Raw genomic sequence first — 55,132 nt, 5'->3', positions numbered from 1 at the left:
CTGCAATACCGCGCTCACGCATCCAGCGACGGACCTGATTGGCATTGACGCCGTTGACCATCGCGATTCCAGCAACCGAAGCACCCGGTTCGCAACAGGCCGCAATGACCGCCTGCTTGAACTCTTCCGGGTGATGTCGCCGGCGCCGTGTCAGCTTCTCTATCTCCATCGATCGTGTCCACCATGTTTTTTAGTGGACACTATCCTCACAAGCTAACGCCTTAATTCATAGATGACTTCGCCGGGGGCTTACTGCTGCTCGCCGTTCTTGATCGGAACAAAGCGCATCGTGGGTCGAGTCACCGCCTCGCAGATCGCTTCAGCGTCAGCCGCATCGTTCTTGTTCGTCTTGACGTACGGCTTGACGAACTGCGGTGCCATCAGTTTGACGGTGTGTCCCAACGCCTCCAACTTCATCGCCCAGTAGTGGGCACTGCCGCACGCTTCCATCCCAATCAGACACGGCGTCAGATTTACGAAGAACGGTAACACCTGTGCCCGTTTGAGCGCCTTCTTCACGACCACCTTGCCCCGTGCGTCAACACCATGAACCTGGAATACGTTCTTTGCCCACTCAATGCCAATTGTCGTGATGTTCATTTCGGTCTCCTCTCGCGTCGTGGGATATCGCTATCGCCACTTTGGCACTTTGATGCCGTTTCAGGGAGGGGCGACCATCCCAATACTTAAGAAAACCGGAAGTCTGTCCAACTGCGCGGGGACCACCTCACTATACCCACCCTGCTCTTACAGAATCCGCTCCAGTGCTTAGGGCGATTTATGACTTCCGAGCAATACTAAAAAAGCATCAATCAACGATGCATTATGTATTGGACGTACAGCTTCTGAGGGAGGAAACTGCATTCCACAAGACGTCACTTTGTGTTTTGAAGCGCGATCAGTGGTTTCTAAAACCAAACCGATTTTTGCTCTCCGCATATCACATTGGCGTTAAATTTAGGTTCAAATTTATAACAATGGTACACATCCATCAAAAGGAGAGAAACAATGCCTAGCCCAGGATTTCGTGTTATTACGACCGTAACTCGGCCCCCTCGAGTACTCGTAGACGCGTTCGCGGATATTCCGGTTGCGAACATTGGCGATAACATGGGACGCCTTTCTTGCATTTCCGCCAGCATCCGTCCCTATGGAAAACTTCGAATGCTTGGAACCGCGATTACGGTAAGGAGTCCGGTCGGCGACAACCTTATGTTTCACAAGGCATTAGATCTGGCCGAACCTGGTGACGTTATCGTTGTTGACGGGCAAGGCGATATGAATCACGCGCTTTGCGGAGAAATTATGATGCGTTACGCAATTACACGTGGCGTTGCTGGCTTTCTTCTTGATGGCTGCATACGCGATATTGAAGGGCTGGCCCATCTCGACTTCCCCGTCTATGCACGTGGCGTAACTCCCAAAGGGCCATACAAGAGCGGGCCAGGTGAAGTCAATGTCCCTGTAGTGTGTGGAGGCCAAGCGATCCTTCCTGGAGACATCATCGCCGCAGACGCAGACGGCATTGTTGTTATTCGTCCCGAGGATGCGGAATGGGTGTTGTCTAAAGCAAAAGAACACAACGAGATGGAAGCAAAGACGTTTAAAGAAATCGCTTCTAATTCACTCAACAGGGCTTGGGTGCAGAAAACTCTTGTTGAAAAAGGGTGCGAGATAAAATGAGTGCAATAATCGTTGAGAGACAAAGGTTACAAGGTTTTGTTGCGGCTGCGTTTGCCAAAGTGGGTGTTCCTCCAGATGAGGCGTTGCTTATTGCAGAGAGTCTCACGGAAGCAGACCTGATGGGGGTTGAGTCTCATGGCGTAAGTCGGGTACCGATCTACCTAAAGCGGATTGAACTTGGTGTTGTTAACGCCGTCTCGAAGCTTGAAGTAGTGGCTGACCTACCCGGGGCTCTTGTGCTTGATGGCTGCAATAGCATGGGAATCGTAACCGGCGCTCGCGCCATGGATATGGCAATCAAAAAAGCAGAAACGAGTGGTGCCGTATTTGTTACCGTCAAGAATTCAAATCACTTTGGTGTCGCAGCATACTTTACTCAACGTGCCATAGCGAAAGGAATGATTGGCTATGCGGCCTCTAACGCTCCGTCGACAATGGCGCCCTGGGGCGGGATTGAACCGTATATGGGTACAAACCCGTTTTCCATCGCATTTCCTTCTGGAACAGAGATTCCCATTGTCATGGATATGGCAACCAGCGTTGTCGCTCAAGGAAAAATAATTTTAGCAGCAAAGGAAGGTAAGGGAATTCCTTTTGGCTGGGCAATAAACAAGAAGGGAGAGCCCACGGATGACCCTAAGGAAGCGTTGGAGGGAACGGTTCTTCCATTTGGCGGACCCAAGGGATACTCCATATCTCTGATGCTCGATGTTTTATCTGGAGTTTTGTCCGGCGCTGCGTTCGGCCCCTATCTCTGCAATATGTGGAACGACTTCACTAACCCTCAGAATGTAGGGCATTGTTTCAACGCAATTGACGTCAATAAATTCATACCTCTTGATGAGTTCAAACAAAAAATGGACTCAATGATCAGGGATATTAAGGGTAGCCCTCGCGCAAAGGGTGTCGACGAGATTTTCCTGCCCGGAGAGATGGAAATTCGTAGAAAAGCAAAGCGCCTGGCCGAGGGGATACCGCTCGGAACTAAAACGCATTCAGAGTTGTTGGAAATCGCCGCGCGGCTTAATCTGCGTCTTGATTGACACGATAGCGATGAGCGTATTAGTCGTTAGATTCACGAGAATATGAGAGCCTAACTGTAGTACCTTTCTCATCTTAGGGAACTGTCAATGGAAAGAACGTTGAGCTTCCCCCGGAATTTCGTCTGCCAAGGGTGACATAAAATCGAGTCACTTTTGGAAGGCAGGAAATGAAGATACCGAAGCAGGCATACACGGCCGAATTCAAGGAACTGGCGGTCAAGCGGATCAAGGACGGGCAGAGTGTCAGCATGGTTTGTAAGGAACTCGGGCTGAGCGACCAGACTGTTCGCAACTGGGTCAAGGCGGCAGCGGAAGGCAAGCTCAATGGTTCTGGCGGCAGGGTCGTGACACCGGAAGAGATGGAACTCTCCCGACTGCGTGCCGAAAATCTCCGGCTCAAGCGGGAGAACGAAATCCTAAAAAAAGCGACGGCGTACTTTGCAAGGGATGTTCTGTGAAGTACGCCTGGATCGCGGCACAGGGCAAGGTGTTCTCCCTGGTCGAAATGTGCGATGTCCTTGACGTCAGCGTCAGTGGCTACCGCGCCTGGAAGCGTGGCGGAACGCCGAATCGCAAGCGACTCACTGACAGCCAGATGCTGGCGCTGATCAGTGCCATCCATGCAGAACTCAAGGGGGCCTACGGCAGTCCGCGCATGGTGCGCGAGCTGCGCGCCAGAGGCTTCTCGGCGAGCAAGGAGCGGGTTGAACGGCTGATGCGTGACAACGGCATCCATGCCCGTCACAAGCGTCGCTACAAGCTCACGACGGACTCGAAGCACGGTCTGCCGGTAGCGGAGAACCTGCTCGCCAGAAACTTCACACCAACGGCGCCGAATCAGGTTTGGACATCGGACATCACCTACCTGTGGACGGATGAAGGCTGGCTTTACCTGGCGATCGTGCTCGACCTGTTCAACCGAGAGGTCGTCGGCTGGGCGCTGAAACCGCGCATGACGGCGGATATCGTGACCGATGCGCTGACGATGGCTTGGTTCAAGAAACGTCCGGCAGCGGGCCTGCTGCACCATTCCGACCGGGGGAGCCAGTACGCCAGTCATGTCTTTCAGGACAAGCTCAAGGCGTATGGCATGACCTGCTCGATGAGTCGCAAAGGGAACTGCTGGGACAACGCGCCGACGGAAAGTTGGTTCAACAGCTTCAAGAACGAGCGCGTGCATGGCATTCGCTACGCGACTCATGCCGAGATCAAGGCGACTGCCTTCGAATACATCGAGGTCTTTTACAACAGAAAACGGCAGCATTCGACCCTCGGCTACAAGTCGCCCATGCAGTTCTTGACGGCTTGGCTCAACAGGCAACATCAGGAAAAGCTGGTAGCATGAAAACCGCCCCTTGGCAGACGAAAAACCGAGGGAAGCTCACTGCATGATGCCGACGTGTTTGGCGCCGAGTTCGGTCCAGCAGAACATCCAGTTCTTTTTCCCGAGAGGAATCGCGCGTAGCGCCCGTTCCAGGTGGTTGGTGTCGATGGGGACGTCGGGATCGGTCAGATAGACTTCCAGCCCGAAACGTCGTTCGCGCGCGTAGGCGAGTGCTTTCGTCATCGGATTGCTGGGCAACAGGCCCTGCGCTTCGAATTGCCGATTGACCCAGGCGAAGAACCGTTCGACGAGCGGCTTGGCGTGCGTCAATCGGTAGTCGAGTTTCTTCGTGGCGCTGAGTTTCTGTTCGCGGATGCGCTCTTCCACCGCGTAGAGGCCGCCGATCAGCTCCAGCCCTTGCGCGGCGATCTCCGGTTCGATGTCTTTCGCCTCGAACAGCTTGCGCCGGGTGTGCGCCCAGCACTGGGCGTGGGTGAGCCCGGTCTTCTGCGTGTAGTGCGCGTAAGCAGCGTAGCCGTCGGAGAGGAGCACGCCGCGTTCGACCGGCGTGAGTCCCAGCGCCTGTTCGACGTGTTCGATCCGCCGGCTGTCGAAGAACGGGAAGCAGACTTCGTCCAATTCGCCATAGACCGGCCAGAAGTAGCCGCCCTTGAGCTTGCCCGGGCCAGCGCGGCCGGCCTTGATCGGCGTTTCATCCATGGCTTTGACGCGCGAATCGCGGATCGAGGCGAACTGGGCGTCGTAGATCGGCTCGAGCAGGGCGATTGCCTGTTGGCCGAGCTGGGTCAGCCAGGGGCGGCTGACGGTGATGCCGGCGTCGGCCAGACGCTGGTGCTGGCGGTAGAACGGGAGATGCCAGGCAAACTTGTCAATCAAGAGGCCGGCCAGGAAGCTGACGTCGGCACGGCTGCCTTCGATGACGCCGGCCGGTGCCGCCGGGCAGAGGATGGCTTGATTCTCCTTGAGCTTGATCACCGGCCGCCGGTAGTTGAGCACGACAGTGCTGCCCGGACGTTGGGCGAGGCGGTAGCTGTTCTTGTAGCTGATGATCTCGAAGTCGTCCGGGGCGAGTCCCTCGGTTTCCGGTGCTGTCAGTTCGATGACCTCGACCGGAACCCGTGCGGCATCGAAGAACGGCAGGCTGTCATCACCGGACTCGGGTGTCTTTGTGGTCGGGCGCCGGGTGTGGGCCGCGACCGGACGCTTGACTGGTGCCGGCGAAGAGGCAGGCTGTTCCTGCGTCAGCATCTCGCCCAGACTCATCTGGCCGCTGGCGGGATCGATGATCCGGCGTTCGCTCTTCTGGCCGAAGACCTGACGCTTGAACCACTCAAGCTGGTGTTTTGCGGCGGCCAGTTCGCGGCTCAATTCGACAACCTGTTGTGGCCGATACGTGGCTGCCTCATCGAGGCTGAGAATACGGGCCGGGGTCGTCGAATTCATGCCGCCATTATACCGGAGGCATTCTCTCCGCCGGGCCGCCGGTAGCGCTTTCTGACGACTTTCGCTTCGATGCCTTCGAGCAGGAGTTTCAATCCCGTCCAGTCCATCTGCCGGGTGACGACCTGCGTCCAGTCGGAGAGGAAGCGTCCCTGTTCGAGGCGCTTGGCCCAGAGGCAAAAGCCGGTGCGATCCCAGTAGAGTACCTTGATCTGCGTGGCCCGCCGGTTGATGAACACGTAGAGGTCGCCCGAAAGGGGATCGGCACCGAGCCGCTGGCGCGTCAGGGCGTAGAGTCCGTCGAACGATTTGCGCATGTCGACCGGCTGTCCGTAGACATGGACGCGCACCCGGCCTTCCGGAAAGAACATCAGCCGCGCACCACATGCAGCACGATCCCGTGGCCCAGTTCGAGTCGGAGGTTGATGCGCTCGAACGTCTCAGCCGTGGCACGATGCGCCAGGACGCCGGCGTCTACAAAGCCGACTCCCGTGGGCGAAAGCGCCGTGCCGGCATCGCGCGCGGCGTGGCCAAGCTGCGTCCGCCAGCGCTCGTAACTCGATTTGGCGATGCCTTCCCGTTGGCAGAAGGTCGCGATGGACAGTCCGCTGGCCGCCCGCCGTTCAAATGGCGTAGGCTGGAAATAAAAGAGTCCACCGTTTTGTAGAATTTGGAGAACGGAGGACATAAATGGAACGGATCCCGCACGGGGTATACACGCCGGAATTTCGATCGGAGGCCGTCAAGTTGGTAGAGCAGGAAGGCTTGTCGGTCGATCAGGCCGCGAAGCGGCTTTCGGTGCCGAAGAGCAGTCTGGGCAACTGGGTCAGAGCGGCCAGATCAGGCAAGTTGCCGAAGGTCGGGCAAGGGCAGCGGCCGCCGACGGAGACGGAAATGGAATTGGCACGGTTACGCAAAGAGTTGGCAGAAGTTAAATTGGAGCGTGACCTGCTAAAAAAATGTGCGGCGTATTTCGCGAAGGAGTCGCGGTGAGATACGCCCGGATCGAAAAGTTGCGACAGCACCACGCGGTGGCGGCGATGTGTCGGATTCTGGAAGTTTCGGAAAGCGGCTATCACGCTTGGCGTAGGCGCCCACCGTCGGCGCGTCAGCAAGAGGCTATCCGTATGGAAACCGAAATCCGGGCGGCACATCAACGGACACGGGAAACCTACGGCCCCAAGCGTTTGCAATCCGATCTGGCCGATCATGGTGTTGCAGCCAGCGTAGATCGCATCAAGCGGATTCGTCGGAAACTGGGACTGCGTTGCAAACAGAAACGGAAGTTCAAGGCGACGACCGATTCGCAGCACGCCTTGCCGCTGGCGCCCAACCGGCTGAATCGGCAATTTGCCGTCGAGGCGCCAAATCAGACTTGGGTGACGGATATCACTTACATCCCGACGGATGAAGGCTGGCTCTATCTGGCGGGCGTCAAGGACCTGTTCAGTGGCGAGTTGGTCGGCTACGCCATGTCGAAGCGCATGACCACGCCACTGGTCATGCAAGCGTTGTTTCGGGCCGTCGCCGCCAAGCGTCCCGGAAAAGGCTTGCTTCACCACTCGGATCGCGGCAGCCAGTACTGCGCTCATGCTTATCAGAAGCTGCTTCGGCAATTCGGCATGCAGGCATCCATGAGTCGCAAAGGGAACTGCTGGGATAACGCGCCGATGGAAAGTTTCTGGGGTGCTCTGAAAACTGAATTGGTGCATCACCGGCGTTTCTCCACCCGTGAACAAGCTCAGCGCGAAATCACCGAATACATCGAGATCTTCTATAACCGCATTCGCAAGCAGGCCCGTCTCGGCTATCTTTCTCCTGCTGCTTTCAACCAAAAATACTATGCAGGAAAGATAGCCGCTTAACCTGGTGGACTCTTCCGTTGACGACCTACGTCAGAGGATTGGTTCAAACCTTATGGCTGGAACGTTTTCAGGGCTGAAGATGGAGCGAATTGGGGAGATCTTGCCAAGGGATACCTCGAGATGTTCGCCTGCCAAAAAACCTCATCCGCGCCGAGTATGCTCTACTTCAAGACGCTCAAGGGGCGTGGATATGGCGTTTGCAATAACAAGTCGCATGGTACGCCTCACAAAATGAACAGCGATCTGTTCTGGAAAACAAAAATTGAGTTTGCTAAGAAGTACAACGTCAAATTCGACAATTTCGGTCAACCAGCCCCAGCCGACGCCGCCGGACAAGAAGCGCAGGTCATGCAGCATCTCAAAGCCATCACCGACGTGTTGCGTGGTGATCAGAAACTTGTCGATTACATTACCGACACGCTTCTTTCCGTTGCCGGGGGAATCCCGGAAAAACCCACCAATTCGCTATTCGACATTTATCCAAACCCTCTTGACGACAAGAGTCTGTTCGACGCTTCGACCTATCCTGAAGAAATGTTTGTCCCGGCGGGCACATTACAGTCCAATCGCGCCGCTTTTGGGAAATGGGGGAGCTACATCAACTCGGTCTGCAAGGCGAAATACGGACGACCGTTGTTCCTCGCGTGCGCAGCCGACCTCGCGGAATCAACCAATATCGCTGATTTCGGCAAAGACTTCGGATCGATGAAGAATTTCGGTTGGTATGAACGTGACACCAATATCGAAGGCTCAATCATTCCGCAGGAAATTACGGAATTTGCCAATTCGGCAATGATGGCAGCGCTCGCAACGACCAACTTGTCCTCGAAGCCGTTTGAAGATTTCAACGGTTTTTATGGTGTTTGCTCGACCTACGCCGCATTCAGTTATCTCAAGTATGGCGAAATGCGAATTCTCAGCCAGATGGCACAGAGTTGCGAAATCAAATACGGCAAGGTGCTCTGGGTTGCTGGGCATTCCGGGATAGAAACCGCCGAAGACGCGCGGACGCATTACGGAGTGTTCGAAACGGTTGTCACCCAGTTGTTCCCAGACGGGAAAGTTATCAACCTTTATCCGACTGATTTCAACGAGGTTTCGATCATGCTGGCTGCTGCAATGAGAATGCCGCAGCCGGTTATTGCACTGCATCTGACCCGTCCCTCGATCACACTCCCTGATCGCGAAGCTCTCGGTATCGAAAGCCACATGATGGCAGAGAAAGGAGCCTACTTGATCCGAGACTACGACGTTAATTTGCCAAAAATGGGAACCATAATCGTTCAGGGCACGATTACCACTTCAAACATCATCAAGTTGCTGCCCGAACTGAAAGCGCGGAATCTGAACATCAAAATCGTCGCCGCCGTCAGCCCCGAGTTGTTTAAGCATCAGGAGAAGAGCTATCGAGACCGGGTACTGCCCGAAAGCGACTGGTTGGACTCAACGATTGTTTCGAACATGTCGCGTAGAAGCATGTACGACTGGATTCGTTCTTCCATTTCCGCGGAGTACGCCATCACAAGCGACTTCGATGATCAGTGGCGAACTGGTGGGCGTCTCGATGAAATTGTCGAAGAGGCGCATCTTTCATGTGAATGGCTACTTAAGGGCATCATGAAGTTTGTCAACGATCGTGAGCAGCGTCGCAAAAGGTTGTCTTTCGCTTGACATGCTTAGAACGCTTGAAAAAGTGATAGATGTAGCTGCTGGAGTTGTCGACAGCAAATGCTCGAACAGGCGATGGAGAGTAAGATTTTCTTGATGGAGGCAAAACGCTCGAATCGACGCACGGTTGTCGGAAGTAGTGTAGCCGCATATGGATCGGTGCGAAGACCTATCGTTTTATCGCAAGACTACCGCCTTGCGGGTTGTCCGCGCCGTGCGATCTCAGTAATAAGTTCGGCAACGTGTGAGGGCTTGATAGCCCGGGAAATTCGGGCAGTCGGCTGAGTGATATTTCTACTTCAATGGGCGACGGAAGTCGCAGACTAACAGGATCAGAGAGCAATGAGAAGACCGAAACGTAACCACACCGTTGCCTTCAAGGCTAAGGTGGCCATCGCCCCCCGAAAGATGATGAGACTCTTGCTGCGTTAGCGGAGAAGTTTGTTGTTTATCCGAATCAGATTACACAGTGGAAAACGCAAGTGGTGGAGAACGCGGCCGGCGTGTTTGCCACTGCCGGCAAGAAGCAGTCAGCGATGCCCGATCTGAAAGAGCTTCACGCCAAAATTGGCCAGCAAGCCTTGGAGCTCAAATTTTTAGTCGGCGCGCTCGGTCGCGTGGGCGATGCGCACAAAACGATGATCAATAAGGCGCACGAGTTGTCGGTGACCCGGCAGGCTACTTGACCTCTCACGTTCAACGGTTTATTACCAGCAGCAGCCGATGTCGGAAAGCGATCGTCAGCTGACGCCCGAATTGACAAATTTCATCTGGTCCAACCCTTTGCCGGGGCGTGCATGTTGCGCGACATGCTCCGTGCTGGGAAAAATGATGGTCGGCTGCAAACACATTGGCACACGGATGAAGAAGATGGGTATTGAAGCCTTCTATCGCAAAGCCAACACCAGCCGACGGAACCAGGCGCACGGGAACCATCCCGACCTGTTGCGTCACCTCACCATCGATCGCCCGAATCAGGTCTGGCCCATCGATACGACGTACATTCCGATGCAGCGTGGCTTCGTCTATCTGACAGCCGTTCTGGCAGCTGTCCAACACGTTAACGGCTGATCCGTGTGTTGAGGCGTTGGAGACAGCCATTCCGAAATACGGCTCGCCGGAAATCAAGAACACCGACTAGTGCAGCCAGCTCACGAGTTCAGCGTTCGTCCGCATGCTTGAACAACACTACATCCAGATTAGCATGGATGGCAGACGCTGCTGGCGTGACAAGGTCTTTGTCGAACGGCCATGGAAATCCGTGAAATACGAAGCGGTTCATCTACACGGCTACGAAACCGTTTCCGCCGCTCGGCAGTTCTTGATCCGCTATTTCAATTTCTACAACCGCCGTCGCCCGCATTCCGCGCTTGACGACAAAACACCCGACATGGCTTACTTCAATCAGCCGCCGCTTGCCATGGCGGCTCAAAACCCGGTAGAAATATCTCTTCAAAAACCGAAATTCTGTCCAACTCGATGGGGCCACTCCTCTTGCAAAAGAACCTGGAGGCGGTTCAGTGGCTAGATTTATTTTATTCGACGGTCTGGAAAAAAGGATTCAAAAACGCGTCTATAAAACTTGTGATTTTCCGCCTTTCGCTTTCACATCAAAATTGATGTTCTCTTACGATTGTGACCGTCGTCACAGCCTTTTAGGAAGTGTCAATCGCGAAGCATCTGAACCAGCGTCGGCGAGAGTTGCCAGTTTATCTGCTGTTCGAGCGGTAGTTCGACATGCTGTTTAGAATGAGCTCTATTTAAAAAGAAAGACTAAAGGCATTGCTATGGAAATCATGCAAAGTGTATTTTCTATTCTTATGATGATAGGGATAGGAGTACTGATTTCGTGGAGGCTCGGATTCGACGAGAAAAATTCCGTTGGCTTATCAAAGCTTGTTATGAGCGTCACTCTGCCGGCTTACATGATTGCCAATATTTCAGGGAACTTCAGCAGGGAATTACTCTTGTCAATGGGGCACTGGCTTATCGTGCCTTTCGCTACCATAGGATTCTGTTATGTTCTTGGGTTCTTAGCAGCTCGATTGATTTCTCTTCCTCAGAATAAGCGCGGAACTTTTTACGCGATGTTTGCGTTGTCAAACACTATCTTCATTGGAGTGCCTATAAATCTAATGCTTTTCGGCGAGAAAAGCATGCCCTATGTACTTCTTTTTTACATCGCGAATACGACAATTTTTTGGACCATCGGAATATTTGGAATTGGTAAGGATGGAAACAAATCTTCTCCCGGGATTTTCACCGTTGAGAATTTAAGAAGGGTGTTTTCCTTACCCTTGACCTCCTTTTTGTTTGCGTCCGCGTGTGTATTGATAGAAATAAAACTTCCCAAGGTGTTGCTTGATGTCTGTAAGACTTTGGGTAGTTCAACGACACCGCTATCGATGATTTTCATTGGTATTGTGCTCTACTCTGTGGAATGGAAGGCGATCCGGTGGGACAGATCACTCGTTACGCTTATTCTGGCGAGGTTCATTCTTGCACCTGCGGTTGTAGCAGTTATCTGCAGCTTTTTGCCCGTTCCACTTTTAATGAAGCAAGTATTCGTAATTCAGGCTTCCATGCCTATTATGACTCAAACTGCAATCGTTGCTAAAGCCTATGGCGCAGATTATAAGTATGCCGCGGTAATGACATCGGTAACCACGCTAATATGCCTGGTAACAATTCCTATATATATGATGGTTATGACCCACTACGCTATATTTGTCTGACTGTTCCATATCCAGTAGGTGGGGCCGTCCCAGATCGCCGCGTTTGAGCGCTTCCCGGCCGCCTGCCGTAAGCCGTTGCTCCCACGCGGTCACCGTTTGCCGCGTTACTCCCAACTGCCGCACCACTTCCGATTTCGACAGCCTGCGTGCAAGAAGATTCGCCCTTTGTAGCCGATGTTTCTCCAGCGCCTTGAAATCCTGCTTGTGCTTCATCCATGCACCCCCGTGCAAACACAAGCAGATTAACGTTTCTACCCCTCATGGCGTTGACAGTTATTTATACGCTTCTCAATAAAGGAAACGCATGTACTCCCGCGCAGAGAAGCCCAGACTTAGGGCTCTTGCCATTGCTTGAAAATAGGGTACTGGGCGATGAAGTTGGAGGCGTTGGGACACACCGTCAAACTGATGGCACCGCAGTTCGTCAAGCCGTACGTCAAAACGAACAAGAACGATGCGGCTGACGCTGAAGCGATCTGCGAGGCGGTGACTCGATCCACGATGCGCATTGTTCCGATCAAGAACGGCGAGCAGCAAGCAGTCCTGGCGTCGCACCGAGCCCGGCAAAGTTTCGTGAAGGCGCGATAAAGCTCTTATTTCTTGAGGCGGAGGAGCTCCGCCTGCGTGAAAAATGCACTGGCCAAGGACCAGAGAGATAGAGCCGTCGTGTATCTGACGGCCGTTCTGGATTGGGCGACACTCCCCGTTCCGGCGTGGCGGCTGTTCAATGCCTGGCTACAGACTCTCTAGTAACCAGTTCAGGTAGCAAACGATGCTCCGCGGGTTTGATCTCCTTGTCTTTGAGGCGGCGAATAATTTGGGCGACCATGGCTCTAGCGATTTCGGGCACCGGCGGCCTGACAGAAGTAAGTCTAGCCGACACAAAATCACCAATTAACAAACCATCAATCCCGATAATCGACACGTCATCAGGGACTACGAGGCCATAATTTTGCAAACCCTGAATAAGCCCAATTGCCAGCATATCGTTTAGAGCGATAATTGTCGATGCTCGCGAGACATTAAGCACCCTTTAGCAAAATCTGAGGCAGTGCGCTTGCTAAATTGTGCAAGTGAACCAATGATTCTGTTTGCAAAGAGAGAAAGCGTTAGCCTCGCGCCTCACGATGGAGTGACGCAGACAACTGTGGGAGTGGGAACGGGACGAGCGGGCCGGTGTGCCGACGATGGATCAAGCTCATATCCGCGGATTGGTTACCGCCGTTCATCTTTCCGTCGCGGGGCCGCCTCGCTCTAGGCTCGGGGATCGTCTGGTAGCACGCCCATCAAAGAATCACGAGACACCGCCACTGCCGTATGATTATTGTAAGCCCCCGGCGAAGTCATCTATGAATTAAGGCGTTAGCTTGTGAGGATAGTGTCCACTAAAAAACATGGTGGACACGATCGATGGAGATAGAGAAGCTGACACGGCGCCGGCGACGTAAGCGTCCAACCCGACCACATTGCTGAGAGGCGTTTAGGCGGCGAGGATCGTGTCCACGTAACTCAGGTGGACACATGTACGCTAAATTGGTAAAGGCGCCCAAGCGCCAGGGCCGTCGTCGGCACGCGGAGGAGTTCAAACGCCAAGCCATTGCGGCGTGTTTACAGCCGGGCATTTCGATTGCGGCCGTAGCGCTGGCCAATGGGCTCAATGCCAACCTGTTGCGCCGCTGGGTCAAGGACCATCGCGATGCGCAGGAAGTCGAAGTTGGTACCGAGATCGGTGTTCAAGAGGAAGAGCCTCGTCCCTCGACCCTGGTACCGGTTACCGTGTCCTCTCCCGAGGTCGAACCTGCGGGTGAAATCAAGATTGCCATCCATCGCGATCAGGCGCTGGTCGAAGTGACCTGGCCGGTGTCGCAGGCCGCGATTTGCGCGCAGTGGCTTCGCGAGATCCTGCGATGATTCGGCCCGAGCAGGTCTGGCTGGCCGTGGAACCGGTGGACATGCGAATGGGGATCGATGGCTTGTCGCTCAAGATTCAGCAAGCGCTGGGGCGGTCGCCGTGCGACGGCACGGCTTACGCCTTTCGGAATCGCAGCGGCAACCGGATCAAACTGCTGGTCTGGGACGGCACCGGCGTCTGGTTGTGTGTCCGGCGTTTGCACCAAGGGCGCTTCACGTGGCCGCAGAGCGACGCGGCCACCTGCACCTTGAGCCCGGAAGAATGGCGCTGGTTGATCAGCGGAATCGACTGGCGCCGATTGCAGGCCAGGCCGTCTGTTCACTGGCAAGTATAAGCCCCGTAAAAATGCTGCAAGACCCAGTATTGGCAAGGGTTTTGCCATTATTGTAATGGTATAATCAGAGCCATGCATTCGATCGCCGAACCGGTTCATGAAACACCCGATTCAACCCTGCCGGAAGCGGTTCGGGCGCAGATCAGCGCCTTGCAATCTCAGCTCGTGGAACGTGACGCCGAACTCAAACGGCGCGACTTGAAGATCCAGCAACTGACCCTCGAACTGGCGCATCATCGACGAATCCGCTTTGGCTGCAAGAGCGAAGCCTTGACGAGCGAGCAGCGGGATCTGTTTATCGAGGCCAGCGATGAGGATGGGGCCGCCATCGTTGCCGAACTGGAACACGCACAGCAACCGACCGCTGCGCCGCGTCAGCACAAACGCGCCGGTCGCAATCCCTTGCCGCCCGAATTGCCGCGCATCGAACACCGGCACGAACCGGAATCCTGCACCTGCGGCGACTGTGGGCGCGATCTCGTCAAGATCGGCGAAGACATCAGCGAACAACTCGATGTTGAACCGGCACGCTTCTTTGTACATCGCCACATTCGCCCGCAGTATGCCTGCCGCCACTGCGAAACCGTCACGGCGGCGCCTGTGCCGGCGGCGAACATCGACGGCGGCCTGGCGGCGCCGGGCTTGCATGCCTGGGTCTTGATCCAGAAATATCTGGATCATCTGCCCTTGTATCGTATCGAGAAGATCAGCGAGCGCCAGGGCGTGCCGATTGCCCGCTCGACGCTGGCGCAATGGGTCGGGCAACTGGGGGTGAGCTTGCAGCCGCTGGTCGATCGGTTGGCCGAACTGCTCAAGGAGGGGCAAGTGCTGCACGCCGACGAAACGCCAGTGCAGCAACTCGATCCCGGTCAAGGCAAGACCAAACGGGCGTACCTGTGGGCTTACCGGAGTAACGACCTGGAAGGGGCGCCGCGCATTGTGGTGTTCGACTATCGGGCGAGTCGGAGCGGCCAGCATGCGCGGGACTTCCTGGACAAGTGGCGCGGTCACTTGATGGTCGACGATTACGGCGGGTACAAGGCGAGCTTCGAGCAGGGTGTGACCGAATTGGCGTGTCTGGCGCATTGCCGACGAAAGTTCTTCGATCTTCATGCCGCCGGCGGACATCCGGTGGCGGCGGAAGCCTTGCGCCGAATCGGCGAACTCTATGCCGTCGAGGAACGTGCTCGCGAGGGCGATGTTGCGGCCCGTCTTGCCCTGCGGCAACAGGACAGCCTGCCCAGGCTACAGGCGTTGCAGGCATGGCTGATTGCCCAGCGGGTGAATACGGCGGACGGCACGGGCCTGGCGCGGGCCATCGACTACACATTGAAACGTTGGCCGGCGCTGATGCGCTACGTCGGTCACGGCCATTTGCCGATCGACAACAACCCGGTGGAAAATGCCATCCGGCCGATCGCGACAGGGCGTTCATTGTGCACCTCCTTCCGAAACGTCGGTAAACATTGGGAGTTGTCCCTCAAGATCGTTTTTTTTTTTGGTTCGGCAACAGCCAAAGCCATCGACTACAGCCTGCGGCGCTGGGCCGCGCTCATCCATTATCTTGACGATGGGCAGGTGCCGATCGACAACAACTGGATCGAGAACCGCATTCGCCCGATTGCGACAGGGCGTTCATTGTGCACCTCCTTCCGAAACGTCGGTAAACATTGGGAGTTGTCCCTCAAGATCGTTACGACACGGACGATGTTTCCGTGTCAGTGCAACGGTAACGGCGTCGCTACGCAAATCGCTTGCGCGAATTTGCCACGGAGCATCAGGCACCACCTGTTCCGCGGGAAGAATTTGATCGCTGATCAGACGCCGAATCACATGATTGGTGACATCAAGCACTTTAGCCGCCTCGGACATCGTCAGCCATTCACCCTCTTTCTCCGCCGACTTGTAGGCATGAATGTCTCGCACTCGCCGTATCGAACTGACGCGATGTGCAGTCCAGGTCTTGCCCTGACCTGTCCGTATGCCCATCCTGTTTAGTGACGCCGCGATGTCCTGATCAGGCCACCGCGTTGCCATGCTGCGGATGATTGCGATCGCTTCGTCAGGCGTGTTGCAGCCATGCTCGCCGGTCTTGGGTTTGCGAATTCGCAATTGTGAGTGCTGGCCACCTTGCCAGTGAATCGTGAGAATGACTTCACGCGTCGTCTCATCCACGTCCGCGATAATATCGACGATCAGGGCTCTGACCAGTTGCTGGCGCGTGCGCATGGTGACGCCGGGAGCATTCCAGGCTGCATCGAGATCTTCCGCAAGCTTTGTAAAGTCTGGAATCGGGGTGGCTTTCGCCGGCGTGTGCATCGTCTCCAGGCGCGCGAGGCAGTTTTGCACACGACGCAGGGCGGCTTCCCAATTCTTCTCCAGCTGCGCAGCGATCAGTCGGTTATCGGGGTCGCAGGCGGCGTAGCGCCGCTCTGCCAGTGTTGCCTCATACTGAGCCTGCTGGAGTTCGAGTTCGATGATCCGACGTTGCTCGCTCAAGGTGTCCATATGCATTTGCTCGGCCTGCAAGGCCGCCTCTATCGCCATTGGCTCCACAACACGCATCAGTTCTTTCGCGATCGCAGCATCGATGCGAGAGCCTCCGAAGCTCATGCACTTCGGAGGCAGGTCATCAAAGCGATAGCATCGATAAACCGGTCGCGGCGTGCGTCCAGTATAGGCTACCGATAGGCGGCGTCCGCAGCGCGCGCATCCAAGAAGGCCTGCTAGCAAGGCTCGTCCACCGCGTCCCGATTTTACGTCGCCTGCTTTACCATAGGTGTTGGCGGCGAGCAGCTTCTGATTGCGCTCGAATTCTGCCCAGGCGATGTAGCCATCGTGGTGATCCTTGAGCAGAATCTCCCATTCCTCAAACGGTTTACGGTGCTTATAGCTCTTGTGTGCCCGGCCATCGACGATGGTCGTCTGCTTCCCGCTTTTGCCATAAGCATAGGCGCCAGCATAAAAAGGATTCCGGAGCACCGAGATCACGTTACGGTAACGTATCAGCGTCCAGTCGAAGTGCGTCAGGGTCCTGCCATCGGTCGGACGTGGGAAGTGGACTTGCTCAGCCCGTAACGACAGAAAGGCCTGCCGCGCGCTACCCATTTCGCGAAAGCGTGCAAAAATCAGTCGTATGACTTCCTGCAATCGCTGGTTTGGGTCAAAGCCCAAGCCGATCTCACGATGCCAGAGGTAACCAATCGGCACGCTGATACGCAATTCACCGCGGTGCGCCTTGGCACGCGCGGCATCCAGCATGCGCAAGCGAAGCACATTGAGCTCGAACTCACTGATGCTACCTTTCATGCCAAGTAGCAGCCGGTCGTTCGGCCGACAGGGATCGTATACGCCGTCAAGGTCGATCACTCGTGCTTCAACCAGGCCGCACAGTTCGAGCAGATGATGCCAATCACGCCCGTTACGGGCAAGACGCGATGCATCCAAGCAAAGGACGGCGCCGACTTCACCGGCACAGAGCAGCGCCACCAAGCGCTCAAACCCCGGTCGAGCCATCGTTCCGCTTGCGGATCGACCCAAATCATCGTCGATGACCTCGATATCGTGAAATCCACGACGCTTTGCTTCTCCCACGAGTTCGTATTGGCGTCGCTGACTCTCGAGGTTCATCTGGACTTGTGCCTGCGTCGATTGCCTGACATAAACTACTGCCTTGCGACTGAGAAGGGGCGCTGGCAGATGATCAATATTCGTCACTGTCACTCTCCTTCCCGGTGGTGGGGCCGGCGGCTTGTATCAGCAGGCTGGCTAGATGCGAAATTGCCCTTGCGCGTTGTGCTGCGCTCATTCCCTGAAGCTCGGCGTTGTCGAACACCATGCTCATCTGGCGCAGCGTCACCGCCGGCGATTGCAGTCGTGTTGGAACGCCCTTTAGCACCTTGTTCATTGCGTTTCTCCCGGACGATGTTGGAATCGTCCGGCGAGTTTGCTCTCAAGTGCCGGTCAACAAGCAGTCGATGCAGATCGGATAGCGCGGCCACGGTGACCCTCGGTTCGCCGAGCTCCATGGCCGAACACTCGGTAGAATCAAGCATCCAGGCCGCCACCACTTTAACCACGCCAGGGGCAGCATCGACATGCATTACGCGGCCGTTGCCGCGTTGCTCGACGTCTCGAACCTTGACGCGGTGGCCGTACAGGGGATGCCAGCGATAATGGACTTCAACTTCTTGCCCGATATGGGCAGAATGAGCGCGAACTGGCGACCGGGCGGAAGAACTGGCTTTTTGCCGGCAGCCTGCGTGCCGGCCAGCGCGCCGCCGCGATCATGAGCCTGATCCAGTCGGCGAAACTCAACGACCATGATCCCTTCGTCTATCTGAAGGATGTCCTCGCGCGTCTGCCAACCCAGCTGTTCAGCAAAATCGTCGAACTTCTTCCGCATCGCTGGCAGAACCAACCCGCCTGACATTCCCATCAAGATGGGTTTGCCGGGCGCTTACTGATTATTTCATTACTGATGGCAGCCACAGCGAGAGCTGCGGCAGATATGTAATGGCGAGCATGTCGCACAGAAGAATGAAATAGAAAGGTAGCATGCTCTTCATAATCTTTTCGATCCTTAGACCGGCGACCTGACACGCTACGAATAGGTTCACGCCCACTGGCGGGGTAGTCATCCCGACCGCAAGGTTAACGATTATCACTATCCCAAAGTGTATGGGGTCGATTCCCATTTTTAATGCCACTGGAGTTAAGATAGGTGCGATGAGGATGATGGCGGCCCCGGTCTCTATGAACATGCCGACGAGGAGAAGAAAGATATTGACCACCAGCAGGAAAATGTAGGGATCGTCGGACAAGGCAATTAGACTCTCGGCAATCATATCCGGTATGCGGTTAGCCGTGAGAACCCAACCGAATACGCTAGCTGTCGAGATAATCAGGAGAATAACGACCGTGCTCAGAAGCGTGGAGCGGAGCGACTCCATCAGTTTGACAAGCGTCAGCGACCGATACACAAGCAACCCCAGCAGCAGCGAGTAGAAAACAGCTACGATGGCCGCCTCGGTGGGCGTGAAGATACCTCCGTAAATTCCACCCAGAACGATCAGCGGCATCAAGATGGGCAAAACCGCTGCGCGCAACGCTGCAATTTTCTCCGGTGGTTCCTCGAAAGCAACGCTACCCCCCCCAGTGCCCAGTCCGTAACCGCGAATTCGGCTGATAATATAAACCGTCAGCATCAATGAGCCACCAATCAGGACGCCGGGTATCACGCCCGCGATGAACAAGTCGCCGATCGAAACCGGAACCCCGGCGGTGAGCGCGAAAATGATCATCGGAATCGAAGGCGGAAGAATAACCCCTAACTCCCCGGACGCCGCTTGAAGCGCCGTGGCAAACGGTCGCGGATAACCACGCAGTGACATAGCTGGAATCAGGATGCTGCCGATAGCCGCAGTCGTCGCGGCGCTAGATCCAGAGATTGCCGCGAAGAACATGGCGGAAATCACCGTCACAAGCCCTAAACCGCCGCGCGCGCGCCCGACTAGGGCTTGCGCGAAGTTAATCAGCCGCCCTGATATTCCCGACGATTCCATCAGGGCACCAGCCAGGATGAAGAACGGTATGGCCGCCAACGGAAAGGAATCGATTCCTGCGAACATCCGCTGCACAAGGCTCTGCAGCGGGATGCCTGAAGTTTGCATCGATACAATCGACGTCATCCCGAGAGCGATTGCAATCGGTACTCCAGCGGAGAGCAGAAGGAGCAATACGAAGCCAATCCCGATTGGAGGCATATTAGTTTCTTTCTAAGTCGATTGAGACGGCGACCGTTGACTCCCACCCGTCTATTGCGATAACGATGGTGTTGATAAGCGCTATACCTGCTCCTACCGGGATCGCAAGGTAAACCATCGGCATGTGCAGTTCCAGAGCGCCCGATCGCATCCCCTGGACGGCATCAAGGATAATAATCCCATAGGTCAAAAGGACGGCCCAAAACGCGCCACTGATCGCCAGTGAGGCTCCAACGAGTACTTTTCGTATAGTCGCTGGTACCAGCTCTCGGACCAGTTCAACAGCCGCCAGCTGACCTTTCCTCACCGCCACTCCAGCCCCTAGGAAAACGGTCCAGATTAGCGCATAGCGTATGATCTCTTCCGACCATACCAGTGGGCTACCGAAGACATACCGCGACACTACCTGGGCTAGACCGAGGCATCCGAGAACACCGATTTCGCAAGAGAGCAAGAAAAACAGCGCAGCGTTGAACCGGTCAGCAAATCCAACCAGCGCACGAGCGACACACCCGCCCACGACCTGGGCATGCACCGCAGGCTTGCAGGTCGTGGGGGTAGGGGTCTTAACTTCTTTCATGTTCTTCGCAATTCCACGTTTACTTGCTGCCTGAAGCTTCGCCTAAAATCTTCTGATAAAGAGGTTTCAGCGAAGCAAAGTCCTTATCGACGACCTGAGCAACCTTAGCGCGAAAGAGAGCTTTGTCTACTTCGACTACCGTCATCCCCTGACTCTTGATCGCTTGCAGGAAGGTTTGCTCGCCATTTGACACCTCGGTCTCGGCAAAATCCTTGGCGCGTCCGTTCACCGCCTGAAGGACCGCCTGGCGATGCTTTTCCGGGATTTTCGCGTAACTTTGCGTACTCATCACCACGGCAATCGGCTCGTAGACGTGTTCCGTTTTGATCAGGAACTTAACCACTTCCGAGAACCTAGACGCCAGAATCAACGACAGCGGGTTCTCCTGACCATCGATCACCCCCTGCTGCAGCGCCGTGAACACCTCGCCGAAGCTTAGCGGCGTTGGAGCTGCGCCCAAGGCTTGCCATGACTTGACGAAGACCGGACTATCCGGAACCCGAATCTTCTTCCCTGACAAGTCCTGAGGTGTATTCACGGCAGTTTTTGTGGTAAGCCACCGCGGACCGCGCAGCCAATAAGAAATTACTTGATAACCAGACTCCTTCTTGATCCGGTCGGCGATTTCCTGACCGATCGGACCCCCATAGACCTTCTTAAATTGGTCAATATCCGAGATCATGAAGTGCTGTGTAAAGATTTTTGCCGTATCGGACGCCGCAGAGAGTATCCCGGCCCCGCCTACCCAAATATCAGCGGTACCGAACTTCAGGCCTTCAACGAGTTCTCGGTCGCTACCCAGCGTGCTGCCACCGAAGACCTGGACCCTGACCTCGCCGTTCGTTGCTTTTTCGATGTCTTGGGCGAACATCTCGGCCGATTTGGCGTGGATCTCCGTCTGGGGCCAAACGTGTCCGAGCTTTAGCACGGTCTGGGCCGACGCTGTCGCCGAGAGAAGCCCTGAGACCAACCCTGCTGCCACCAAAAGTGTATTGAGTTTCATAGCATCTCCTTTATGTGTAAAAGTGGTCGTTCGACTTAAGGGACCCGTTTGAATCGCTTTGTTTTGAGAACGGCGTGCGTCGCGTGGCGCACGCCTTTGGTCTTCATGATTGGAAATAGGCTGCCTTTAGTGCCGTAAAGAATTCCTGATTGCTGTGACCAATCGAGTAAGCCCCGAAGCCAGAGTCCTTTATGGTAGCTAAAGGATGGAATAGTGTAAGTCATGCTTTCTCGGTTCCTCTTCTAATTTCACGTTTAAACGATCCAGGTAACTTACTATTGGTAGCCGTCTCCAAAATTGCCGAAACACTCAATAACTCGCCCTGGTGGCCAAATATCTTCAAAGCGCTGAACGCCTTAATCCGCTTAATCAACCCACGCCCTGCAGTTTCTTGAAACGTAGTTTCCTCTTCCATTACACCTGCGTCCAATACATAATGAGCAATCGTTTAATACCTTTGCGGCATCACATATGATTGATATTAGGCACCTACGGTATTTTCAGGTGATTGCGGAAGAACTGCATTTTGGGCGCTCGGCAGCACGGTTGTGCATCGCTCAGCCCGCATTGTCGAGACAGATCCAACAGCTTGAAGAAGAAATCGGTACTAAGCTCCTGAACCGAACACAACGTCGCGTGGAACTTACCGCGGCCGGAACTCTTTTATTGCAGAGAACTAACCAGATTCTGGCAGACATCAGTAGAGCAGCCATTGACACTCGTCGTGTCGGCAACGGTGAATTCGGTCGCTTGTCCGTCGGTTTTATCCACTCCTCGACCTATGGATTGTTGCCGTCAGTCGTTGAACGATTCCAACATCTTTATCCGGACATAGAACTTGAGCTTCACGAAATGAGCATCACTGAGCAACACGTCGCTTTAGCTCGTGGCCTTATAGACGTGGGTATCCTGCGACCACAAACTGCACCAAGTGAAATTGAGACTCAGATTTTTATGGACGATCCTTTTATACTCGCCGTATCGGATAAGCACCCTTTAGCAAAATCTGAGGCAGTGCGCTTGCTAAATTGTGCAAGTGAACCAATGATTCTGTTTGCAAAGAGAGAAAGCCCCCTGTTTCATTCACGAATAATCGCAATGTGTGAATTAGCCGGATTCACGCCTAGGGCTGTTCAAAATGCGATTCATATACACACTGTGGTTGGTCTAGTTGGGGCGGGCATTGGGATAGCGATAGTGCCCGACACTGCGCGCAATTTGCACCCAAAAGGCGTTCGCTTTTTGGAAATCATCGACAAAACTGAGCCTGTCCATATAGCCCTTGCATGGCATAAAGGCAAAGACTCACCAGCAATTCGGTCGTTTCGGCAAGTGACATTGCTGGTTGCAACAAATGCTCCCGGACCGAACAAGAGTTGGCTCCAGGAACTTAGGACGCGCTGAATAGATCCGCATTTGATTAAGGATGAGACAAACGGCGTTTGGATTTTGGAAGTACGCCCAGCAAACTGTGGCGCCATGCATTTGGGCTAGCAGGTCCATTGATCCAATAATAAGCCTTCGCCATTAACAGAAGTGGTTTCGTGAAATAGGACAAAGGTATAAGCAATGGAATGGTCGCCCCTCCCTGAAACGGCATGAAAGTGCCAAAGTGGCAATAGCGATATCCCACTGCGCGAGAGGAGCGACCGAGATGAACATTACGACAATTGGCATTGATTTGGCAAAGAACGTATTTCAGCGGTTCCGGATCTGAAAGACCTTCACGCAAAAAATCGGCCAGCAGGCACTGGAGATCGATTTTTTTCATATGGCCCCTGGTGTCAATTTGGGCAAGCGTTAGCCTCGCGCCTCACGATGGGGTGACGCAGACAACTGTGGGAGTGGGAACGCGACGAGCGGGCCGGTGTGCCGACGATGGATCAAGCTCATATCCGCGGATTGGTTACCGCCGTTCATCTTTCCGTCGCGGGGCTGCCTCGCTCTAGGCTCGGGGATCGTCTGGTAGCACGCCCACAAAGAATCACGAGACACCGCCACTGCCGTATGATTATTTCATTACTGATGGCAGCCACAGCGTGAGCTGCGGCAGATATGTGATGAGGAGCATATCGCACAGAAGAATGAAATAGAAAGGTAGCATGCTCTTCATAATCTTTTCGATCCTTAGACCGGCGACCTCTCGATAAATGATCCAGGTAACTTACTATTGGTAGCCGTCTCCAAAATTGCCGAAACACTCAATAACTCGCCCTGGTGGCCAAATATCTTCAAAGCGCTGAACGCCTTAATCCGCTTAATCAACCCACGCCCTGCAGTTTCTTGAAACGTAGTTTCCTCTTCCATTACACCTGCGTCCAATACATAATGAGCAATCGTTTAATACCTTTGCGGCATCACATAAACTCATCCCTAGTGGCCAAGGCCAGTTTAAAATTTTGGAAAGGGCAACAAGTGCTATTGATTTTCCAGGAAGACGTTTTCGTATTTCCTGGCTTGTGTTCGGTGTTTCAATTTATGTTGAAACCAGGAAGTAAGTGCAAGGAATAAAGAATATGAGAGACGGTACTGAGATTATCGTTGTCGGATCAGATCACACAGGGCTTTCGCTCACGGAAGATATAATTAAATACATTCTTGAGCGTGGTTTAAAGGTTATTGATGTCAGGACTCTTGATGCCCGTATCATTTCTTTTCCAGATGTAGCACGGCGTGTTTGTAAAGAGATACTTCGCAAACGCGCACATCGTGGCGTCATTATTTGCGAAAGTCCAGTCGGAGCATCTATTGCTGCAAACAGGCTTCGCGATATTAGAGCGGCCGTTTGTCATGATTCTCATTGTGCGCGCAGGTGCATTGAGCATGACGATGTCAATGTTATGTGCATATCAAACGATGTCGGTTGGCGTGGCGATATTCACGAGTTGATGAAAGCGTTTGTCGATGCCAAATTCGATGCGTCGGAATGCTCCTCTCGTAGAGTAGACAACTACGAACTCTTACCGCTTACTTGGACAGATCTTTTCTAAAAAAGAGGTGGCCCCGCGCAGTTGGACAGACTTCCGGTTTTCTTAAGTATTGGGATGGTCGTCCCTCCCTGAAACGGCATCAAAGTGCCAAAGTGGCGATAGCGATATCCCACGACGCGAGAGGAAACCGAAATGAACATTACGACAATTGGCATTGAGTGGGCAAAGAACGTATTCCAGGTTCATGGTGTTGACGCACGGGGCAAGGTGGTCGTGAAGAAGGCGCTCAAACGGGCACAGGTGTGTAAGCCCCCGGCGAAGTCATCTGTGAATTGAGGGATTAGACCGGGAAGATCGTGCCCACTAAAAAACATGGTGGACACGATCGATGGAGATACAGAAGCCGATACGGCGCAGGCGGCATCACCCGGAAGAATTCAAGCAGGCGGTCATCGCCGCCTGTTGCGAACCTGATGCCTCGGTGGCAGGAATCGCGATGGCCAATGGCATCAACGCCAATCAGGTCCGTCGCTGGATGCGCGAGCGCGGTATTGAAGCGCCGACGCGGCGCTTACCCATGCTCAGGGGGATACGAGCAACTCACCGGCAGGTCGCTGCGTGACTGTCCCCAGTGCGGCCATGGACATATGGTCTGCATCGAGACATTCCTGCCGGGCACACTGCCACGCGGGCCGCCGCGCATTCAACGATGAACGCCACCGTACAAAACCGGCTGAGCGCTTCGCGACCTTCTTCGCGAATCGACGGGATTGCCTTGATCAGCGCGCGGAAGCACCGGCGTCATGTCCACGATCGGCGAAGGACTTCCCCATCTAATGGCGCGTCACCGCCGTTCGACATCCGACGCCGGGCCAGGAATTCAAACCTCGTGCGTCGATTGCACGCGTTTCGCATCCGTCAGCGGCGTGCTTCGCCGAGCGCTACGATTCAATTCCCATAGCTTCACCGCCGGTGCGCCGGTTCAGTCCAACAGGCTTTTTAGCTTACCGGCCGCGGAGGCAGCCGCCCGAACGCTCGTCAATCACGGTGCGCCGCGTCCGCCAAGCTAAAAACCCTCTGCATTATGCGCAAGTCGCCAACATCGCGCTGACCGAAGTTTAAGAGTCGTGTTGCGGGCTATTCGAGGAATTCAAGCTGCCTGATTTGGCTTGATTTACGGCACTGCACCTCGTCGAAGCCGTTCGTGTCAATCTGGTACATCAAATGCCCGGTGTGCTTCAGTCGGTCGAATAGTTAGCCATGCCAACTCCACTCCCCCACGGCCACCTCGTTATCTACGTCGACGGCTATAAGTACCACTACCGCAACATGGTTCACGTCTTTTCGCAGGGTGGAAAACAATACTCCATCCCCGATTGCCTCATGCCCGCCAACGTTGACGTCATCGACTTAATGGATTGGTGTCAAGAAGGCTGGGCAGTGGGCGACAACTCCCGCGACCGACTCTGTGCGCGGAGCGAGGTAAAGCCTCTGCGGAAGTTTTTCGATTACGACGAGGCGGTGAGTTTTGCCTACGCCCGTCAGCAGAAGAATAAGAAGCAGCATCTGCTGGTCTACGTGACCAAGGGCGCGGTGGGCAAAGAGGAGCGGCACGTTGTGCGGTCGATGGATGAGATTGTTGCCATCGACGCTGCCAACGCAAAAGAGACGGCGTACATCGAAAACAAAAAAGCGCAACGGGCGAAGGAGACAAAGGAGCACTACCCGGAGCTTGAACTGCTACGCGGAAAATTCAAGTACATGAAGGCCTGGGAGATGGCGTGCAGACTCGCCGACCTACGCGAGAAGGGTAGGGATGCCGTCATGGCTTCAATGCCGAAATCAACGTGGTATCGGTTCAAGAGAGAGCTTGAAGAAGTCGGCATAACGTTGCCACCGTGAACGCGCCTTCATCTCTGGTCTCGCGGCAGGTCTTGTGAAGTTCGTTGGCTGGGTGCCATACTGCGATTTGAGGGTACGGCAAAGTGGATAAGCAAACACATCTTTACGATTTCAGGATTGACGCATGGGCGCCGGACACGTTGCCCATGAGTCGTCTCGCCGATTATTTGGCCCAACTTGCTACGCTGTTTGGCAACAAAGATCATGTGCATTTCGTCAAGGTCGTGAAGGGCAGTGCTGTCCCCGTCATTTCGGTTGAAAACACCGCCCAACCCAAGGTTGAAGCGAGGCTCCGTCTGGTTGACACCAGCGATGCGCCCAAAGAATTGAGCAATGCCAAGCAGCGAATCAACGAAATGCTCCGCGAAGATAATGCATCTGCATATATCCGCCCCCGTGGTGGCGCTAAGATTCTTGAGTTCAAAGGAGCAAAAACACCGCTAGCGGAAGAGGTTGTTCTGTATGAACAGGGCGAACTGGACGGCACTGTTATACGGATTGGCGGCAAGGATGAAACCGTCCCGGTGATGCTAGAGGGTGAAAACGGCCAGTATTTCCGCTGCAACACGAAACGAGATATCGCCAAGAACCTTGCAAGCCACATATTCGGCGCTCAAGTTCGCGTCAGTGGCAAAGGCAAATGGCGACGTAACCAGCAGGGTGAGTGGGAGCTGGATTTATTTGATATTCAGAGTTTCGAGGCGCTGGACGATACCCCCTTGCAAGACGTGATTGCCGGGCTTAGGGCAATTGATGGCAGCCAGTGGAACGACATGGCTGCTCCTCAAGAAGAACTCAAAAAACTTCGGGGTGAATAATTGATCCTCTTCGATGCTTCGGTGTTGGTTGAATTATTCAATGACAAAATCAAAGGTGTTCGTACCGACTGAATTCCAGGCAGTTTGAAGAGGTTGTGCCGGTTTAAAATTGGTCAGGGTGTTCAACCTACCCTGTGCATTTTTTGCGCAGGAGCGAGATGGGGTGATCACCATGGAAATGTTTGGCAAGGTACGCAGGATGTTTTACCGGGACGGGATGTCCCGATCGGAGATTGCGAAGAGAACAGGGCTGTCGAGGACGACCGTCCAGAAATGGGTGAAGGCGCCGGCAGGTAGTGCGCCGAAATACCAACGAGCAGGCAGGCCCGGCAAGCTGACGCCGTTCAAGGAAGACCTGCTTCAAGCACTCAAGGCTGATGCGCGTCGTCCGCGTCGTGAGCGGCGCACCGCGCTGAAGCTGCTGTCGATGATTCAGGCGAAGGGCTACTCAGGGGGTTACACGGCAGTCACCGATTTTGTTCGTGCCTGGCACGCCAGCCATGGGCAGTCGGCAGTGCGCGCCTTCGTGCCACTGCAATTCGAACCGGGGGACGCGCATCAATTCGACTGGAGCGAAGAGCATCTGGTTATTGGTGGCGTCTGGCGCAAGATCATGGCGGCGCATCTGAAGCTTTGCTTCAGCCGGGCGTTCGTGGTGCAGGCGTATCCAACACAGAGCCACGAAATGCTTTTCGATGCGCACACGCGCGCGTTTGCCACTCTGGGCGGTGTGGCGCGCCGTGGCATCTACGACAACATGAAGACTGCGGTCGACAAGGTCAAGAAAGGCAAGGCCCGCGTCGTCAATACCCGCTTCGCCGCCATGGCAGCGCATTATCTCTTCGATCCGGAATTCTGCAATGTCGCCTCGGGCTGGGAGAAAGGGGTTGTTGAGAAGAACGTTCAGGATAGCCGGCGACGGCTTTGGCAGGATGCGGCCGGACAGCGCTTCGGCTCCTTCACCGAGTTGAATCTGTGGCTGCTGGCGCGTTGCCGCGCACTCTGGGGGGAACTCAAGCATCCCGAGTACGACCTGACGCTGGCCGAGATGCTTGAACAGGAACAACCGCATCTCATGCCAATGGTGACGCCGTTTGACGGTTACGTGGAGACGCTGGGCAAGGTCTCCAGTACCTGCCTGGTATCGGAAGAGCGTAATCGTTATTCGGTACCATGCGAACTGGTCGGTCAGATGGTGAGCATCCGTATCTATCCGGAACGGATCGATCTGGTTGCCCACGATACGTTGATCGCAAGCCACGTGCGCTGTTTCGGGCGGAACGAAACGCGTTACGACTGGCAACACTACATCCCCCTAGTCGAACGCAAACCGGGCGCACTACGCAACGGTGCCCCCTTCGCTGACATGCCCCAACCGCTTCAGCAGTTGCGTGCCTGGCTGCTCAAACGGGAAGGTGGCGATCGTCTCATGGCCAAGATTCTGGCAGCCGTTCCCCGCCACGGGCTGGAATCCGTCCTGGTCGCAGTCGAACTGGTGCTGGAATCCGGCCATCCGAGTATCGAACATATCGAGAATGTGTTGCACCGACTCAAGTCGGTACCACCGCCGCCCCAGGTGGAGACGCATTTGACGGTGAGCGAGATTCCTGTCGCCGATACAAGCCGCTATGACCGTCTGCGCCAGGAGGTGAGCCATGCGTGATGTTGCCGCCGAACTGAGAAACCTCCGCCTGCATGGCATGGCCGGCGCGTGGGAAGAGGTTGTTGCGCAAGGAGATAGCGCCGGACTGCAAACGTCGCGCTGGCTAATCGAACACCTTCTGCAAGCCGAGCACACGGACCGACACGTACGTTCGATCAGCTACCAATTGCATAGCGCCAAGTTTCCGGTGCATCGTGATCTGGCGGGCTTTGATTTCGGGCAGTCGAAGATCGATCGTAGCCTGATCATGGAACTGGCGACGCTGGCTTTTACCGAAGAAGCGCATAACGTCGTGTTCGTCGGTGGTACCGGAACCGGGAAGTCTCATCTCGCAACGGCATTGGGGGTATCTGGCATTACCCAGCACGACAAGCGTGTGCGCTTCTATTCAACGGCCGATCTGGTCAATCTGCTCGAGCAGGAGAAAGCCGCCGGCAAGGCCGGCAAACTGGCGTTCCAACTCATGCGCATGGATCTCGTGATTCTCGATGAACTGGGTTATCTGCCGTTCAGCCAGGCCGGTGGTGCCTTGCTGTTCCACCTGCTCTCGAAACTTTATGAGCACACCAGCGTGATGATCACGACCAATCTGCCATTCGCCGAATGGGCCAGTGTCTTTGGGGACGCCAAGATGACCACGGCATTGCTCGATCGCCTGACCCATCATTGCCACATCGTCGAAACCGGAAACGAGTCATACCGGTTCCGTCACAGCAGTGAGGTGGCCCGGTCGAGAATCAAAGACAGAGAGCAGAGCAAACGCACTCCCGTTCCTGAACCCCTCTGAACCGCCGCGCTGGAAATTCCGCTACGGGCTACGCCCTACGCGGACTCTCCAGCGCCAAAACCGCATCCACTTTACCGGAATGGAGGGCTGTCCAACGACAACTACGCTACACTGATCTTCCGCTGGCTATCAAAAAACCAGCTTTAGCCCCTGACCATATTTCAGTCGGCACGCCTGCACAGAGTTCACCCGGTACGGACAAATCAAAGGGGATCGAAGGGTTCGGCTTGATCATCTCATTCTGACAACCACCAAGCAGCGTACAAAGGTACTAATTCCAACTCCAGCTCTCGCTGAGTTTCTTGCCAAAGCCGATAAAGCCCGCGACGCCTACTATCAGAAACTAATTGCCTCGGGCTGCTTCAGGATTGCACCTTTTGGTAGCAGAGCAGCCATGGAATGCGCTCTGATGATCGACGCCGCCAAGACCGGCGGCGACAAACGCAACGAAGCGAAGACTTGGGCAAAGGCTAAGTTTGACTGGCAGATTGCTGCCATCGCGAAGACTGAAGGCGCCACCGCAATTTACTCAGAAGATGGTGATCTCGCTCGGATAGCCGCGAAACTCAACTTGAAATCCGTCAAAATTGACGATCTGCCAATTCCGGATTCGGCGCGGCAGGGAAAGTTGGAATTGCCGCTTCCGGCAGAACAGGTCTAACGGAAAATCGGGGGGTGGTGATTGCCGCGCCCGCTCTGTAGGGATCAACGGCGCTGCTCCCTAGCCAGCGCCTAACTACTTAGATTTTCTTAAACGCCTTCAAAAAATTCGTCGGATGCTTGTGAAACCGGATATGCCCCGGTGACTTCAGCGGCCTGCGTTCTTCGGGAAATGCAGGAGTGATGTACCCCCACTCGCCGGCAATTGAAAATACGCCACGTAATCAATTTTCGCAGATCGCCATTTGTTCTCGACGACCGCATCCTCGCTATCGCTCTGAAGGCCTTTGACCTGAATTCGATAGTAGCGGCTGTCGTCGTCAACAACCAGAGCGGTTTTTTCCCCGTGATCAATGGCCGGGATCAAAACGTCCCATCCATCGCCGAGAAGCCAAGCGGCGAGGAAGTTACCGATCTTCATCCAATCCGATCCGAAGGCGGCTTTCGCCTCCAGTTCGCAGATGCCACGGTCGATCGGTGAGGGTGACAAGCCAAGCCGCCGCACACCTTCGCAGTCCAGCGCATCGAGAATCAGATGACGTGGTTTCTGGTGAGGCACTTCCACCAAAGCGACCATGGCGATACTCAGGAAGACTATCGCGAGGACGCCAATGCTCGTCAGACGTAGTTTTGTACGTAAATTCGTCATCGTTTCTCCATAGAACGGTCGAGCATTCGGTCAAAGAACGGGGGTTGCCCGGCGCGTTCACGCCGCAGGGCCAAGTAATCCCCGAAGGTTCGAATCCTTCGGCCGACGGCCTCGCCGTCCGCCGTGGATCCGGTGCGCCGGCGCAGACGATCGATCCGCCAAATCCCTTCATCCTGCAGCCGTGTCCAAACCCGATGAGCGTTTTCAAGCTGCGCGAGCAAGACGTCTCCGGCTTGCCAGGCGGCCTGTTTGAGGAAACGGGGAAGCAGTCGGAGAAGCCGTCCGGGTTTCAGGCGGACCGTGGTCCGGGTCGGGGGGATAGCGATTGGGTTTCATGGGCATCCCCGCCTTCCCCCACGGCGCCAGCTCTGGGCAACCAGCCACCACACGAAGCGCAGCGGAGCGAAAAACCCTACCCATCCCTCCCGGAACCCGGCCTTGAATACGGAGAAGAGCCCTTTCGTTTCGGGGAGGTAGTAGGGATTGAGCCGCCGCCATTCGGCGCGGCAGCGTTGCATGAAGGTCGGTTGGGTTTGAGTCATAAAAATCTCCAGATGCCGTGAGGCGGCGCCGTCGACGTTGCGCCATCGACGTCGAGCCAACGGCACCGCGCGGGTGGATCAATGTAAGGTCTCGCGGGCGCAGGGAATGAGCCTGTCGGCCTGACGCAGCCGTTCGGGGCTGTCGATGAAACCGCGGGCGACCTTCAGGATGGCCGTCTCGATCGCCTGCGGGGATTCCAGTGGCCGGTGGACGGCGATCAGGACGTGGACCAGCAAGTGGTACAGCGCGTCCGGGACGATGCTCTTGGTTCGGGCGACCCCCAGCCATTCGAGCAGGGTGTGCTGGTAACCGATCCAGCGGCCGCGCTCGCTTAAGGCCACCCCGCTCCCGTCAGCCGCCACACGAAAATCGTCGGCCTTGCCGGCCTCGTGCAGCAGGGCGGCGGCGATGAGCACGCCGCGCGCGACGTTGGGCAGGCCGTCGGCCAGCAACACGGCTTCTTCGGCGAGCGCGACGGCACGGCGGAAGGTGCCACCGGGCGGCGCCGGATACTCCGCCAGCGAGACCGGGCCGGTCACGTAGCGGTAGAAACGCGCCCCGTCCCAGAGCACGGCATTCAGCAAATGCTGCAGGGAACGCTCCATCTGCTCCCAAAGGCTTTTTGCGCGTTGGGCGAGCACCCGGTCATTGAGCCACGAACTCGGCACCAGTTCGAATGGATTGACCGCGGCCACCGGCTGATCGACGCGGGCGATGCGCAACACCGTGAGCACCTCGGGGCGAGGCGCCCTCGCCCGCCCTTCCCGGACGGTGACGATGTCGCCCCGGCGCAGGCGGGAGTCTACCGTCGGCGAGGTCCAGCCGAGGCGCAGAGTATCTCCCGCACAGTAGAGCGTGGCTTCGTTGTAGACGCCGGTCCCGGTCTTGCCGGGGAGACGCATCAGGCTGGTCAGACGGTAGTAGGGAGCCAGGGCCCGCGTTTCTACAGGAGAGGTCGTGCCGGACGGCGTGGGGGTGTTGATGGGGTAGCTCATACCTGCCCCTCCATCGGTTGGGTTACTGTGTTGCTATCCGGAAGAACGACCTGACGCCCTCCGTGGCCGATCGTTCCGGTGAGCAGGCGTTCGAAGGCCGAACCGTCGCGCCGGGTGAGGTTGGGGACGTAGCGGCTGTACACCCGGAAGAGCATCTCCGTGGTGGTATGGCCCAGTTGCCGGGCGATCCATTCGGGGGACTCGCCGCTGGCCAGCCAGAGCGTGGCAGCCGTGTGCCGGCACTGGTAGGGACGCCGGACCTTGAGGTCAAGGTGGCGGAGCAGCGGTTTCCAGACGCGGTTGGTGACGTTCTTGTAATCGAGCGGCTGTCCCAGCCGGTTGCAGAAAACGAATTTCGACAGGTGGCGGGTGCCCTGCTCCTGTTCCTTCAGGGCGTCATAGACGAGTTGGCTCATCTGGATGTCGCGCTGGCTGCCGTCGGTCTTGGTGTACTCCTCTTCGCCAGCGACGATGGTTTCCCGAACCAGGATGAGGCGACGGTCAAAATCGACGTATTGCCATTGCAGTCCGTCGATCTCGCCGGTGCGCAGGCCGGTGAAGAAACGCACCGTGAAATACGGCCGAAAGTCGGCGCGGACCGTTTCCAGCAAGGTGCGGACTTCGTCGAGGGTAAAGGGATCGACGTCGGTACGCTTGATCTTGAGTTGTTTGATATTGGCAAACGGCGTGCGAAAATCAAAGCGGTCGGCCGCTTCATTGAGGATTTGCCTAAGCGGATTCAGCATCTTGTTGATTCTTGCAGCGGACAGTGAGGTTTTTTTGCCCTTCGCGGTGACTTTGGCGAGTTTGGCGCGGAAGGCAAGCACGTCAGCTTTGGAGATCTGGCCGACCTCCCGATCCCCGAATTCGGGAATCAGGCTGCGATCGAGTTCGTTACGGATGAGCGTCTTGTGCGAGCGCCGCCATTCGATTTCTTTCTCGCTGTACCAGACCTCGGCGAATTCCCTGAACAGCGGCGTGACCGGTGCGGTCGTTACACGTGCCGGGTTCGCGATGCTGACCGCCGGAGCCAACGGTTGGCTGACCGGATCGAACTTGACCGCCTGCCGGCTGGTCGGGAAGAACTGGCGGTAATCGAAGGTGCACGCGGCAATCTCGGATTCGATTCGGTCGAGAACCTTCTGGAGACGCTTCCTGTTCGCGGACGTATCGGGCAAGGTGGTTTGTTCGCGGCAACGGGTACCCTGGTAATAGAAGTCGATGATCAAGGTGCCCGTCTCCTTTCTCAATTGGATACTAGCCATGGCATACACCTCCGTTCGCCAAGGGAATCGAAAAGGCATGCTGGGCACACATGCTCATGTCCTCTTCGATTTTTTCCCAGATAAAGAGAATCTTCCGACCGCCAAACGGGCGGATGTAATGAATCCCTTCGAGCAGTACGCTATCTTTTAGTCGTTCACGGATAGTCCGTGAGTCATATTTGATTCGTGCGGACAGTTCATCAGTTGTCAGGTAAGTTTGTGTCATTTCTATCTCTCCAGTGATTTACTAAACAAACATTGATGCACCTATCGACATCAATGTATAACTAGTTTAACACTGCAGAGCGAAAATGCAAGCCTAGTTTTTCTTCTGTTAAACTAGACAAACAATGATTCGATTCCACATACAGCAACTCCTAGCCGAGAAGCAGTTCCGCGAGGGACGGCGAATTACACTTCTTGAGTTAGCGGAAGCGACAGGAATAAGCCGCGTGACCTTATCCAAGATGGTCAACCAGCGGGGATATGGCACACTCACCGATCATGTGGATCGGTTATGCGCCTACTTTGACTGCCGGATTGAACAACTGGCAGAGTACATCCCGGACACTGCTGTACCGGGAACGCAATCCGATCGAGGCGAACAGGAAACTAGCGGCTAACCAGTATCTGGCGCCGATCCTTGCGGTCACGGAAAGCAGTGGTCATTCCGGACAACATACTATTTTGGCCCGCAGCACACGGTCACAGCGTAGTCACAAATTAGTCACGGAGTGGTCACAAAATGAAAATGGGTAGGCTAAAATAGCCTAACCCATTGAATTCATTGGCGCGCCCGAGACGATTCGAACGTCCGACCCCTGCCTTCGGAGGGCAATACTCTATCCAACTGAGCTACGGGCGCGCTGAAATTGCGAAGGGGCGCAAGCATAGCGGTTTTAGGCCCCGGCGTCTATCCCGCATTTCAAAGAATTCAATCACTTCGCGCGTCGATCGCGCGCGGTTTGCAGATGCCGACAGAGCAGTTCCGCGCCGTCGAGCAGGCGCGGCGTATGGCGCTGGATCAGCTCGGGGGGCACGAAGAACAGGTTGTTCCGGGCAACGGCGGTAATGGCCGGCCAGCGTTTCCAGTCATCGAGCCACTCCGGTCGGGCTTCGCCCATGCCGCTGGCGACAATCGCCTCGGGATCGGCGGCCACGACGGCCTCGACGGATACGACCGGCGCCAGCGCCTGCTGGTCGCCAAAAACGTTTTCGCCGCCGCACAATCGGATGACGCTGGAAATGATCTGGCGGCCGCCGACCGTCGACAGCGGCTGCTTCCAGATCTGGTAGAACGTGCGGACCGTGGCCTTCTTTTCGTACTGACGACGCAAACCGTCGATGCGCTTCCGGAAGTTTTCCGCCGCCGCATCGGCAACCGCCGACGTCCCGGCCAGCCGGCCTATGCGTTCGATTTCCCCGGCCACGTCCTCGATACGATCGGGCTGCGAGACGTAAACCGGGAAGCCGAATCCGCGCAGCTTCTCGACGTTCGCCGGCGCGTTGCCGCTGTGCCAAGCGATGATCAGGTCCGGCTTGAGCGCGACGACGGTTTCGAGGTCGACGCGCGAGTAGCCGCCGACCCGCGGCACCTTTTTCGCCGCTTCCGGGTAGTCGCTGTAGTCGACTGTTCCGACGAGGCGGTCACCGGCGCCGGCGGCGAAAAGCGTTTCCGCGAGATGGGGGGCCAGGGTGACGATGCGCCGGGCCGGCTGCTTCAGGGTTACCGTGGCGCCCGTGTCATCGGTGACGCGGACATCGGCGGACGCCTGTACCGAGCACAACGCGGCGATCAGGGCAAATGCGAGCCGTCTCACGACGGCGACCACTCACCCACCGCGGCGGCCAGACGCTGCCATTCTTCTTCCAAGCCAGGCAAGCCAAAGCGCAAGAGACCCGGCGCATCGAAGCGACGGACCAGGATGCCGCGCCGGGCGAAATGCTCGGCCAACGCTGCGGTTGCCGGTGGCGTATCGCCGCCTCCGACGGTACAGAACAGCGCCGTACGGCGCACCGCACCGAGCGGCGCGAGCATCTCGGCGAGCCGCTGCGACGCCGAGTCGAGCCTTTCGCGTGCGAGAGCCTGCCATGCCCTGTCTTCGAGGGCGGCACGGGCGACGACGCGGGCGGGATGCGCAACGGCCCACGGCCCGAGCATCTCGCGCAGCGGTTCAAGCTTCTCCGCCGCGCCAAAAACGAAACCGACCCGCGCCCCGGCCAGGCCGAAAAACTTGCCGAGCGAGCGCAGCACGATCAGGTTCGGCGCTTCCTCGCTCCCGGCGAGCGCGGCGACGGTGTTTTCCGGTTCGGCGTCGGCGAAGGCTTCGTCGACGATCAGCCATCCGCCACGGCGACGCAATTGCGCGGCAGCGTCGAGCACGGCCTCTCTCGGCTGGCGCTCGGCCGTCGGGTTGTTGGGATTGCAGAGCAGCACGGCCGGCGTGGCGACGGACACGGCCCGCGCCAGCGACGGCAGGCGGCGCAAGCGGTGCCCGGCCGTTTCCCAGGCATGCGGATGTTCCTCGTACAGCGGCGAAACACAGGCCAGGACCATCGGCCTGAACAACTTGGGCAGCGACTGGATCGCCGCCTGCGAACCGGGCAGCGCCAAAAGCCGTGGGTTGCCGTAATAGGCGGCGGCCGCCGCTTCCAGGCCGTCGTTTTCCTCCGGCAGGCGTAGCCAGGCCAGGGGATCGATCGGCGGCACCGGGTAGGCATCGGGATTGATGCCGGTCGACAGATCGACCCAGTTTTCAAGGGGGATTCCGTAGTCCTGCGACGCCTGCCGCAGACGTCCGCCGTGTTCAAGCACCGCAAACTCCAATCACCAGAAGAACGGCCAGCCACAGGCCGATGCTGCGCCGGACGAGAGACAAGGCGCGTGGAATGTCCTCACCGCGTGCCGGCCGGCCCTCGCCGAGAACCGGCCGCTCCTCGACGTGGCCGTGGTAGATCGCCGGGCCGCCAAGGGCGAGTCCGAGGCTGCCCGCTCCGGCCGACATCACCGGTCCGGCATTCGGGCTCTCCCACACCGGCGCCTGCCGACGCCAGCAGGTTAGCGCCCGTTTCGTTTCGCCGAACAGGGCGTAGGACAGCGCCGTCAGACGGGCCGGAACGTAGTTGAGCAGATCGTCGATGCGCGCTGCGGCCCATCCGAAACGCAGGAAGCGCTCGGTCTTGTAGCCCCACATCGCATCGAGTGTATTGGACAGGCGAAACAGCACCACGCCGGCACCGCCGAACAGGGCAAACCAGAACAGGGCGCCGAATACCGCATCGTTGCCGTTCTCCAGCGCCGATTCGACGCAGGCCTTGGCCACACCGGATTCATCGAGCTCGGCGGTGTTGCGCGAGACGATCCAGCCGACGTGTTCGCGCGCCGCGGGCAAATCACCGGCGTGCAAATCGCTGGCGACACGTTCGGCGTGTTCGGCCAGACTGCGCCCCCCGAGCGCAAAATAAAGCAGGATGACATCGAGCAGCCAGCCGAACCTCCCGGCACCGCGCGCCCACCACGCCAGTGCCGTCAACGGCAACACGGCCAGCATCCAGGCAACAACGCCTTTGGCCCGGCTGCGTCGGCCAGCATTCAAAGACCCTTCGATGACGTTGGCCAGCCACCCGAAGCCGACCAGCGGATGCCAGCGGCGCGTCTCGCCGAGCAGCCGGTCGAGGACGACGCCGGCGAGCGCGGCCAGCGGCAACCACAGCGAAGGGGGTAGATCTGTCGGTAAACCGGCGGGAGAAAAAACGAAAGGCATGAGAAAATCGCGGAAACGAAGGCGGGATTCTACGCCGATCCCCCCGGTGACCGTTAGCTGCGGAAATCCGGTGGGTATATTCCGGCATTAACCGGAATGACGGTCACTTGTAAGGAAATCATGGCAAACCAGCAAACCAGGACGCCCTGCCTGATGGTTCAGGGCTGCACTTCCGACGCCGGCAAGTCGGTCCTCGGCGCGGCGATCTGCCGCGTTTTGGCCCGGCGCGGCGCGCGCGTCGCACCGTTCAAGCCACAGAACATGGCGCTCAACTCGGCCGTCACTGTCGACGGCGGCGAGATCGGCCGTGCCCAGGCGCTGCAGGCGCTGGCCGCCGGCGTACCGGCGCATATCGACTTCAACCCGATCCTGCTGAAGCCGTCGAGCGACAAGCGGGCGCAGGTGATCATCCACGGCAAGGCGCACGCCGACCTGAACGCCCGTGACTACCACGAGTACAAGCCGCGCGCGATGAAGGCCGTGCTCGAATCCTGGGAGCGGTTGTGCGCCGCCTACGACTGCATCATCGTCGAAGGCGCCGGCAGCCCGGCGGAAATCAACCTGCGCGCTCGCGACATCGCCAACATGGGCTTCGCCGAAGTGGTCGACTGCCCGGTGATCATCGTCGCCGACATCGACCGCGGCGGTGTCTTCGCCCACCTCGTCGGCACGCTCGAACTGCTTTCGCCGAGCGAGCAGGCACGAGTCAAGGGCTTCGTCATCAACCGCTTCCGTGGCGACATGAGCCTGCTCGAATCGGGCCTGACCTGGCTTGAAAAACGGACCGGCAAGCCGGTGCTCGGCGTGCTGCCCTACCTGCACGGCCTGTACCTCGATGCGGAAGACGCGCTGCCGAAAGGACAGGAGGCGAAGACCAACGCGCAACTGCGCGTGATCGCCCCGGCGTATCCGCGCATCTCCAACCACAACGACCTCGACCCGCTGCGCTTCCATCCGGACGTCGATTTCCGCTTCGTCGGCCCGCACGAGCCGGTGCCGCCGTGCGACCTGATCGTGCTGCCCGGTTCGAAAGCCGTGCAGGCTGATCTGAACTGGCTGCGTGCAATGGGCTGGGAAGAAGCGATCCGCCGCCACCTGCGCTACGGCGGCAAGGTGATCGGCATCTGCGGGGGGCTGCAGATGCTCGGCATGAAACTCAACGACCCGCTCGGCCTCGAAGGCGCGCCGGGCAGCGCGCCCGGCCTCGGGCTGTTCGACTACGAGACGACGCTGGCGGCGGAAAAAAATCTGGAGAACGTCAGTGGCTCGCTGGCACTTCCGGGTTCACCGGCGATCACCGGCTACCGCATCCACATGGGCTTAACACACGGCCCGGCGATGCAACATCCGTCGACGCAACTCGACGGCGTGCCGGAAGGAGCGATCTCGGAGGACGGCCAGCTTCTGGCAACCTACTGCCACGGCCTCTTCGACCAGCCTGACGCACTCAATGCGCTGCTCGAGTGGGCCGGCCACAAGCCCTCGGCAAGTTTCGACCCGAACGAACGCCGCGAGCGCGATCTCGACCGTCTGGCCGACGCCGTCGAGCAGCACATGGACATGGCGAAACTGGCCGAATGGCTGCCCATGCTCAAGAACAACGCCTCATGAAGGAAAACAAATGGTAAAGAGCCGATTCAATGGAATCCTGCTGATCATCGCCGGTGGCATCGCCCTCGCCCACAACCTCGGCTACCTGCGCATCGACCTCGGTCACCTGCTGCGGGTGTGGTGGCCGGCCATCCTCATCGTCGTCGGCATCGGGTTCTTTTTTTCCTCAAGCCGATGAAATAAGGTCGGAAGGCAAAGTAACCGCTTACTCCGACTTGACAAGCAGCAGCGAAACCGCGGCCTTGCGGGCCAGTTGTTCGGCCACGCTACCGCCGAGCAGCCGCCCCACCCCTTGACTCTGACGAGCGCCGACGGCCAGCAGATCTGCCTGCCAGTCTTTGGCCGCACGGGTCAGCATTTCCGGAACATTTTCGGTTTCCGATTCGACCAGGCGGACTTCCGTTCCGACGCCCCTTTGCCGCGCCAGGGCTGCCGCTTCGTCGAGGAACGCTTCTGCGTCAGAACGGAGCGAGTCCTCGATCGGGCGAACTCCGTCGGGAAACACGACCTGCGCGGTGTTCTGGGAAAGAATCGTCTCGTCCAGTGCATGGCAGAGCACCAGTCGGGCGCCGAACTTCCCGGCCACCTGGATCGCTGCCTCGAAGACGGGACTGTTGGCGAAATTGCTGTCGATTGCGGCCATGATGCGCTGATACATGACGATTCCCTCGCGAATTACCCGTTTGTCGATTTGAGTACCAAGGGCTGGCCGGCGGCGACCAGGGTCACCCGCTCGCACACCGCCGCCACGCGCTGATTCAACCGCCCCTGTTCGTCGGAGAACAACCTGGACACCGCGGCCATCGGCACGATACCCCAGCCGACCTCGTTGGAGACCATGATCACCCGCCCCGGCAGGCCCGGCAGCACGTCGATCAGCGCCTGGACCTCGTCGCGGAACAGCGCGCAGTCCACGGCCTCGCCAGCCTCGGCCTGCGCGGCCGCCTTGCCGGCGAAGAGCATGTTCGAGAGCCACAGCGTCAGGCAATCGACCAGCAGGCAGGTATCCGGCGCGGCGTTCCGGCGCAGGTTTTCCGCCAGATCGAGCGGCGACTCGACCAGGCCCCAGCTTGCCGGACGACGTGCCTGATGGTGCGCGATACGGCGTCGCATCTCGCCGTCGAGCGCCTGCGCGGTGGCCACATACACCACCCGCATGCCGCTCTCCGCCGCCCTTGTTTCTGCCAGCATGCTCTTGCCCGAACGGGCGCCACCGAGGATCAGTTCTTTCATGGCGCGAAGCTTAGCACGGGTGCCGCGGCGTATAATCGCGGCTTTCCGCGGGCTCTCCCGACACACTCCCTTCCCCCATGAATTTCTCGATTTCCTCACCCAGCGCAGCACTCGATTCGGCGCTGCAACACAAGATCGACAACAAGACCAAGCCGCTGGGATCGCTCGGCGTCCTCGAGAAAATCGCCTTGCGCGTGGGGCGCATCCAGCAGTCGTTGTCGCCGCGCTTCACCCGCCCGAACCTCGTCGTTTTTGCCGCCGACCACGGCGCGGCCAGGGCCGGCCTCTCGGCGTACCCGCAGGAGGTCACCTGGCAGATGGTCGAGAACTGCCTGGCCGGTGGCGCGGGCATCAACGCCTTCGCCGGCCAGCACGGGTTCGCCGTCACGGTCGTCGACGCCGGCGTGGCCCATGATTTCGGCCCGCGCGACGGGTTGATCGACGCCAAGATCGCCGCCGGCGGCACGCGCAGTTACCTCGATGAACCGGCGATGACGCGCGCGCAATGCCTCGCCGCCATTGCGCGCGGTGCGCAGGTCGTCCGGGAGCTGGCGGATGGCGGCTGCAACGTCCTCGTCGTTGGTGAGATGGGGATCGGCAACACGGCTTCCGCCGCCCTGCTGACCCATGTCTACACCAAAACCCCGCTGCTCGATTGCATCGGACGTGGCACCGGACTCGATGATGCCGGTCTCGTCCGCAAGCGCGAGCTGCTCGGACAGGCCATCGCCCGCGCCGACCTCCCGCCAGATGCGGATGCCGTCACCGTACTCGCCGAATTCGGTGGTTTCGAAACCGCCATGATGGCGGGCGCCTTCCTCGGCGGCGCGGAGCGGGGCATGACCCTGCTCATCGACGGCTTCATCGCCACCTCGGCGTTGCTGGCGGCCGCGCGCATCGCCCCGGCCGTGGCTGACTACTGCATCTTCTGCCATCGTTCCGCAGAACCCGGGCACGTCGCGCAGATGCGCGACCTCGGCGGCGAGCCCCTGCTGGATCTCGGCCTGCGCCTCGGCGAAGGCACCGGCGCCGCGATCGCCTATCCGCTGGTCTGCTCTGGCCTGGCCTTTCTGAACGAAATGGCCAGTTTCGAATCTGCAGGCGTAAGTAACCGCGACAACTGAGGGCGACTATGTCTCCACGCTCGGAACTGGAAACCTTCCTCGGCGCGATCCGCTTCTTCACCCGCCTCCCCCTCCCCGGCACACTCGGGCAAAACAGCCTGGCGCTGGAGCGGGCCATCCGCTACTTCCCGGCCATCGGGCTGCTGGTGGGAACGCTGGGTGGCCTGGCCTTCGCGGTCACCTCGTTCTTCTGGCCGAAAACCCTGGCCGTGCTCGCGGCAATGGCCACGATCATCCTGGTTACCGGTGCGTTGCACGAGGATGGCTGGAGCGACGCGGTAGACGGCCTTGGCGGTGGCTGGAGCCGCGAACGTGTGCTCGAAATCATGCGCGACTCGCGGGTCGGCAATTACGGTGCCGTCGCCTTGGCGATGATCCTGCTGGTCCGCTTCTTCGCCCTGATCGAGATCGACATGCTGCTCGTTCCGGTGGCACTGATCGCCGGGCAGGCGGTTTCCCGGCTGTGCATGGCCTTCGTCATGCGCTCGCTGGATTACGCCCGCGCCGATGGCAAGGCCAAGCCGTTCAACAATCACGTCAGCTCGTCGGACATGCTCTTTGCCGGTGTAACCGCCGTGCTTCCCGTGCTGCTCCTCTCGCCGTTCCAGTTCATCCCGGCCCTCGTCCTCGCCGCCGGCGCCACGCTGTGGCTGACCCGCCTGTTCAAGCGGCGCATCGGCGGCTATACCGGCGACTGCCTGGGCGCGGTCCAGCAACTCTCCGAAGTCGCCTTCTACGCCGGCCTGTTGTGCAAGTTTTCCTGATTCGCCATCCGCAGCCGCTGATCGCGCCGGGCGTTTGTTACGGGCAACTCGACGTCGACTGCGTTGATTTCGGCGCAACGGTTGACGCGTTAAAACAGAACCTCCCGACGGACACCCCTGTATTCAGCAGCCCGCTCCGCCGCGCCCGCCGGCTTGCCGAGGCGCTGTCGGAGCACGTCACGATTGACCGACGTCTCAGCGAAATCCATTTCGGCACCTGGGAGGGCCAGCGCTGGGACGCGATCGACCGCGCACAACTCGATGCCTGGGCCGACGACCTTCTCGGCTTCGTTCCACCCGGCGGCGAGTCGGTTGCCACGTTGTTCGCCCGGGCGCAGGACTTCGCCGCGTCGCTCGACCCGTCGCTGCAGCAGGTGGCCATTGTCACCCACGCCGGCGTCATGCGCTCGCTGGTCGGCCATTGGCAACAACTGCCGGCAGCCGAATGGTCGCAACTGCAATTCGGCTACGGCGAGATCGTCCCGATCCTTGTTTCAGAGAGCACGGCCTGCCCATGAACCTTCCCACTCCCGACCAGGATGCCCGCCAAGCCAGCGATGCGCTGACCGCGCACATCCGCGACGAGATCGCGGCCTGCGGCGGCTGGATCGGTTTCGACCGCTTCATGACGCTGGCGCTCTATACGCCCGGGCTCGGCTACTACTCGGGAGGGGCGCACAAGTTCGGCGCCGCCGGCGACTTCGTCACTGCACCCGAGCTAACCCCGGTATTCGCGCAGACGCTAGCCGCACAGGCCGCGCAGATTCTTCATCTTTCGGCACCGCACGTGATCGAAGTAGGGGCCGGCTCAGGGCGACTGGCCGCCGATCTGCTCGCCGAACTCGAACGGCGCGACTGCCTGCCCGACAGTTACAGCATTCTCGACCTGTCCGGCGAACTTCGCGCCCGCCAGCGCGCCACGATCGAACAACGCGTCCCGCACCTGCGGCATCGCGTCGCCTGGCTGGACAAACTGCCGGAGCACTTCGACGGTCTGGTTCTGGCCAACGAACTCCTCGATGCGCTACCGGTGCATCTGGTGGTGTGGGGGAACGATACCGATCTGCGGCTCATTCTGGAACGCGGCGTGAGTTGGCGCGATGGCGCCTTCGTCTGGGAAGACCGGCCGGCCTCCGGGCAGGTACTGGCGCAATCGCAAGGGCTCGGCGACGAATGCGAGCCGCCCCCCGGCTATCTCAGCGAGATCAACCTTGCAGCCATGGACTGGACCGCCTCGTGGGCGCGGATTCTCGGACGGGGCGCACTGTTGTTGCTCGACTACGGGTTCCCCCGCCACGAGTACTATCACCCGCAGCGCGATGCCGGCACGCTGATGTGCCATTACCGGCACCACGCCCATCCCGACCCGTTCTTCCTTCCGGGACTGCAGGACATCACCGCCCACGTCGACTTCACCGCGATCGTGGAGGCCGGCCATGGCGCCGGGCTCGATCTTCTCGGGTATACAACGCAGTGCGCCTTTCTGCTCAACTGCGGACTGCCGGACGTGCTCGCACGAATTCCGGCTGACGATACGGCGCGCTATCTTCCGCAGGCACAGGCCGTTCAGAAACTGATCTCGCCCGCCGAGATGGGCGACCTGTTCAAGGTCATGGCCCTCGGCAAGGGGATCGAAGAACCGCTGATCGGCTTTGGCCAGGGCGATCGCAGCGAGACGCTATAGACCTTATAGACCTGCACGACCGATAAGGAAACGGGGCGTCGGAAACAATCCGGCGCCCCGTTTTTTGTCGGCAATGGGAACAGAGTTTTCAGGCGGACGCGGTGAAGGTCATCGTTATCATTTTTAATGACCCTCACCGTTTTTCTGCCGCCTTACATCCCCCTAACCCACACTACAAAACGAACCGTTAAAAGCCGATGCCGAGCAGAACAACCGCGGACACGACCGTGGCAACCAGGGCCACACCGTAGGTCAGCAGTTTGCAGCCGAAGCCGGCGTGAATGCCGATTTCATGCAGCGAGTGGAAGATCCGGTGCGCGGCGTGCCACATGAACAGGGAAATCACCACGAAGATGAAGCCCTTGCCGATGAAGTTCTGCGCGAAGGCATGCATCTTCGGATAGTCCATGGCGCCGGCCGGCAGAATCAGGCCGAGCGGAACGGCCACGCCGGTGATGAACACCAGCATCGGCCCGAAGAGAGCGGCCAGCATGCCGCCGCCACCGAACAGGCCCCAGAAAATCGGGGCATTGGAACGCTTACGAGTTTTCATGCGGCAATCCTCCAGACAACGCCAAGCAGCGCAAGAGCGGCGACGATCGCGGCGGTCCAGCCGGCGCTCACGACGACGTTCGGCTCAACCCTCTTGCCATTCACCACGATCGGCGGCATGGTCAGCGGGAACAGCTTGAACCATGTCAGCGCGTGGTAGGCAATCGCCACCAGCAGCGCCAGATGGAAAACGATCGACAGCGGGCTCTTCATCGCTTCGAGCCAGCCGGCCCAAGCCTCGGGGCCCTGACCCAGCCGGACGAGCCCGACGAGCAGGGTGATGGCGTAGGCGGCAACAAACAGCGCCGTGCCTTCGTGAACCATGTACTCAACGTAGAACGGGTTCTTTTTCCACCAGCCGTCCATCGGACGGACATACGGACGACGTTTGCTCACTTGGCACCCCCTTTCGGTGACAGGAAGCGCAGGAAGTAGTCCTTCGCTGCGTTGATTTTGTTGACGTTGACCGCGTTGCCCGGATCGACATGCTTCGGACACACTTCAGAGCAATACCCGACCGCGCTGCAGTTGTAGACGCCGTCTTCGGACGCCAGCAACTCCATCCGCTGCGCCTGGCCACCGTCACGCGAGTCCATGTTATAGCGGTGCGCCAGGGCGATCGCCGCCGGGCCGATGAACTCGGGATTGAGGCCAACCTGCGGGCAGGCCGCGTAGCACAGCGTGCAGTTGATGCAGGAAGTGAACTGGATGTACTCGGCGAACTGCGCGGGCGTCTGGATGTACTCGCCCTGCTCGACCGTGCGCGGCTCCTTCGGGATGATGTACGGCTGGATCGCTTCGAGTTTCTCGATGAAGCCGGAGAGATCGACGACCAGATCCTTCTCGATCGGGAAGTGGGCCAGCGCCTCGAGGGTGATGCGGTTCGGGTAGTAGTCGCGCAGGAAGGTTTCACACGACAGCTTCGGGATGCCGTTGATCATCATGCCGCAGCTGCCGCAGATCGCCATCCGGCAGGACCAGCGGAAGGTCAGCGAACCATCGAAGTTATCCTTGATGTACTGGGCTCCCTGCAGCACCGACATGTCGTCGGTAAAGGGCACCTTGTAAACCTCCGAGTGCGGCGCCTGATCCGATTCCGGCAGGTAGCGCAACACTTCGATTTCAATGACTTTTTGCTCAGACATTGGATGCTTTCCTTTCCTGGTCTGCTTTTTCACCAGCGGCACCGTAAACACGCGCTGCCGGTGGGGACTTGGTGATCTTCACGTCGCCGTAGGTGATGCGCGGCGCGCTGCCCGGAACATAGAAGGCGTCCGAGTGCTTGAGGAAGTTGACATCGTCGCGCTGGGTGTAGGCACCGTCCGGACCGTCCAGACGCTGGTGAGCGCCACGCGATTCCTTGCGGTTGATCGCCGAATGCGCCATCGCCTGCGCCACGTCGAGCTGGTAGTCGAGTTCGATGGCGTTGAGCCACTCGGTGTTCCAGACGCCGGTTTTGTCGTCGAGCTTGACGTTCTTGAAACGCTCGCGCAGTTCAGCCTGCTTGTCGCAGTTCGCCTGCATCGTTTCCTCGACACGATAGATGCCGCAGCCATCTTCCATCGACTTGACCATTTCCTTGCGGATATCGGCGATGCGCTCGGTACCGCCGGTCTTGGTCCTTAGTGCCATGACGCGCTGTTCGGCAGCCTGGGCCTGCTTCAGGAGGCTGGCGGAATTGCCCGGCGCAACGGACTTGGCGCGCTTGGCGGCTTCGTCGCCGGCGACCTTGCCGAAGACCAGCAGTTCGGTCAGCGAGTTCGACCCGAGACGGTTGGCGCCGTGGATACCGACGCTGGCACATTCGCCGATCGCGTACAGGCCGGACAGCGAGGTCTCGCACTTGCCGTCAACCCGGATCCCGCCCATGGTGTAATGCACGCCAGCACGGACCGGGATCGGTTCCTTGGCCGGATCGATGCCCATGAAGGTTTCGGCCATTTCGTAGATCAGCGGCAGCCGCTCGCGCAGATAGGCTTCGCCAAGGTGACGCAGATCGAGGTGAACGACCGAGCCCATCACCGGATGCTCGATGGTGCGGCCCTTCTGCTGCTCATACCAGAACGCCTGGCTGAGACGGTCGCGGGGGCCGAGTTCCATGTACTTGTTCTTCGGCTTGTCCTGCAGCGGTCCGAGGCCGTAGTCCTGCAGATAGCGATAGCCGTCCTTGTTGACCAGGTAGCCACCTTCACCGCGACAGGCTTCGGTAAACAGCAGGCCGGTGATCGGCATGCAGGTCGGGTGGTACTGGACAAATTCCATGTCGCGCAACGCGACGCCGTGACGGAAAGCCATCGACATGCCGTCGCCGGTGACGATGCCGCCCAGCGTGCTCTCGCGGAAAACGCGCCCGGCGCCGCCGGTGGCGAGGATGACCGACTTGCCTTCGATCATGGTGAATTCGCCGGTCGCCATTTCGATGGCCACGACGCCCTGGCAACGGCCATCTTCTTCAAGCAGGTCGACGCAGAAATACTCGTCGAAACGCTTGATCGAGGGATACTTGATCGAGGTCTGGAACAGCGTGTGCAGGATGTGGAAACCGGACTTGTCGGCCGCGAACCAGGTGCGCTGGATCTTCATGCCGCCGAACGGGCGCACGTTGACGTGGCCGTCGGCCGTGCGGCTCCATGGGCAACCCCAGTGCTCAAGCTGGGTCAGTTCAACCGGCGCCTGCTGGACGAAGTATTCGACGACGTCCTGCTCGCACAGCCAGTCGCCACCGCCCACCGTATCGTGGAAGTGATAGTCGAAACTGTCGTCCGGACGCTTGACCCCCGCGGCACCGCCTTCGGCGGCGACGGTGTGGCTGCGCATCGGGTAGACCTTCGATACCAGCGCGATCTTCAGCGACGGATCCGATTCGGCAACTGCGATAGCTGCACGCAGACCGGCTCCGCCTCCTCCCACGATAACTACATCTGCCTTGTAAATTTCCACGCCCAATCCTTTCTCGCTTAACGCGAAGTTTGCTACGACCAGCGCAATTTAAAGCTCGCCGGAGTGGACGCCGGCGACCCTTGATGCTAGAAACAGGGCGGGATTATGGCGTTTTTTCAGGGCTGCGGCAACTTTTGAACGATCATGATGTCGCCTTAAAAGCGACAGAGAATCGTTCTCTGCAAGGCTACTCGAGGCGACGCAGAGCCTCGGTTGTCCACCTCAAAAAGGATCATTCCGATCCGGCCAGAACCGGAAAAAGCATCAGCGCATTCTGCGTCGTTGCATCCGCCGCGCCATCCGAATCCATGCCGCGCAATCCGGCCAGTTCGGCAGCGATGCGCGGGAGCTCGCCGGGCTGGTTGCGCCGTCCGGCGATCCACGCCGGCGGAATGTCCGGCGCATCGGTTTCGAGGACGATCGCCTCGAGCGGCAGGGACGCGGCCAACTGCCGGAGGCGGGTGGCGCGCGGGAAGGTCATCGCCCCGCCGAAGCCGAGCCGGAAGCCGAGCCGGATGAATTCGTCGGCCTGCTGCCGGCTGCCGTTGAAGGCGTGGGCGATCCCGCCGCGCACGCCAAACCGGCGCAACTGTTTGAGCACGGCGTCGACCGCCCGGCGCACGTGCAGCAACACCGGCAGGTCAAAATCGCGGGCAATACGCAGTTGCTCGGCAAACACCGACTCCTGCCTCGCCACGTCGACGCCGGGGACAAAAAAGTCCAGACCGATCTCGCCGATTGCCACCGGAGGATGCGCTCCGGCGAGTTCCGCTTCGATATACCGGCGGAACTGCGGACCGAAATCGTCTCCGGATCGCTCCACATTGAGGGGATGAATCCCGTACGCCGGATGACACGTTGGGTAGCGCACAGAACATTGCCGCACCGCAGGAAAATTACCCGGATGCACCGCCGGAACGATGATTGCCGACACACCGGCGTCCTTCGCCGCCTCCATCACCGTATCGCGGTCGCCGTCAAACTCGGCCGCGTCGAGATGGCAATGCGTGTCGATCAGCACCTGATCAGAATGCCCGTAACGGATGCGGGCTCAAGACGATTCCTGTTCCCGAACGATGCGGACGACCTCCGGGATACGCCGCAATCCACGCATCAACAGCGCCAGATGGGTACGACTGGTGACCTGCACGAGAAAATGCAGGTCCGTAAACATCCCGGCGTTTCGCCGGTCCATATTTACGTATTCGATATTGATGCCGGCTTGGGCAATTGTCGCCGACACCTTCCCGAGCACCCCGAGGACATTCTTGGCCGTCACCTTGAGGCGGACATCGAATACCTGCTCCGGATCAGGCTCCCATTCCACGTGAATCCAGTGCTGCGGCTCCGGACTTCTCGATTTCCGGACCTCGGGACAGGCATGCGTGTGGATGCGCAACCCCTGGTCCTTGCGCAGCAGGCCGATGATCGGATCGCCCGGGATCGGCTGGCAGCAGGACGCCAATTGAATCGCCATGCCTTCCGTTCCGCGGATCAGCAACGGAGTGGTTTTCGAGGGACTGGCATCTGCCTGCGGCACTTCGTCACCTTCCGCGAGGCGGCGCGCAACGACAGCCGCCAGGCTGCGGCCCAGGCCGATATCGGAATACAACTCCCGCTTCGTCTTTTTACCGGCCTCGTGGATGACGCGCTCCCAGACGGGCGCGGGGATTTCGGTTGGCACGACCCCCAACGTCAGCAGTTCCTGGGTCAGCATCCTCTCGCCAAGCGAACTGGCGCCCTCCTGCTGTACGCCCCGCAGGAATTGCCGGATGCGGCTGCGCGCGCGACTGGTCTTCACATAGCCGAGCCAGGCCGGGTTGGGGTTGGCGAAGGGCGCGGTAATGATTTCGACCTGGTTGCCGTTGGCCAGCTCGGCCGAGAGCGGAATCAGTTCGTGGTCGATCCGCGCCGCGACGCAACGATGGCCGATGTCGGTATGCACCGCGTAGGCGAAATCGATGACCGTCGCCCCGCGCGGCAGCGCGAGGATCTGACCCTTCGGGGTGAAGACGTAAACTTCGTCGGGAAACAGATCGACCTTGACGTGCTCGAGAAACTCGGACGAGTCGCCGGTGGCGCTCTGCAGTTCGAGCAGTGATTGCAACCAGACGTGCATCTTGTCCTGCAGGTCGGCGCCGCTCTCGGCAGTGTCCTTGTAGAGCCAGTGCGAGGCAATCCCCTCCTCGGCGAGGTGGTGCATCGCCTGGGTGCGGATCTGGATCTCGATCGGCGTACCATAAGGGCCAATCAGCGTGGTATGCAGCGACTGGTAGCCATTGACCTTGGGAATGGCGATGTAGTCCTTGAATTTTCCCGGCACCGGCTTGAATAGCGAGTGCAGCGCGCCGAGAGCCAGGTAGCAAGTCGCGATATCCTTGACGATGACCCGGAAGCCGTAGATGTCCAGCACCTGAGAAAAGCTCAGGTGCTTGTCGACCATCTTGCGGTAGATCGAATACAGGCTCTTCTCGCGGCCAAAAACACCGGCTTCGATATGCGCCTCGGCGAGCTTGCCGTGCACGCCTTCGAGGATCTTCGTCAGCAACTCGCGGCGATTGCCGCGTGCAGCCTTGACGGCCTTGGACAGCACCGCGAAACGCAGCGGATAGATGTGCCGGAACGACAGATCCTGCAACTGCCGGGAAATGTTGTTGAGCCCGAGACGGGTGGCGATCGGCGCGTAGATTTCCAGCGTTTCGTGCGCGATCCGGCGGCGTTTTTCCGGGCGGACCGGCGCCATCGTCTGCAGGTTGTGGCGACGGTCGGCGAGCTTGATCAGCACGATGCGCAGATCGCTGGCCATGGCCATCAGCATCTTGCGGAAGTTTTCCGCCTGCGCGTCCTGGTACGACTGGAACTCGATCTTGTCGAGCTTGGACAGGCCGTCGACCAGATCGGCGACCTGCTTGCCGAAGCGCTCGGCGATCTGCGCCTTGGTGACCGCCGTATCCTCCATCACGTCGTGCAGCAGCGCCGCCACAATGGCCTGCGCGTCCATGCGCCATTCGGCCAGCGCGCCTGCGACGGCCAGCGGATGGGTGATGTAGGGTTCGCCGGAAAGACGGGTCTGCCCCTGATGCGCCTCATCGCTGAAACGGTAGGCAGCACAGACCAGCGCCACCTCGTCCGGTGGCAGGTAACTCAGGGTATCGATGAACACCCGGTACGCCGGGTCTTCATAGTCGTATTCGACGACGCGCCGCTCCGGTTCAGAGGTGCCGGAAGAGCCGTCCGGTGAGGGAATGGAACTGGCCGGGGCGCTGTAATTCACAATCGGTCACCACCCAGCCTTTCCCGACGATCAGGCGTGGCCGCGGTTGAGTACTTCCAGACCGTACAACCGCTCTGCCATTTCGCGCAGGGCGATCACCGTCGGCTTGTCGCGGTTCGCCTCAACCATCGGCGTCGCGCCGGCGGTGATCTGACGGGCACGATAGGTCGCGGCCAAGGTCATCTGGAAGCGGTTGGGGATGAAGTCCAAACAATCATCTACGGTAACTCGTGCCATATTCCCTACTCAAAGCAATGACGCGAACAACGACGTGTGTCGCTGGCGCTGGTTCGTGTAACGCAGCCGGCAAGCGGAAATGACCGACTGAAGGTCGCGCGACGCCTGCTGCAGATCGTCGTTGATAATAACATAGTCAAATTCGTCCACATGCCGCATCTCGTCGCGCGCCGCGGCGATGCGCCGGGCAATGACCTCGGCGGAGTCGGTGCCGCGGCCCGACAGGCGTGCTTCCAGGACCGGCATCGACGGCGGCAGGACGAAGATTCCGATCGCTTCGGGAAAGACCTTGCGCACCTGCTGCGCTCCTTGCCAGTCGATTTCCAGCAACACATCGCGCCCCGCGGCCATTTCCGACGCGATCCAGTGTTTCGAGGTGCCGTAGTAGTTGCCATGCACTTCCGCCCATTCGAGGAATCCGCCCCGATCGACCATCTCGAGGAAGGCCGGGACGTCGACGAAGTGGTATTCACGGCCGTTTTCCTCGCCCTGTCGGGGCGGACGCGTGGTATGCGAAATGGACACGCCGATTTGCGAATCGTTCTCCAGCAGGAGGCGGACGAGGGTCGTCTTGCCGGCTCCGGAGGGAGCCGCCACGATGAACAGGTTTCCGATCATGGGTGCGCTGCCTTGGCGAGTGAAGAAAGAGCGGATTGTAACCGTGGACACCGTGGCTACAGCCGCATGTGGGAACTACTCAGATCTGCGGCCTGATCGCCTGACCAAAACTATTGACGTGCAACGACGGCAGCAATAGAGTGCGGAACAGCGTTCACAAATTCAGAACGTTGTTCCATTTTCGCGCATCACACAAAAGACGTTCAACAAGAACCCACACGGAGGATCGCACCATGAAAATGAAATCGCTGTTCGTCGGCATGACCGCCCTGGTCGCCGGCGCCTTCTCGGCTTCCGCCCTGGCTGCCTACCCGGAAAAGCCGGTCACCGTCATCTGCCCGTGGACTGCCGGAGGCGGCACCGATGTGCTGTTACGCGCCCTTTCCAAGGAAGCGGAAAAGCATCTGGGCCAAACGATCAACGTGGTCAATCAGACCGGCGGCGGCGGAGCTATCGGCCACAACGCCATCCGCGCAGCCCGCCCGGACGGCTACACCGTCGGGATGATCACCTTCGAACTCAACTCACTGCCGCCGCAAGGACTGGTGCCGTTCACCTGGAAGGACTTCGATCCGCTGATGCGCATCAACTCCGACCCGGCGGCGCTGACCGTGCGCAAGGATGCGCCGTACAGCACGGTGCGCGGTTTCATGGATCACGCCAAAGCCAATCCGGGTGAAATCACCATCGGTAACTCCGCCCCCGGCTCGGTGTGGCATATCGCCGCAGGCCTCGCGGCGGAGAAAACCGGCGTGCAGGTCAAGCACGTGCCGTTCAATGGCGCACAACCGGCGGTGACCGCACTGGTCGGCGGACACATCAAGGCCGTCGCCGTTTCCGTCGCCGAAGTACGCGGCCAGGCGCAGGCCGGTAACCTGAAGATCCTCGGCGTGATGTCGGGCGAGCGCGACAAGATCTTCCCGGATGTGCCGACCTTCAAGGAGCAGGGCGTCGACGTCGAGTTCTACACCTGGCGCGGCCTGGCCGTGCCGAAGGGTGTTCCGGCCAACGTCAAGGCCAAGATCTCCGATGCCTACAAGAAGGCTTTCGATTCCAGGGAATTCCAGGAATTTGCCGCCAAGGCTTCGCTGAACCTGGCCTACCAGAACGCCGCCGACTTCACCAAGTTCCTCGACCAGAACTACCAGGACGTCGAAGCGGTGATGAAGAAACTGGGGCTCGCGAAGAAGTAAGTTGCGCGATGCTCGAAGGGCGGCCTCCCTGGCCGCCCTTTTTGTATAGAAGTACCGTACGGGTAGTTTTGCAGGGAGTCATCACCATATGAAAGTCGCAGATATCGTCGGCGGGATCGTCGGCATCCTGATCGGCCTCTTCGCGCTCTGGGAAGGCGTAAAAATGCCGACCGACGTCGTCATGAAGATCGGACCGAGCTTCTTTCCGAACATGCTCGGCGGGCTGCTGATCCTGTTCAGCGCCGTCCTCATCGTCAACGCTGTGCGCGGCAGGAGCAAGGGCAAGGTCGAGCCGTATCGCCTGTCCGACAAGGGTACGCAGCGCGGCCTGATCACGCTGGCCGCGGGCAGTATCTTCGTTGTCGTCCTCGAGCCGCTCGGCTTCATCCCGACCTCGATCATTTTCCTCACCTTCATGATGCTGGTCATGGGCAAGCGCAACCCGTTGCTGCTGGCCGTCACCCCGGCGCTGATCACCGCGGCGGTCTGGCTGGTGTTCGAGAAGGTACTGATCCTGTCGATGCCGGCCGGCGTGCTGGCGGATTACCTCTAGGAGAACACGCATGGATTTCAACTGGAGCCTGATGTTCACCAGCTACGCCACGGTCTTCTCGCCGGGCGTGCTGTTCATCATCTGCGTCGGCGTCACCGCCGGCATCGTCATCGGCTCGCTGCCGGGGCTGACCGCGACCATGGGCGTCGCCCTGCTGGTGCCGCTGACCTTCGGCCGCCCGCCGCTGGAAAGTCTGGCCATGCTGATCGGCATCTATTGCGGCGCGATGTACGGCGGCTCGATTTCAGCCATCCTGATCCGCACGCCGGGCACACCGGCCGCCGCCGCGACGATTCTCGAAGGCTATCCAATGGCCCGCCGGGGCGAAGCCGGGCGGGCGTTGTCGATGGCGCTCTTCGCCTCGTTCTTCGGCGGCGTCTGCGGTGCCCTGATCATGACCTTCGCCTCGCCGATCGTTTCCGGCTTCGCGCTCGAATTCGGGCCAGTCGAGTATTTCGCGCTGGCCATCTTCGGCCTCTCGGTGATCGTTTCGATCTCCGGCCGTTCGCTGATCAAGGGGATGATGTCCGCCTTTTTCGGCTTGCTCATCTCGTCGATCGGCTTCGACCCGATCTCCGGCTTCCCGCGCTTCACCTTCGGCCTGATGGAGATGATGGAGGGCCCCCCGTTCATCCCGACACTGATCGGCCTGTTCGCCGTCTCCGAGGTGTTCAACGAGGTCCAGAAAACCGGGCAACTGCAGCAACTCAAGGCCAAGGTCGACCGTTTCCTGCCGACCTGGGAGGACATCAAGCACTGTTTCAAGCATCTTTGCCGGTCGAGCATCATCGGCACCTTCATCGGCTCGATTCCCGGCGCCGGTGGCGACATCGCCGCCTTCGTCTCCTACGGGCAGGCCAAGCGCACCTCGAAGCACCCCGAACGCTTCGGTCACGGCCAGATCGAGGGGTTGGCCGCCAGCGAGAGCGCCAACAATGCCTGCTCGGGCGGCGCGATGATTCCACTGCTCTCGCTCGGTGTGCCGGGTGACGCGGTCACGGCGGTACTGCTCGGCGCATTCATCGTCCAGGGGCTGCAACCGGGGCCGATGCTGTACAAGGAAAACATCGACATCGTCTATCAGATCTTCGCCTCGATGATGCTCGCCCAGTTTGCCATGCTGCTGATCGGCATGGCCGGCATCCGCCTGTTCGCCAAGGTCATCCTGGTCGACCGGGCGATCCTCACGCCGACGATCTTCGTTCTCTCGATGGTTGGCGCCTTCGCCATGCGCAGCAACGTCTTCGACGTCTACACCACGCTGGCCTTCGGCATCCTCGGCTACGTGATGATGCGCTACGACTATCCGCTCTCGCCGATCCTTCTGGCGCTGATCCTCGGGCCGATGGCTGAAGCCAACTTGCGCCGGGCGATGGTCATCTCCTCCGGCGACCCGTCGATCCTGGTCAGCCGGCCGATCGCCGTCGCGCTGATGGTGCTGGCCGTGGTCTCGCTGCTGCTGTCGATCCGCGGACAGAAACAGGTCGAGGCCCGCCTGGCTGAGATGGAAAAGGCGTTCGAGAAGGAAGTCACGGACTGATGGCCTGACCATCATCGCCCTGAATTAGTGCGCCTTCGCGGCGCCTGAACCCATTGATGTGCGGCCGCTCCGGAAGATTCCGGCAGCGGCCGCACCGTCTTTCGCAATGAGCCAAGCCTATTGATCCGGCCCGATGAAGTATGAACTTATCCGGATTTTTCGTGTCTGATGATGATGGAAAAAGAGAACGCCAGAAAGCAAACGCTGGAACAACTTCATGAGCGGCGCAAGCAAGTGATTCGATTGCACCAGAAGGCAATCAAGATCATGCAGATTGTCGCGATGACGGGCTTGAGCTACCCGGCGGTACGCGCCACGATTGACCGGTTTGTTGAGGGCGGGTGGTCAGCCATTCGACCGACTGCACGGGGCCGAGCGCGAGGCGACGGGCGATGCCTGAGTGAAGCGCAGGAAGAAGCGATTCGCCGCACGATCATCGACAAGCGCCCGGAACAGCTCA

Annotated in this window: 58 protein-coding genes, 1 tRNA gene and 8 pseudogenes; 33 read left to right on the top strand and 34 right to left on the bottom strand. The window is 58.5% G+C overall.

Annotation, left to right across the window (positions count from 1 at the left end):
* Together BO74_RS10180 and BO74_RS10175 are read right to left on the bottom strand one after the other, a co-directional pair.
* A partial coding sequence (locus BO74_RS10180; RefSeq protein WP_496442053.1) for a transposase occupies positions 1 to 169 on the bottom strand: 169 nt, incomplete at its 3' end.
* Positions 170 to 252: 83 nt separating this feature from the next.
* A pseudogene (locus BO74_RS10175) lies at positions 253 to 600 on the bottom strand (IS110 family transposase); the annotation flags it as partial.
* 408 nt (positions 601 to 1,008) lie between these two features.
* Here BO74_RS10175 and BO74_RS10170 point away from each other — a divergent pair.
* The 3 genes from BO74_RS10170 to BO74_RS10160 all read left to right on the top strand — a co-directional run bounded on the left by BO74_RS10170 (position 1,009) and on the right by BO74_RS10160 (position 4,071).
* Positions 1,009 to 1,683, top strand: a complete 675-nt coding sequence (locus BO74_RS10170; protein WP_496442048.1) for an RraA family protein — start codon at positions 1,009 to 1,011, stop codon at positions 1,681 to 1,683.
* Positions 1,680 to 2,726 carry an Ldh family oxidoreductase gene (locus tag BO74_RS10165; protein ID WP_496442045.1) on the top strand — a complete coding sequence of 349 codons (1,047 nt, stop codon included), beginning with the start codon at positions 1,680 to 1,682 and terminating at the stop codon, positions 2,724 to 2,726. The genes BO74_RS10170 and BO74_RS10165 overlap by 4 nt, the downstream gene beginning before the upstream one ends.
* 167 nt (positions 2,727 to 2,893) lie before the next feature.
* A protein-coding gene (locus BO74_RS10160) for an IS3 family transposase (protein WP_496442044.1) occupies positions 2,894 to 4,071 on the top strand; the annotation gives its coding sequence in 2 pieces (ribosomal slippage) (positions 2,894 to 3,143 and positions 3,143 to 4,071; 1,179 coding nt in all).
* Between the two features lie 39 nt (positions 4,072 to 4,110).
* Here BO74_RS10160 and tnpC (BO74_RS10155) read toward each other — a convergent pair.
* The 3 genes and pseudogenes from tnpC (BO74_RS10155) to tnpA (BO74_RS10145) form a co-directional block, all read right to left on the bottom strand.
* Positions 4,111 to 5,514, bottom strand: a pseudogene (gene tnpC / locus BO74_RS10155) (IS66 family transposase); the annotation flags it as partial.
* The gene (tnpB, locus tag BO74_RS10150) at positions 5,511 to 5,882 is read right to left on the bottom strand and encodes an IS66 family insertion sequence element accessory protein TnpB (RefSeq protein WP_496442042.1); all 372 of its coding nucleotides are present in this window, start codon (positions 5,880 to 5,882) and stop codon (positions 5,511 to 5,513) included. The pseudogene tnpC (BO74_RS10155) and the gene tnpB (BO74_RS10150), both read right to left, overlap by 4 nt.
* A complete protein-coding gene (gene tnpA, locus BO74_RS10145; RefSeq protein ID WP_496442041.1) occupies positions 5,882 to 6,199 on the bottom strand; it encodes an IS66 family insertion sequence element accessory protein TnpA in 318 nt (105 codons plus the stop codon). The genes tnpB (BO74_RS10150) and tnpA (BO74_RS10145) overlap by 1 nt, the downstream gene beginning before the upstream one ends.
* 2 nt (positions 6,200 to 6,201) lie before the next feature.
* On the opposite strand from tnpA (BO74_RS10145), the gene BO74_RS10140 reads away from it, so the two are divergent.
* The 4 genes and pseudogenes from BO74_RS10140 (at position 6,202) to BO74_RS10125 (ending at position 11,779) form a co-directional block, all read left to right on the top strand.
* A protein-coding gene (locus BO74_RS10140) for an IS3 family transposase (protein ID WP_496442039.1) occupies positions 6,202 to 7,376 on the top strand; the annotation gives its coding sequence in 2 pieces (ribosomal slippage) (positions 6,202 to 6,463 and positions 6,463 to 7,376; 1,176 coding nt in all).
* A 120-nt stretch (positions 7,377 to 7,496) separates the two neighbouring features.
* Positions 7,497 to 9,047 (top strand): transketolase family protein, encoded by a 1,551-nt coding sequence (locus tag BO74_RS10135; RefSeq protein ID WP_496442038.1) that lies wholly within the window; start codon positions 7,497 to 7,499, stop codon positions 9,045 to 9,047.
* 339 nt (positions 9,048 to 9,386) lie between these two features.
* Positions 9,387 to 10,473 (top strand): annotated as a pseudogene (locus tag BO74_RS10130) (IS3 family transposase); the annotation flags it as partial.
* 358 nt (positions 10,474 to 10,831) lie between these two features.
* Positions 10,832 to 11,779, top strand: a complete 948-nt coding sequence (locus BO74_RS10125; protein WP_496442037.1) for an AEC family transporter — start codon at positions 10,832 to 10,834, stop codon at positions 11,777 to 11,779.
* Here the strand turns inward: BO74_RS10125 and BO74_RS10120 are convergent.
* Positions 11,714 to 11,992, bottom strand: coding sequence for a helix-turn-helix domain-containing protein (locus tag BO74_RS10120; protein ID WP_496442036.1), 279 nt, complete (start codon positions 11,990 to 11,992; stop codon positions 11,714 to 11,716). The two genes, BO74_RS10125 and BO74_RS10120, sit on opposite strands and share 66 nt — an antisense overlap.
* Before the next feature lie 153 nt (positions 11,993 to 12,145).
* Between BO74_RS10120 and BO74_RS10115 the strand changes: the two are divergent.
* Positions 12,146 to 12,364 (top strand): annotated as a pseudogene (locus BO74_RS10115) (IS110 family transposase); the annotation flags it as partial.
* A 139-nt stretch (positions 12,365 to 12,503) separates the two neighbouring features.
* Here BO74_RS10115 and BO74_RS10110 read toward each other — a convergent pair.
* On the bottom strand, positions 12,504 to 12,809 hold the full coding sequence (locus BO74_RS10110) for a substrate-binding domain-containing protein (RefSeq protein ID WP_496442034.1): 306 nt from the start codon (positions 12,807 to 12,809) through the stop codon (positions 12,504 to 12,506).
* A gap of 491 nt (positions 12,810 to 13,300) precedes the next feature.
* Here BO74_RS10110 and tnpA (BO74_RS10105) point away from each other — a divergent pair, with 491 nt between their 5' ends.
* From tnpA (BO74_RS10105) to BO74_RS10090, 4 genes and pseudogenes are all read left to right on the top strand, one after another.
* On the top strand, positions 13,301 to 13,690 hold the full coding sequence (tnpA, locus tag BO74_RS10105) for an IS66-like element accessory protein TnpA (protein ID WP_496442032.1): 390 nt from the start codon (positions 13,301 to 13,303) through the stop codon (positions 13,688 to 13,690).
* Entirely contained in the window at positions 13,687 to 14,025 is a 339-nt protein-coding gene (tnpB, locus tag BO74_RS10100; RefSeq protein ID WP_496442030.1) for an IS66 family insertion sequence element accessory protein TnpB, read from the top strand. Before tnpA (BO74_RS10105) ends, tnpB (BO74_RS10100) begins: the two co-directional genes overlap by 4 nt.
* 72 nt (positions 14,026 to 14,097) lie before the next feature.
* Positions 14,098 to 15,456 (top strand): annotated as a pseudogene (tnpC, locus tag BO74_RS10095) (IS66 family transposase); the annotation flags it as partial.
* Between the two features lie 72 nt (positions 15,457 to 15,528).
* Positions 15,529 to 15,660 (top strand): annotated as a pseudogene (locus tag BO74_RS10090) (IS66 family transposase); the annotation flags it as partial.
* Here the strand turns inward: BO74_RS10090 and BO74_RS10085 are convergent.
* Together BO74_RS10085 and BO74_RS10080 are read right to left on the bottom strand one after the other, a co-directional pair.
* The gene (locus tag BO74_RS10085; RefSeq protein ID WP_496442029.1) at positions 15,661 to 17,742 is read right to left on the bottom strand and encodes a recombinase family protein; all 2,082 of its coding nucleotides are present in this window, start codon (positions 17,740 to 17,742) and stop codon (positions 15,661 to 15,663) included. It abuts the pseudogene before it with no gap.
* Positions 17,729 to 17,932, bottom strand: a complete 204-nt coding sequence (locus BO74_RS10080) for a hypothetical protein (protein ID WP_496442028.1) — start codon at positions 17,930 to 17,932, stop codon at positions 17,729 to 17,731. The genes BO74_RS10085 and BO74_RS10080 overlap by 14 nt, the downstream gene beginning before the upstream one ends.
* Positions 17,933 to 18,238: 306 nt before the next feature.
* Between BO74_RS10080 and BO74_RS10075 the strand changes: the two are divergent.
* A pseudogene (locus tag BO74_RS10075) lies at positions 18,239 to 18,454 on the top strand (transposase domain-containing protein); the annotation flags it as partial.
* Positions 18,455 to 18,491: 37 nt separating this feature from the next.
* Here BO74_RS10075 and BO74_RS10070 read toward each other — a convergent pair.
* From BO74_RS10070 to BO74_RS10055, 4 genes are all read right to left on the bottom strand, one after another.
* Positions 18,492 to 19,790: a TRAP transporter large permease gene (locus BO74_RS10070; RefSeq protein WP_496442027.1), complete on the bottom strand. Its 1,299-nt coding sequence runs from the start codon at positions 19,788 to 19,790 to the stop codon at positions 18,492 to 18,494.
* 1 nt (position 19,791) lies between these two features.
* Complete coding sequence (locus BO74_RS10065) at positions 19,792 to 20,370, bottom strand: TRAP transporter small permease (RefSeq protein ID WP_496442025.1); 579 nt, start codon at positions 20,368 to 20,370, stop codon at positions 19,792 to 19,794.
* 19 nt (positions 20,371 to 20,389) lie between these two features.
* A complete protein-coding gene (locus tag BO74_RS10060; protein WP_496442024.1) occupies positions 20,390 to 21,373 on the bottom strand; it encodes a TRAP transporter substrate-binding protein in 984 nt (327 codons plus the stop codon).
* 220 nt (positions 21,374 to 21,593) lie between these two features.
* Entirely contained in the window at positions 21,594 to 21,788 is a 195-nt protein-coding gene (locus BO74_RS10055; RefSeq protein ID WP_496442022.1) for a hypothetical protein, read from the bottom strand.
* Positions 21,789 to 21,844: 56 nt separating this feature from the next.
* On the opposite strand from BO74_RS10055, the gene BO74_RS10050 reads away from it, so the two are divergent.
* On the top strand, positions 21,845 to 22,777 hold the full coding sequence (locus BO74_RS10050; RefSeq protein WP_496442021.1) for a LysR family transcriptional regulator: 933 nt from the start codon (positions 21,845 to 21,847) through the stop codon (positions 22,775 to 22,777).
* A gap of 16 nt (positions 22,778 to 22,793) precedes the next feature.
* Here BO74_RS10050 and BO74_RS10045 read toward each other — a convergent pair whose 3' ends face one another.
* Positions 22,794 to 23,144: a hypothetical protein gene (locus tag BO74_RS10045; RefSeq protein WP_496442020.1), complete on the bottom strand. Its 351-nt coding sequence runs from the start codon at positions 23,142 to 23,144 to the stop codon at positions 22,794 to 22,796.
* Positions 23,145 to 23,889: 745 nt separating this feature from the next.
* Between BO74_RS10045 and BO74_RS10040 the strand changes: the two genes are divergently transcribed.
* The 8 genes and pseudogenes from BO74_RS10040 (at position 23,890) to BO74_RS10005 (ending at position 30,134) form a co-directional block, all read left to right on the top strand.
* Entirely contained in the window at positions 23,890 to 24,363 is a 474-nt protein-coding gene (locus BO74_RS10040; protein ID WP_496442018.1) for an RpiB/LacA/LacB family sugar-phosphate isomerase, read from the top strand.
* Between the two features lie 132 nt (positions 24,364 to 24,495).
* Positions 24,496 to 24,606, top strand: a pseudogene (locus BO74_RS10035) (IS110 family transposase); the annotation flags it as partial.
* A gap of 85 nt (positions 24,607 to 24,691) precedes the next feature.
* Positions 24,692 to 24,925 (top strand): transposase, encoded by a 234-nt coding sequence (locus tag BO74_RS10030; RefSeq protein ID WP_496442017.1) that lies wholly within the window; start codon positions 24,692 to 24,694, stop codon positions 24,923 to 24,925.
* 638 nt (positions 24,926 to 25,563) lie between these two features.
* Positions 25,564 to 26,205: a hypothetical protein gene (locus tag BO74_RS10025; protein ID WP_496442015.1), complete on the top strand. Its 642-nt coding sequence runs from the start codon at positions 25,564 to 25,566 to the stop codon at positions 26,203 to 26,205.
* A gap of 146 nt (positions 26,206 to 26,351) precedes the next feature.
* Entirely contained in the window at positions 26,352 to 27,023 is a 672-nt protein-coding gene (locus BO74_RS10020) for a hypothetical protein (protein WP_496442013.1), read from the top strand.
* A gap of 172 nt (positions 27,024 to 27,195) precedes the next feature.
* Entirely contained in the window at positions 27,196 to 28,686 is a 1,491-nt protein-coding gene (gene istA, locus BO74_RS10015) for an IS21 family transposase (protein ID WP_496442011.1), read from the top strand.
* Positions 28,679 to 29,473 (top strand): IS21-like element helper ATPase IstB, encoded by a 795-nt coding sequence (istB, locus tag BO74_RS10010; protein WP_496442009.1) that lies wholly within the window; start codon positions 28,679 to 28,681, stop codon positions 29,471 to 29,473. The genes istA and istB overlap by 8 nt, the downstream gene beginning before the upstream one ends.
* Positions 29,474 to 29,675: 202 nt before the next feature.
* On the top strand, positions 29,676 to 30,134 hold the full coding sequence (locus BO74_RS10005; protein ID WP_496442051.1) for a PIN domain-containing protein: 459 nt from the start codon (positions 29,676 to 29,678) through the stop codon (positions 30,132 to 30,134).
* A gap of 147 nt (positions 30,135 to 30,281) precedes the next feature.
* Here the strand turns inward: BO74_RS10005 and BO74_RS10000 are convergent, their stop codons facing one another.
* From BO74_RS10000 to BO74_RS09975, 6 genes are all read right to left on the bottom strand, one after another.
* Positions 30,282 to 30,782, bottom strand: a complete 501-nt coding sequence (locus BO74_RS10000) for a group I intron-associated PD-(D/E)XK endonuclease (RefSeq protein ID WP_496442007.1) — start codon at positions 30,780 to 30,782, stop codon at positions 30,282 to 30,284.
* Positions 30,779 to 31,003: a hypothetical protein gene (locus BO74_RS09995; RefSeq protein WP_496442006.1), complete on the bottom strand. Its 225-nt coding sequence runs from the start codon at positions 31,001 to 31,003 to the stop codon at positions 30,779 to 30,781. The genes BO74_RS10000 and BO74_RS09995 overlap by 4 nt, the downstream gene beginning before the upstream one ends.
* 111 nt (positions 31,004 to 31,114) lie before the next feature.
* The gene (locus tag BO74_RS09990) at positions 31,115 to 31,324 is read right to left on the bottom strand and encodes a hypothetical protein (RefSeq protein ID WP_496442005.1); all 210 of its coding nucleotides are present in this window, start codon (positions 31,322 to 31,324) and stop codon (positions 31,115 to 31,117) included.
* A 78-nt stretch (positions 31,325 to 31,402) separates the two neighbouring features.
* A complete protein-coding gene (locus tag BO74_RS09985) occupies positions 31,403 to 32,320 on the bottom strand; it encodes a hypothetical protein (RefSeq protein ID WP_496442003.1) in 918 nt (305 codons plus the stop codon).
* A complete protein-coding gene (locus BO74_RS09980) occupies positions 32,317 to 33,585 on the bottom strand; it encodes an Arm DNA-binding domain-containing protein (RefSeq protein ID WP_496442002.1) in 1,269 nt (422 codons plus the stop codon). The genes BO74_RS09985 and BO74_RS09980 overlap by 4 nt, the downstream gene beginning before the upstream one ends.
* Positions 33,578 to 33,811 (bottom strand): hypothetical protein, encoded by a 234-nt coding sequence (locus BO74_RS09975; RefSeq protein ID WP_496442000.1) that lies wholly within the window; start codon positions 33,809 to 33,811, stop codon positions 33,578 to 33,580. The genes BO74_RS09980 and BO74_RS09975 overlap by 8 nt, the downstream gene beginning before the upstream one ends.
* Before the next feature lie 124 nt (positions 33,812 to 33,935).
* Between BO74_RS09975 and BO74_RS09970 the strand changes: the two genes are divergently transcribed.
* Positions 33,936 to 34,208, top strand: a complete 273-nt coding sequence (locus BO74_RS09970) for a helix-turn-helix domain-containing protein (RefSeq protein ID WP_496441998.1) — start codon at positions 33,936 to 33,938, stop codon at positions 34,206 to 34,208.
* A gap of 165 nt (positions 34,209 to 34,373) precedes the next feature.
* On the opposite strand, the gene BO74_RS09965 is transcribed toward BO74_RS09970, so the two are convergent.
* The 4 genes from BO74_RS09965 to cbiB all read right to left on the bottom strand — a co-directional run bounded on the left by BO74_RS09965 (position 34,374) and on the right by cbiB (position 37,349).
* Positions 34,374 to 34,450: transfer RNA gene (locus BO74_RS09965), tRNA-Arg, on the bottom strand.
* Between the two features lie 73 nt (positions 34,451 to 34,523).
* Complete coding sequence (locus BO74_RS09960; protein WP_496441996.1) at positions 34,524 to 35,405, bottom strand: cobalamin-binding protein; 882 nt, start codon at positions 35,403 to 35,405, stop codon at positions 34,524 to 34,526.
* Entirely contained in the window at positions 35,402 to 36,400 is a 999-nt protein-coding gene (gene cobD, locus BO74_RS09955; RefSeq protein ID WP_496441994.1) for a threonine-phosphate decarboxylase CobD, read from the bottom strand. The genes BO74_RS09960 and cobD overlap by 4 nt, the downstream gene beginning before the upstream one ends.
* The gene (gene cbiB / locus BO74_RS09950; protein WP_496441992.1) at positions 36,393 to 37,349 is read right to left on the bottom strand and encodes an adenosylcobinamide-phosphate synthase CbiB; all 957 of its coding nucleotides are present in this window, start codon (positions 37,347 to 37,349) and stop codon (positions 36,393 to 36,395) included. Before cbiB ends, cobD begins: the two co-directional genes overlap by 8 nt.
* Before the next feature lie 120 nt (positions 37,350 to 37,469).
* Between cbiB and BO74_RS09945 the strand changes: the two genes are divergently transcribed.
* Together BO74_RS09945 and BO74_RS09940 are read left to right on the top strand one after the other, a co-directional pair.
* Positions 37,470 to 38,960 (top strand): cobyric acid synthase, encoded by a 1,491-nt coding sequence (locus BO74_RS09945; RefSeq protein ID WP_496441990.1) that lies wholly within the window; start codon positions 37,470 to 37,472, stop codon positions 38,958 to 38,960.
* A gap of 10 nt (positions 38,961 to 38,970) precedes the next feature.
* On the top strand, positions 38,971 to 39,138 hold the full coding sequence (locus BO74_RS09940) for a LiaI-LiaF-like domain-containing protein (protein ID WP_496441988.1): 168 nt from the start codon (positions 38,971 to 38,973) through the stop codon (positions 39,136 to 39,138).
* Between the two features lie 27 nt (positions 39,139 to 39,165).
* On the opposite strand, the gene BO74_RS09935 is transcribed toward BO74_RS09940, so the two are convergent.
* Together BO74_RS09935 and cobU are read right to left on the bottom strand one after the other, a co-directional pair.
* A complete protein-coding gene (locus tag BO74_RS09935; RefSeq protein ID WP_496441986.1) occupies positions 39,166 to 39,618 on the bottom strand; it encodes a universal stress protein in 453 nt (150 codons plus the stop codon).
* Between the two features lie 17 nt (positions 39,619 to 39,635).
* Positions 39,636 to 40,193, bottom strand: a complete 558-nt coding sequence (gene cobU, locus BO74_RS09930; RefSeq protein WP_496441984.1) for a bifunctional adenosylcobinamide kinase/adenosylcobinamide-phosphate guanylyltransferase — start codon at positions 40,191 to 40,193, stop codon at positions 39,636 to 39,638.
* A gap of 77 nt (positions 40,194 to 40,270) precedes the next feature.
* On the opposite strand from cobU, the gene cobT reads away from it, so the two are divergent.
* From cobT to BO74_RS09910, 4 genes are read left to right on the top strand one after another with little or no spacing between them, the layout of a single operon-like run.
* A complete protein-coding gene (gene cobT, locus BO74_RS09925; RefSeq protein WP_496441982.1) occupies positions 40,271 to 41,317 on the top strand; it encodes a nicotinate-nucleotide--dimethylbenzimidazole phosphoribosyltransferase in 1,047 nt (348 codons plus the stop codon).
* An 8-nt stretch (positions 41,318 to 41,325) separates the two neighbouring features.
* On the top strand, positions 41,326 to 42,081 hold the full coding sequence (locus BO74_RS09920) for an adenosylcobinamide-GDP ribazoletransferase (RefSeq protein WP_496441980.1): 756 nt from the start codon (positions 41,326 to 41,328) through the stop codon (positions 42,079 to 42,081).
* Entirely contained in the window at positions 42,066 to 42,599 is a 534-nt protein-coding gene (cobC, locus tag BO74_RS09915; RefSeq protein WP_496441978.1) for an alpha-ribazole phosphatase family protein, read from the top strand. The genes BO74_RS09920 and cobC overlap by 16 nt, the downstream gene beginning before the upstream one ends.
* On the top strand, positions 42,596 to 43,765 hold the full coding sequence (locus tag BO74_RS09910; RefSeq protein WP_496441976.1) for a class I SAM-dependent methyltransferase: 1,170 nt from the start codon (positions 42,596 to 42,598) through the stop codon (positions 43,763 to 43,765). Before cobC ends, BO74_RS09910 begins: the two co-directional genes overlap by 4 nt.
* A 187-nt stretch (positions 43,766 to 43,952) precedes the next feature.
* On the opposite strand, the gene frdD is transcribed toward BO74_RS09910, so the two are convergent.
* The 8 genes from frdD to gmk form a co-directional block, all read right to left on the bottom strand.
* Complete coding sequence (gene frdD / locus BO74_RS09905) at positions 43,953 to 44,318, bottom strand: fumarate reductase subunit FrdD (RefSeq protein ID WP_496441973.1); 366 nt, start codon at positions 44,316 to 44,318, stop codon at positions 43,953 to 43,955.
* The gene (locus BO74_RS09900; RefSeq protein ID WP_496441971.1) at positions 44,315 to 44,713 is read right to left on the bottom strand and encodes a fumarate reductase subunit C; all 399 of its coding nucleotides are present in this window, start codon (positions 44,711 to 44,713) and stop codon (positions 44,315 to 44,317) included. The genes frdD and BO74_RS09900 overlap by 4 nt, the downstream gene beginning before the upstream one ends.
* A complete protein-coding gene (locus BO74_RS09895; protein ID WP_496441969.1) occupies positions 44,710 to 45,462 on the bottom strand; it encodes a succinate dehydrogenase/fumarate reductase iron-sulfur subunit in 753 nt (250 codons plus the stop codon). The genes BO74_RS09900 and BO74_RS09895 overlap by 4 nt, the downstream gene beginning before the upstream one ends.
* Positions 45,455 to 47,257: a fumarate reductase (quinol) flavoprotein subunit gene (frdA, locus tag BO74_RS09890; protein WP_496441967.1), complete on the bottom strand. Its 1,803-nt coding sequence runs from the start codon at positions 47,255 to 47,257 to the stop codon at positions 45,455 to 45,457. The genes BO74_RS09895 and frdA overlap by 8 nt, the downstream gene beginning before the upstream one ends.
* Positions 47,258 to 47,489: 232 nt before the next feature.
* On the bottom strand, positions 47,490 to 48,278 hold the full coding sequence (locus tag BO74_RS09885) for a TatD family hydrolase (protein WP_496441965.1): 789 nt from the start codon (positions 48,276 to 48,278) through the stop codon (positions 47,490 to 47,492).
* Positions 48,279 to 48,308: 30 nt separating this feature from the next.
* The gene (locus tag BO74_RS09880) at positions 48,309 to 50,531 is read right to left on the bottom strand and encodes a RelA/SpoT family protein (RefSeq protein ID WP_496441963.1); all 2,223 of its coding nucleotides are present in this window, start codon (positions 50,529 to 50,531) and stop codon (positions 48,309 to 48,311) included.
* Between the two features lie 30 nt (positions 50,532 to 50,561).
* Positions 50,562 to 50,768 (bottom strand): DNA-directed RNA polymerase subunit omega, encoded by a 207-nt coding sequence (rpoZ, locus tag BO74_RS09875; protein WP_496441961.1) that lies wholly within the window; start codon positions 50,766 to 50,768, stop codon positions 50,562 to 50,564.
* 9 nt (positions 50,769 to 50,777) lie between these two features.
* Positions 50,778 to 51,386 carry a guanylate kinase gene (gmk, locus tag BO74_RS09870; protein ID WP_496441958.1) on the bottom strand — a complete coding sequence of 203 codons (609 nt, stop codon included), beginning with the start codon at positions 51,384 to 51,386 and terminating at the stop codon, positions 50,778 to 50,780.
* A gap of 233 nt (positions 51,387 to 51,619) precedes the next feature.
* On the opposite strand from gmk, the gene BO74_RS09865 reads away from it, so the two are divergent.
* From BO74_RS09865 to BO74_RS09850, 4 genes are all read left to right on the top strand, one after another.
* Complete coding sequence (locus tag BO74_RS09865) at positions 51,620 to 52,579, top strand: tripartite tricarboxylate transporter substrate binding protein (RefSeq protein WP_496441956.1); 960 nt, start codon at positions 51,620 to 51,622, stop codon at positions 52,577 to 52,579.
* 88 nt (positions 52,580 to 52,667) lie between these two features.
* On the top strand, positions 52,668 to 53,132 hold the full coding sequence (locus BO74_RS09860; protein ID WP_496441954.1) for a tripartite tricarboxylate transporter TctB family protein: 465 nt from the start codon (positions 52,668 to 52,670) through the stop codon (positions 53,130 to 53,132).
* A gap of 10 nt (positions 53,133 to 53,142) precedes the next feature.
* Entirely contained in the window at positions 53,143 to 54,672 is a 1,530-nt protein-coding gene (locus BO74_RS09855) for a tripartite tricarboxylate transporter permease (RefSeq protein WP_496441952.1), read from the top strand.
* A gap of 174 nt (positions 54,673 to 54,846) precedes the next feature.
* The coding region (locus BO74_RS09850; protein WP_496442049.1) for a helix-turn-helix domain-containing protein at positions 54,847 to 55,132 on the top strand (286 nt) is incomplete at its 3' end.

It is taken from the genome of Propionivibrio pelophilus DSM 12018 (assembly GCF_059569095.1).
The sequence above is the reverse complement of the archived record's forward strand: the minus strand, read 5'-3'. Positions and strand labels throughout refer to the sequence as shown.

Bases quoted from the DNA above. Each gene is read 5' to 3' on its own strand.
- BO74_RS10170 (WP_496442048.1), top strand. From the start codon at position 1,009: ATGCCTAGCCCAGGATTTCGTGTTATTACGACCGTAACTCGGCCCCCT.
- BO74_RS10165 (WP_496442045.1), top strand. From the start codon at position 1,680: ATGAGTGCAATAATCGTTGAGAGACAAAGGTTACAAGGTTTTGTTGCG.
- tnpB (WP_496442042.1), bottom strand. From the start codon at position 5,882: ATGTTCTTTCCGGAAGGCCGGGTGCGCGTCCATGTCTACGGACAGCCG.
- tnpA (WP_496442041.1), bottom strand. From the start codon at position 6,199: ATGTCCTCCGTTCTCCAAATTCTACAAAACGGTGGACTCTTTTATTTC.
- BO74_RS10135 (WP_496442038.1), top strand. From the start codon at position 7,497: ATGTTCGCCTGCCAAAAAACCTCATCCGCGCCGAGTATGCTCTACTTC.
- BO74_RS10125 (WP_496442037.1), top strand. From the start codon at position 10,832: ATGGAAATCATGCAAAGTGTATTTTCTATTCTTATGATGATAGGGATA.
- BO74_RS10120 (WP_496442036.1), bottom strand. From the start codon at position 11,992: ATGAAGCACAAGCAGGATTTCAAGGCGCTGGAGAAACATCGGCTACAA.
- tnpA (WP_496442032.1), top strand. From the start codon at position 13,301: ATGTACGCTAAATTGGTAAAGGCGCCCAAGCGCCAGGGCCGTCGTCGG.
- tnpB (WP_496442030.1), top strand. From the start codon at position 13,687: ATGATTCGGCCCGAGCAGGTCTGGCTGGCCGTGGAACCGGTGGACATG.
- BO74_RS10080 (WP_496442028.1), bottom strand. From the start codon at position 17,932: ATGAACAAGGTGCTAAAGGGCGTTCCAACACGACTGCAATCGCCGGCG.
- BO74_RS10070 (WP_496442027.1), bottom strand. From the start codon at position 19,790: ATGCCTCCAATCGGGATTGGCTTCGTATTGCTCCTTCTGCTCTCCGCT.
- BO74_RS10065 (WP_496442025.1), bottom strand. From the start codon at position 20,370: ATGAAAGAAGTTAAGACCCCTACCCCCACGACCTGCAAGCCTGCGGTG.
- BO74_RS10060 (WP_496442024.1), bottom strand. From the start codon at position 21,373: ATGAAACTCAATACACTTTTGGTGGCAGCAGGGTTGGTCTCAGGGCTT.
- BO74_RS10055 (WP_496442022.1), bottom strand. From the start codon at position 21,788: ATGGAAGAGGAAACTACGTTTCAAGAAACTGCAGGGCGTGGGTTGATT.
- BO74_RS10050 (WP_496442021.1), top strand. From the start codon at position 21,845: ATGATTGATATTAGGCACCTACGGTATTTTCAGGTGATTGCGGAAGAA.
- BO74_RS10045 (WP_496442020.1), bottom strand. From the start codon at position 23,144: ATGAAAAAAATCGATCTCCAGTGCCTGCTGGCCGATTTTTTGCGTGAA.
- BO74_RS10040 (WP_496442018.1), top strand. From the start codon at position 23,890: ATGAGAGACGGTACTGAGATTATCGTTGTCGGATCAGATCACACAGGG.
- BO74_RS10030 (WP_496442017.1), top strand. From the start codon at position 24,692: ATGGAGATACAGAAGCCGATACGGCGCAGGCGGCATCACCCGGAAGAA.
- BO74_RS10025 (WP_496442015.1), top strand. From the start codon at position 25,564: ATGCCAACTCCACTCCCCCACGGCCACCTCGTTATCTACGTCGACGGC.
- BO74_RS10020 (WP_496442013.1), top strand. From the start codon at position 26,352: ATGAGTCGTCTCGCCGATTATTTGGCCCAACTTGCTACGCTGTTTGGC.
- istA (WP_496442011.1), top strand. From the start codon at position 27,196: ATGGAAATGTTTGGCAAGGTACGCAGGATGTTTTACCGGGACGGGATG.
- istB (WP_496442009.1), top strand. From the start codon at position 28,679: ATGCGTGATGTTGCCGCCGAACTGAGAAACCTCCGCCTGCATGGCATG.
- BO74_RS10000 (WP_496442007.1), bottom strand. From the start codon at position 30,782: ATGACGAATTTACGTACAAAACTACGTCTGACGAGCATTGGCGTCCTC.
- BO74_RS09990 (WP_496442005.1), bottom strand. From the start codon at position 31,324: ATGACTCAAACCCAACCGACCTTCATGCAACGCTGCCGCGCCGAATGG.
- BO74_RS09985 (WP_496442003.1), bottom strand. From the start codon at position 32,320: ATGAGCTACCCCATCAACACCCCCACGCCGTCCGGCACGACCTCTCCT.
- BO74_RS09980 (WP_496442002.1), bottom strand. From the start codon at position 33,585: ATGGCTAGTATCCAATTGAGAAAGGAGACGGGCACCTTGATCATCGAC.
- BO74_RS09975 (WP_496442000.1), bottom strand. From the start codon at position 33,811: ATGACACAAACTTACCTGACAACTGATGAACTGTCCGCACGAATCAAA.
- BO74_RS09970 (WP_496441998.1), top strand. From the start codon at position 33,936: ATGATTCGATTCCACATACAGCAACTCCTAGCCGAGAAGCAGTTCCGC.
- cbiB (WP_496441992.1), bottom strand. From the start codon at position 37,349: ATGCCTTTCGTTTTTTCTCCCGCCGGTTTACCGACAGATCTACCCCCT.
- BO74_RS09945 (WP_496441990.1), top strand. From the start codon at position 37,470: ATGGCAAACCAGCAAACCAGGACGCCCTGCCTGATGGTTCAGGGCTGC.
- BO74_RS09940 (WP_496441988.1), top strand. From the start codon at position 38,971: ATGGTAAAGAGCCGATTCAATGGAATCCTGCTGATCATCGCCGGTGGC.
- BO74_RS09935 (WP_496441986.1), bottom strand. From the start codon at position 39,618: ATGTATCAGCGCATCATGGCCGCAATCGACAGCAATTTCGCCAACAGT.
- cobU (WP_496441984.1), bottom strand. From the start codon at position 40,193: ATGAAAGAACTGATCCTCGGTGGCGCCCGTTCGGGCAAGAGCATGCTG.
- cobT (WP_496441982.1), top strand. From the start codon at position 40,271: ATGAATTTCTCGATTTCCTCACCCAGCGCAGCACTCGATTCGGCGCTG.
- BO74_RS09920 (WP_496441980.1), top strand. From the start codon at position 41,326: ATGTCTCCACGCTCGGAACTGGAAACCTTCCTCGGCGCGATCCGCTTC.
- BO74_RS09910 (WP_496441976.1), top strand. From the start codon at position 42,596: ATGAACCTTCCCACTCCCGACCAGGATGCCCGCCAAGCCAGCGATGCG.
- frdD (WP_496441973.1), bottom strand. From the start codon at position 44,318: ATGAAAACTCGTAAGCGTTCCAATGCCCCGATTTTCTGGGGCCTGTTC.
- BO74_RS09895 (WP_496441969.1), bottom strand. From the start codon at position 45,462: ATGTCTGAGCAAAAAGTCATTGAAATCGAAGTGTTGCGCTACCTGCCG.
- rpoZ (WP_496441961.1), bottom strand. From the start codon at position 50,768: ATGGCACGAGTTACCGTAGATGATTGTTTGGACTTCATCCCCAACCGC.
- gmk (WP_496441958.1), bottom strand. From the start codon at position 51,386: ATGATCGGAAACCTGTTCATCGTGGCGGCTCCCTCCGGAGCCGGCAAG.
- BO74_RS09865 (WP_496441956.1), top strand. From the start codon at position 51,620: ATGAAAATGAAATCGCTGTTCGTCGGCATGACCGCCCTGGTCGCCGGC.
- BO74_RS09860 (WP_496441954.1), top strand. From the start codon at position 52,668: ATGAAAGTCGCAGATATCGTCGGCGGGATCGTCGGCATCCTGATCGGC.
- BO74_RS09855 (WP_496441952.1), top strand. From the start codon at position 53,143: ATGGATTTCAACTGGAGCCTGATGTTCACCAGCTACGCCACGGTCTTC.